Annotated in this window: 55 protein-coding genes and 1 pseudogene (1 of these 56 running past the window's edge); 35 read left to right on the forward strand and 21 right to left on the reverse strand. The window is 60.8% G+C overall.

Going from position 1 to position 56,003, the window contains the following annotated elements; all coding sequences use genetic code 11:
- Positions 1-159 precede the first annotated feature (159 nt).
- From RTS12_RS01290 to RTS12_RS01350, 13 genes are all read left to right on the forward strand, one after another.
- Complete coding sequence (locus RTS12_RS01290; RefSeq protein WP_312524755.1) at positions 160-861, forward strand: CoA transferase subunit A; 702 nt, start codon at positions 160-162, stop codon at positions 859-861.
- A gap of 3 nt (positions 862-864) precedes the next feature.
- Positions 865-1,494 carry a 3-oxoacid CoA-transferase subunit B gene (locus RTS12_RS01295; protein ID WP_312524756.1) on the forward strand — a complete coding sequence of 210 codons (630 nt, stop codon included), beginning with the start codon at positions 865-867 and terminating at the stop codon, positions 1,492-1,494.
- A gap of 108 nt (positions 1,495-1,602) precedes the next feature.
- On the forward strand, positions 1,603-2,187 hold the full coding sequence (locus tag RTS12_RS01300) for a hypothetical protein (RefSeq protein ID WP_312524757.1): 585 nt from the start codon (positions 1,603-1,605) through the stop codon (positions 2,185-2,187).
- 80 nt (positions 2,188-2,267) lie between these two features.
- Complete coding sequence (gene ybgC / locus RTS12_RS01305) at positions 2,268-2,657, forward strand: tol-pal system-associated acyl-CoA thioesterase (RefSeq protein ID WP_312524758.1); 390 nt, start codon at positions 2,268-2,270, stop codon at positions 2,655-2,657.
- A 113-nt stretch (positions 2,658-2,770) separates the two neighbouring features.
- Positions 2,771-3,466, forward strand: a complete 696-nt coding sequence (tolQ, locus tag RTS12_RS01310; protein ID WP_312524759.1) for a protein TolQ — start codon at positions 2,771-2,773, stop codon at positions 3,464-3,466.
- 1 nt (position 3,467) lies between these two features.
- Complete coding sequence (locus RTS12_RS01315) at positions 3,468-3,920, forward strand: ExbD/TolR family protein (protein WP_312524760.1); 453 nt, start codon at positions 3,468-3,470, stop codon at positions 3,918-3,920.
- Positions 3,921-3,923: 3 nt separating this feature from the next.
- Positions 3,924-5,567, forward strand: coding sequence for a protein TolA (locus tag RTS12_RS01320; protein ID WP_312524761.1), 1,644 nt, complete (start codon positions 3,924-3,926; stop codon positions 5,565-5,567).
- Between the two features lie 62 nt (positions 5,568-5,629).
- Complete coding sequence (gene tolB / locus RTS12_RS01325; protein WP_312524762.1) at positions 5,630-6,961, forward strand: Tol-Pal system beta propeller repeat protein TolB; 1,332 nt, start codon at positions 5,630-5,632, stop codon at positions 6,959-6,961.
- Between the two features lie 22 nt (positions 6,962-6,983).
- The gene (gene pal / locus RTS12_RS01330) at positions 6,984-7,508 is read left to right on the forward strand and encodes a peptidoglycan-associated lipoprotein Pal (RefSeq protein WP_312524763.1); all 525 of its coding nucleotides are present in this window, start codon (positions 6,984-6,986) and stop codon (positions 7,506-7,508) included.
- Complete coding sequence (locus RTS12_RS01335; protein ID WP_312524764.1) at positions 7,508-8,473, forward strand: tetratricopeptide repeat protein; 966 nt, start codon at positions 7,508-7,510, stop codon at positions 8,471-8,473. The genes pal and RTS12_RS01335 overlap by 1 nt, the downstream gene beginning before the upstream one ends.
- Positions 8,470-9,726, forward strand: coding sequence for a tRNA lysidine(34) synthetase TilS (gene tilS, locus RTS12_RS01340; protein WP_312524765.1), 1,257 nt, complete (start codon positions 8,470-8,472; stop codon positions 9,724-9,726). Before RTS12_RS01335 ends, tilS begins: the two co-directional genes overlap by 4 nt.
- Before the next feature lie 60 nt (positions 9,727-9,786).
- A complete protein-coding gene (ftsH, locus tag RTS12_RS01345; protein ID WP_312524766.1) occupies positions 9,787-11,685 on the forward strand; it encodes an ATP-dependent zinc metalloprotease FtsH in 1,899 nt (632 codons plus the stop codon).
- A gap of 437 nt (positions 11,686-12,122) precedes the next feature.
- A complete protein-coding gene (locus tag RTS12_RS01350) occupies positions 12,123-12,434 on the forward strand; it encodes a chorismate mutase (RefSeq protein WP_312524767.1) in 312 nt (103 codons plus the stop codon).
- Between the two features lie 370 nt (positions 12,435-12,804).
- Here the strand turns inward: RTS12_RS01350 and ruvB are convergent, their stop codons facing one another.
- Genes ruvB through ruvC form a run of 4 tightly spaced genes read right to left on the reverse strand, consistent with a single transcriptional unit; the run spans position 12,805 to position 15,839 of the window.
- Positions 12,805-13,833, reverse strand: coding sequence for a Holliday junction branch migration DNA helicase RuvB (gene ruvB, locus RTS12_RS01355; protein ID WP_312524768.1), 1,029 nt, complete (start codon positions 13,831-13,833; stop codon positions 12,805-12,807).
- Positions 13,830-14,669: a zinc metalloprotease HtpX gene (gene htpX, locus RTS12_RS01360; RefSeq protein ID WP_312524769.1), complete on the reverse strand. Its 840-nt coding sequence runs from the start codon at positions 14,667-14,669 to the stop codon at positions 13,830-13,832. The genes ruvB and htpX overlap by 4 nt, the downstream gene beginning before the upstream one ends.
- 4 nt (positions 14,670-14,673) lie before the next feature.
- Entirely contained in the window at positions 14,674-15,348 is a 675-nt protein-coding gene (gene ruvA, locus RTS12_RS01365; protein WP_312524770.1) for a Holliday junction branch migration protein RuvA, read from the reverse strand.
- Positions 15,345-15,839 carry a crossover junction endodeoxyribonuclease RuvC gene (ruvC, locus tag RTS12_RS01370; RefSeq protein WP_312524771.1) on the reverse strand — a complete coding sequence of 165 codons (495 nt, stop codon included), beginning with the start codon at positions 15,837-15,839 and terminating at the stop codon, positions 15,345-15,347. Before ruvC ends, ruvA begins: the two co-directional genes overlap by 4 nt.
- Before the next feature lie 120 nt (positions 15,840-15,959).
- Between ruvC and RTS12_RS01375 the strand changes: the two genes are divergently transcribed.
- The 6 genes from RTS12_RS01375 to RTS12_RS01400 are packed head-to-tail and all read left to right on the forward strand — an operon-like array spanning position 15,960 to position 21,917.
- Positions 15,960-18,785, forward strand: coding sequence for a monovalent cation/H+ antiporter subunit A (locus tag RTS12_RS01375; protein WP_312524772.1), 2,826 nt, complete (start codon positions 15,960-15,962; stop codon positions 18,783-18,785).
- A complete protein-coding gene (locus RTS12_RS01380) occupies positions 18,785-19,168 on the forward strand; it encodes a Na+/H+ antiporter subunit C (RefSeq protein ID WP_312524773.1) in 384 nt (127 codons plus the stop codon). Before RTS12_RS01375 ends, RTS12_RS01380 begins: the two co-directional genes overlap by 1 nt.
- Positions 19,165-20,781 carry a monovalent cation/H+ antiporter subunit D gene (locus tag RTS12_RS01385; protein WP_312524774.1) on the forward strand — a complete coding sequence of 539 codons (1,617 nt, stop codon included), beginning with the start codon at positions 19,165-19,167 and terminating at the stop codon, positions 20,779-20,781. The genes RTS12_RS01380 and RTS12_RS01385 overlap by 4 nt, the downstream gene beginning before the upstream one ends.
- Positions 20,778-21,269, forward strand: a complete 492-nt coding sequence (locus RTS12_RS01390; protein ID WP_312524775.1) for a Na+/H+ antiporter subunit E — start codon at positions 20,778-20,780, stop codon at positions 21,267-21,269. The genes RTS12_RS01385 and RTS12_RS01390 overlap by 4 nt, the downstream gene beginning before the upstream one ends.
- Positions 21,266-21,535, forward strand: coding sequence for a K+/H+ antiporter subunit F (locus tag RTS12_RS01395; protein ID WP_312524776.1), 270 nt, complete (start codon positions 21,266-21,268; stop codon positions 21,533-21,535). Before RTS12_RS01390 ends, RTS12_RS01395 begins: the two co-directional genes overlap by 4 nt.
- A 7-nt stretch (positions 21,536-21,542) precedes the next feature.
- Positions 21,543-21,917, forward strand: coding sequence for a Na+/H+ antiporter subunit G (locus RTS12_RS01400; RefSeq protein ID WP_312524777.1), 375 nt, complete (start codon positions 21,543-21,545; stop codon positions 21,915-21,917).
- Positions 21,918-21,998: 81 nt separating this feature from the next.
- Here RTS12_RS01400 and dapA read toward each other — a convergent pair whose 3' ends face one another.
- Positions 21,999-22,874: a 4-hydroxy-tetrahydrodipicolinate synthase gene (gene dapA / locus RTS12_RS01405; protein ID WP_312524778.1), complete on the reverse strand. Its 876-nt coding sequence runs from the start codon at positions 22,872-22,874 to the stop codon at positions 21,999-22,001.
- A 101-nt stretch (positions 22,875-22,975) separates the two neighbouring features.
- Here dapA and RTS12_RS01410 point away from each other — a divergent pair, with 101 nt between their 5' ends.
- Positions 22,976-25,363: a lytic transglycosylase domain-containing protein gene (locus RTS12_RS01410; protein ID WP_312524779.1), complete on the forward strand. Its 2,388-nt coding sequence runs from the start codon at positions 22,976-22,978 to the stop codon at positions 25,361-25,363.
- Here the strand turns inward: RTS12_RS01410 and RTS12_RS01415 are convergent.
- The 3 genes from RTS12_RS01415 to RTS12_RS01425 form a co-directional block, all read right to left on the reverse strand.
- Positions 25,320-26,384, reverse strand: a complete 1,065-nt coding sequence (locus tag RTS12_RS01415; RefSeq protein ID WP_312524780.1) for a DMT family transporter — start codon at positions 26,382-26,384, stop codon at positions 25,320-25,322. The genes RTS12_RS01410 and RTS12_RS01415 overlap by 44 nt on opposite strands.
- A gap of 89 nt (positions 26,385-26,473) precedes the next feature.
- On the reverse strand, positions 26,474-27,262 hold the full coding sequence (locus tag RTS12_RS01420) for an inositol monophosphatase family protein (protein WP_312524781.1): 789 nt from the start codon (positions 27,260-27,262) through the stop codon (positions 26,474-26,476).
- A 94-nt stretch (positions 27,263-27,356) separates the two neighbouring features.
- Positions 27,357-28,259, reverse strand: coding sequence for a LysR family transcriptional regulator (locus RTS12_RS01425; protein WP_312524782.1), 903 nt, complete (start codon positions 28,257-28,259; stop codon positions 27,357-27,359).
- Positions 28,260-28,351: 92 nt separating this feature from the next.
- Between RTS12_RS01425 and metF the strand changes: the two genes are divergently transcribed.
- Positions 28,352-29,233 (forward strand): methylenetetrahydrofolate reductase [NAD(P)H], encoded by an 882-nt coding sequence (gene metF, locus RTS12_RS01430; protein WP_312524783.1) that lies wholly within the window; start codon positions 28,352-28,354, stop codon positions 29,231-29,233.
- On the opposite strand, the gene RTS12_RS01435 is transcribed toward metF, so the two are convergent.
- Together RTS12_RS01435 and RTS12_RS01440 are read right to left on the reverse strand one after the other, a co-directional pair.
- Complete coding sequence (locus RTS12_RS01435) at positions 29,230-30,537, reverse strand: DUF2235 domain-containing protein (RefSeq protein ID WP_312524784.1); 1,308 nt, start codon at positions 30,535-30,537, stop codon at positions 29,230-29,232. The genes metF and RTS12_RS01435 overlap by 4 nt on opposite strands.
- Positions 30,538-30,589: 52 nt before the next feature.
- On the reverse strand, positions 30,590-31,747 hold the full coding sequence (locus RTS12_RS01440) for a type III PLP-dependent enzyme (RefSeq protein WP_312524785.1): 1,158 nt from the start codon (positions 31,745-31,747) through the stop codon (positions 30,590-30,592).
- Positions 31,748-31,888: 141 nt separating this feature from the next.
- Between RTS12_RS01440 and RTS12_RS01445 the strand changes: the two genes are divergently transcribed.
- Positions 31,889-32,320 carry an Lrp/AsnC family transcriptional regulator gene (locus tag RTS12_RS01445; RefSeq protein ID WP_312524876.1) on the forward strand — a complete coding sequence of 144 codons (432 nt, stop codon included), beginning with the start codon at positions 31,889-31,891 and terminating at the stop codon, positions 32,318-32,320.
- On the opposite strand, the gene rsmD is transcribed toward RTS12_RS01445, so the two are convergent.
- Together rsmD and RTS12_RS01455 are read right to left on the reverse strand one after the other, a co-directional pair.
- Positions 32,317-32,880 (reverse strand): 16S rRNA (guanine(966)-N(2))-methyltransferase RsmD, encoded by a 564-nt coding sequence (rsmD, locus tag RTS12_RS01450; RefSeq protein WP_312524786.1) that lies wholly within the window; start codon positions 32,878-32,880, stop codon positions 32,317-32,319. The genes RTS12_RS01445 and rsmD overlap by 4 nt on opposite strands.
- Before the next feature lie 73 nt (positions 32,881-32,953).
- Positions 32,954-34,156 (reverse strand): FAD-dependent oxidoreductase, encoded by a 1,203-nt coding sequence (locus tag RTS12_RS01455; RefSeq protein ID WP_312524787.1) that lies wholly within the window; start codon positions 34,154-34,156, stop codon positions 32,954-32,956.
- A 74-nt stretch (positions 34,157-34,230) separates the two neighbouring features.
- On the opposite strand from RTS12_RS01455, the gene RTS12_RS01460 reads away from it, so the two are divergent.
- Entirely contained in the window at positions 34,231-34,716 is a 486-nt protein-coding gene (locus RTS12_RS01460) for a peroxiredoxin (protein WP_312524788.1), read from the forward strand.
- Positions 34,717-34,774: 58 nt separating this feature from the next.
- On the opposite strand, the gene RTS12_RS01465 is transcribed toward RTS12_RS01460, so the two are convergent.
- Complete coding sequence (locus RTS12_RS01465) at positions 34,775-35,152, reverse strand: DUF805 domain-containing protein (protein ID WP_312524789.1); 378 nt, start codon at positions 35,150-35,152, stop codon at positions 34,775-34,777.
- A gap of 147 nt (positions 35,153-35,299) precedes the next feature.
- On the opposite strand from RTS12_RS01465, the gene RTS12_RS01470 reads away from it, so the two are divergent.
- Positions 35,300-38,365 (forward strand): valine--tRNA ligase, encoded by a 3,066-nt coding sequence (locus tag RTS12_RS01470; RefSeq protein WP_312524790.1) that lies wholly within the window; start codon positions 35,300-35,302, stop codon positions 38,363-38,365.
- Positions 38,366-38,476: 111 nt separating this feature from the next.
- Here the strand turns inward: RTS12_RS01470 and RTS12_RS01475 are convergent, their stop codons facing one another.
- Both RTS12_RS01475 and RTS12_RS01480 read right to left on the reverse strand, forming a co-directional pair.
- Positions 38,477-39,730 (reverse strand): HlyD family type I secretion periplasmic adaptor subunit, encoded by a 1,254-nt coding sequence (locus RTS12_RS01475; protein WP_409455651.1) that lies wholly within the window; start codon positions 39,728-39,730, stop codon positions 38,477-38,479.
- A gap of 182 nt (positions 39,731-39,912) precedes the next feature.
- Entirely contained in the window at positions 39,913-41,655 is a 1,743-nt protein-coding gene (locus RTS12_RS01480; RefSeq protein WP_312524792.1) for a type I secretion system permease/ATPase, read from the reverse strand.
- Positions 41,656-41,795: 140 nt separating this feature from the next.
- Here RTS12_RS01480 and RTS12_RS01485 point away from each other — a divergent pair, with 140 nt between their 5' ends.
- Both RTS12_RS01485 and RTS12_RS01490 read left to right on the forward strand, forming a co-directional pair.
- The gene (locus RTS12_RS01485) at positions 41,796-42,539 is read left to right on the forward strand and encodes a VacJ family lipoprotein (RefSeq protein ID WP_312524793.1); all 744 of its coding nucleotides are present in this window, start codon (positions 41,796-41,798) and stop codon (positions 42,537-42,539) included.
- Positions 42,529-43,125, forward strand: a complete 597-nt coding sequence (locus tag RTS12_RS01490; RefSeq protein ID WP_312524878.1) for an ABC transporter substrate-binding protein — start codon at positions 42,529-42,531, stop codon at positions 43,123-43,125. The genes RTS12_RS01485 and RTS12_RS01490 overlap by 11 nt, the downstream gene beginning before the upstream one ends.
- 57 nt (positions 43,126-43,182) lie before the next feature.
- On the opposite strand, the gene RTS12_RS01495 is transcribed toward RTS12_RS01490, so the two are convergent.
- Positions 43,183-45,624, reverse strand: a complete 2,442-nt coding sequence (locus tag RTS12_RS01495; protein ID WP_312524794.1) for a transglycosylase domain-containing protein — start codon at positions 45,622-45,624, stop codon at positions 43,183-43,185.
- A 219-nt stretch (positions 45,625-45,843) separates the two neighbouring features.
- Positions 45,844-46,845 (reverse strand): annotated as a pseudogene (locus RTS12_RS01500) (polyprenyl synthetase family protein).
- 74 nt (positions 46,846-46,919) lie between these two features.
- Between RTS12_RS01500 and RTS12_RS01505 the strand changes: the two are divergent.
- Genes RTS12_RS01505 through RTS12_RS01515 form a run of 3 tightly spaced genes read left to right on the forward strand, consistent with a single transcriptional unit; the run spans position 46,920 to position 48,153 of the window.
- Positions 46,920-47,129 carry a DUF2007 domain-containing protein gene (locus tag RTS12_RS01505; protein ID WP_312524795.1) on the forward strand — a complete coding sequence of 70 codons (210 nt, stop codon included), beginning with the start codon at positions 46,920-46,922 and terminating at the stop codon, positions 47,127-47,129.
- A gap of 52 nt (positions 47,130-47,181) precedes the next feature.
- Positions 47,182-47,928, forward strand: a complete 747-nt coding sequence (locus tag RTS12_RS01510; protein WP_312524797.1) for a tRNA1(Val) (adenine(37)-N6)-methyltransferase — start codon at positions 47,182-47,184, stop codon at positions 47,926-47,928.
- 60 nt (positions 47,929-47,988) lie between these two features.
- Entirely contained in the window at positions 47,989-48,153 is a 165-nt protein-coding gene (locus tag RTS12_RS01515; protein WP_312524799.1) for a YdcH family protein, read from the forward strand.
- A gap of 187 nt (positions 48,154-48,340) precedes the next feature.
- Here RTS12_RS01515 and phbB read toward each other — a convergent pair whose 3' ends face one another.
- From phbB to RTS12_RS01530, 3 genes are all read right to left on the reverse strand, one after another.
- Positions 48,341-49,066 carry an acetoacetyl-CoA reductase gene (phbB, locus tag RTS12_RS01520; protein WP_312524800.1) on the reverse strand — a complete coding sequence of 242 codons (726 nt, stop codon included), beginning with the start codon at positions 49,064-49,066 and terminating at the stop codon, positions 48,341-48,343.
- Between the two features lie 91 nt (positions 49,067-49,157).
- Positions 49,158-50,333 (reverse strand): acetyl-CoA C-acetyltransferase, encoded by a 1,176-nt coding sequence (locus RTS12_RS01525; protein WP_312524802.1) that lies wholly within the window; start codon positions 50,331-50,333, stop codon positions 49,158-49,160.
- A gap of 134 nt (positions 50,334-50,467) precedes the next feature.
- On the reverse strand, positions 50,468-51,295 hold the full coding sequence (locus tag RTS12_RS01530) for an EAL domain-containing protein (RefSeq protein WP_312524804.1): 828 nt from the start codon (positions 51,293-51,295) through the stop codon (positions 50,468-50,470).
- A gap of 94 nt (positions 51,296-51,389) precedes the next feature.
- Here RTS12_RS01530 and RTS12_RS01535 point away from each other — a divergent pair, with 94 nt between their 5' ends.
- Positions 51,390-51,968: a DNA-3-methyladenine glycosylase I gene (locus RTS12_RS01535; protein ID WP_312524805.1), complete on the forward strand. Its 579-nt coding sequence runs from the start codon at positions 51,390-51,392 to the stop codon at positions 51,966-51,968.
- Here RTS12_RS01535 and RTS12_RS01540 read toward each other — a convergent pair.
- Positions 51,943-52,488 (reverse strand): TlpA disulfide reductase family protein, encoded by a 546-nt coding sequence (locus RTS12_RS01540; RefSeq protein ID WP_312524807.1) that lies wholly within the window; start codon positions 52,486-52,488, stop codon positions 51,943-51,945. The two genes, RTS12_RS01535 and RTS12_RS01540, sit on opposite strands and share 26 nt — an antisense overlap.
- Positions 52,489-52,509: 21 nt before the next feature.
- Between RTS12_RS01540 and argH the strand changes: the two genes are divergently transcribed.
- The 5 genes from argH to RTS12_RS01565 form a co-directional block, all read left to right on the forward strand.
- On the forward strand, positions 52,510-53,925 hold the full coding sequence (argH, locus tag RTS12_RS01545) for an argininosuccinate lyase (RefSeq protein WP_312524809.1): 1,416 nt from the start codon (positions 52,510-52,512) through the stop codon (positions 53,923-53,925).
- Entirely contained in the window at positions 53,922-54,071 is a 150-nt protein-coding gene (locus RTS12_RS01550; protein ID WP_312524811.1) for an argininosuccinate lyase, read from the forward strand. Before argH ends, RTS12_RS01550 begins: the two co-directional genes overlap by 4 nt.
- Positions 54,052-54,315: a hypothetical protein gene (locus RTS12_RS01555; protein ID WP_312524813.1), complete on the forward strand. Its 264-nt coding sequence runs from the start codon at positions 54,052-54,054 to the stop codon at positions 54,313-54,315. Before RTS12_RS01550 ends, RTS12_RS01555 begins: the two co-directional genes overlap by 20 nt.
- Positions 54,315-55,592, forward strand: a complete 1,278-nt coding sequence (lysA, locus tag RTS12_RS01560; protein WP_312524814.1) for a diaminopimelate decarboxylase — start codon at positions 54,315-54,317, stop codon at positions 55,590-55,592. The genes RTS12_RS01555 and lysA overlap by 1 nt, the downstream gene beginning before the upstream one ends.
- Positions 55,593-55,708: 116 nt before the next feature.
- A protein-coding gene (locus RTS12_RS01565; protein ID WP_312524816.1) for a DUF4175 domain-containing protein crosses the window boundary here: on the forward strand, positions 55,709-56,003 show its start. It continues 2,444 nt past the right edge of the window; the window shows 295 of its 2,739 coding nt (coding positions 1-295); the start codon lies at positions 55,709-55,711; its stop codon lies off the right edge, out of view.

Genomic DNA, 56,003 nt, shown 5'->3' on the forward strand with positions numbered 1-56,003 from the left:
CGGCTTTTCTTTTGGCTGGGGCAGGGCGCGGTTTGCAGGCGTATTTGGGTATTTGCGTGATGAAGAAATGCCCAAGTCCAAAGGCATCTGCGCAGTGACGCCGCGTTGACACCGCAGTGCAGAATAGCGAGAAACGCAGCAAGCTAGGCGGAGGTAGTGATGAAGAAGATCTATGGCAGTGCGGCTGATGCATTGCAGGGCCTGTTGCAGGACGGCATTCTGATCGCGGCAGGGGGCTTTGGCCTGTGCGGAATTCCTGAATTGCTCATCGATGCGATTCACAAGTCGGGCACGAAGGATTTGACCATCGCCTCGAACAATTGTGGCGTTGATGGCTTTGGCCTTGGGATCTTGCTGGATAGTCGGCAGATCAAAAAGATGATCTCATCCTATGTCGGAGAAAATGCCGAGTTCATGCGGCAATATCTGTCGGGAGAGCTGGAGCTGGAGTTCAACCCGCAAGGTACCTTGGCCGAGCGTATGCGCGCGGGTGGGGCAGGGATTCCGGGCTTTTATACCAAGACCGGGGTCGGCACCGTGATTGCCGAGGGAAAAGAGCATAAAGATTTCGACGGCGAGACCTATATCCTTGAGCGCGGCATTGTTGCGGATCTGGCGATTGTGAAGGGCTGGAAGGCCGATGAAAGCGGCAATGTGATCTTTCGCAAGACCGCGCGCAACTTCAACGTACCTGCCGCGAAATGCGGTCGGGTTTGTGTCGTTGAGGTTGAAGAGATCGTGCCGACAGGCAGCCTTGATGCAGATGCGATCCATTTGCCGGGCATCTATGTTCATCGCCTGATCCAAGGACAGCACGAGAAGCGGATCGAGCAGCGCACTACTCGCAAGCAGGAGGCCTGAGCCATGGGTTGGGACAGAAATCAGATGGCCGCACGCGCGGCGCAAGAGCTGCAGGATGGCTGGTATGTCAATCTGGGGATCGGCATTCCAACGCTGGTTGCTAACTACATCCCCGAGGGCGTCGAGGTCACCTTGCAGTCTGAAAATGGCATGCTGGGGATTGGGCCCTTCCCTTATGAGGGTGAAGAGGACCCCGACCTGATCAATGCTGGCAAGCAGACGGTGACAGAACTGCCGCAGACGGCATTTTTCGATAGCGCTGAAAGCTTTGCCATGATCCGCGGCGGCAAGATCGCGATGGCGATCCTGGGGGCGATGGAAGTGGCCGAGAACGGCGATCTGGCAAATTGGATGATTCCGGGAAAGCTGGTGAAAGGCATGGGCGGGGCCATGGACCTTGTGGCCGGGGTGAAGCGCGTTGTGGTTGTGATGGATCACACCAATAAAGCCGGGGAATCCAAGGTTCTTAAAGCCTGCACATTGCCTTTGACCGGGCAGTCTGTGGTCGACCGCATCATTACCAACTTGGGCGTTCTGGATGTGGTCGAGGGTGGTCTGAAAATTGTCGAGCTGGCCGATGGCGTCAGCGAAGCGCAATTGCGGCAGTCGACCGAAGCCACGATCGTTGGTTGAGGGCTGAAGCAATTTGAGGGGGCTTTTGCCCCCTCTTGCGGCTCTGGCCGCAATTCACCCCCGCGGATATTGGGGCATGGAAGAAAAGACGGCTTGGAGTGCCTCGAAATGAATTCAGACGACATTACAGAGCTTTTCACGCGAGACGGGAAGTTCTTTTGTGCGAAATGGGGGCGGCCGGTCTCGCCGGTGATCTTCGGGCTTGAAGATGAAAGTCTGGCGATATTCCGCGATGTCCTTGCAGCTGTTCTGCGCGATATTCGCCATCCCATGATGGAGACCGATCCAGAAATGGGGGCGAATCTGATGATGTTTTTTGTCAGAGACTGGTCAGAACTGGCCGAGATCCCAGATCTGGATAGCCTGACGGGCCAGCCCGATCTGGCAGGACGCCTTTCGGGGCAAGACGCGGACGAGTGTCGCATTTTCAGATTTGACGCCGATGGCAGCATCCGCGCCTGCCTGACTTTCGTGAATATGAGTGGGGGGCTTGCTCAGGCGCATCCTGCGCAGCTCGCCGAGGCCTTGGCCGTTCGCGCCATGTTGACGTTTGCGCGCGACGTTGTGCCTTCGGTCCGGATCGCTGAATTGCTGCGCGCGGCTTATGATCCTGCGCTAACTGTTGCCGCCACGGACCCTTCTCATGCTCTGCGCCTTGCTGCGCGTATTCAGGCCGCACCGCGTCTTTCATGAAAAAATATCCTCCGGGGGAGCCGCCCTTGGGCGGCCGGGGGCGGAAGGCCCCCGCCTGGACCGTAACGATCGAGGGCAGGATGCACCGATTTGAAACCCGGATCTATTATGAAGATACCGACCTTGCAGGATTGGTCTATTACGCCAATTACCTGAAGTTCATTGAACGCGCCCGTTCCGAGTGGATCAGGGCCATCGGCATCGATCAGGTTGCGCTCAAATCGCAGGGGCTTGTGTTTGTCGTGCGTCAGCTCACGGCGGATTATCTGTCGCCCGCGCGTTACGACGATCTGTTGACCATCGAAAGCCGCGTGGACAGCCTTTCGCCGGCTCGGTTGGTGCTTGATCAGCAGGTCTTGCGTGACGGCGCGCTGCTTTTTCAAGCGCAGGTGACGCTGGTTTGCATCAATCAGGCCGGTCGGCCCGTACGTTTGCCGGCGGCCCTTGTGGCGGCCATGCAGCCGACGTAACGGGACTGCAAGATCAAGGCATTGTGTAAGGCAGGTTTACTGACGCTCTGGTAAAGCCCTGCTAACAAGCCGTGCAACGGCAATATATCGGCCAAATACAGACAGGCAGTGACATGGAACCCATTCTCGGCGCAGCGCCAGAGCTCGATTTTTCGCTGATCGCGCTTTTCACCAGCGCGTCGCTTACCGTCAAAATCGTGATGCTGATGCTGATCTTTGCCTCGTTCTGGGCATGGGCCATCATCATTCAGAAGTTCATCACCTTCACCGCAGCGCGTCGCGATGCCGACAAGTTTGACCGCGCCTTTTGGTCGGGTCAGCCGTTGGACGATCTGTTTGACCGCATTGGTGACAACCCCAAGGGCGCATCCGAGCGCATTTTCGCAGCCGGGATGCTGGAATGGCGGCGCAGCCACCGCGATGATGGCGGCATGATCGCGGGCGCCAGCTCGCGCATTGATCGTGCGATGAACGTGGCAATTGGTCGGGAAAGCGACCGCCTGTCGCGTGGGCTGAACTTTTTGGCCACTGTCGGCTCGACTGCGCCTTTTGTTGGCCTGTTCGGTACGGTCTGGGGCATCAAGATCGCGTTCGAGGAAATTGCGATCTCGCAAAATACCAGCCTTGCGGTTGTCGCCCCCGGGATTGCCGAGGCACTGATCGCGACGGCATTGGGCCTTTTGGCCGCAATCCCTGCGGTGATTTTCTACAACAAGCTGTCCGCGGATTCGGATCGCATCGTTGGCAATTACGAGACCTTTGCCGATGAGTTCTCGACCATCCTGTCGCGCCAGCTGAACGAGGGTTAAGATGGGCGCCGGCGTCACCAAACGAACTCCACGTCGCGGCGCGCGTCGCCGCAATCAGCCGATGGCTGAAATCAACGTCACGCCTTTCGTCGATGTGATGTTGGTGCTGTTGATCGTCTTTATGGTTGCAGCGCCGATGTTGACGGTGGGAGTTCCTTTGGAGCTGCCCAAAACCGCTGCCCAATCCGTGCCCTCTGAACAAGAAGAGCCGCTGACGGTGTCGATCACCACCGAAGGGCCGTTGGTCTTGATGACCAGCGAGATCCCCGAGGCCGAGCTGATCACACGTTTGCGCGCTGTCGCGGCCGAGCGGCAAAGCGACAAGATCTATCTGCGTGCAGATGGTGCGATCCCTTACGCCCGCGTCATGGAGGTCATGGGCGCGCTAAATGCCGGTGGGTTCCACAATATCGTATTGGTCACCGATACGGGCGGCCCGCGGATGGATGGCTAGGCAATGGAACGCTCGGAACGTATCGGCGCCTGGGTCTCGGGGGTTGCGCATGCCGGCCTGATCGGTTGGGCGGCAATCGGTGGCGTCTTTTTTCGGCCCGAGCCGCTGGAAGCGATCCAGATGACCGAGGTCTCGACCATGTCCGAGGCCGAGTTTCAGGCCATTGCTGCGGCTGCTGCCGGGGCCGGGCCTTTGGCGGATGTCTCGACCACGACGCCCGCACAGCCTCGCCCGCCCTCGGATGAGGCGGTTCTGGGCGCACCCGAAGCGGAATCTGCCCCCTCTCCTGCACCCGAGGCGACGACGCTGCCCAGCCCCATCGACAGCGCTGAGGCCCGCCCGGACCTAAGTGATCTGGCGCAGGCCTCGCGCCCCGATAGTCTGGCCACGATCGCGCCGCAGCCTCAGCAGCCCGATCAATCGACCGATATTGCGGCGCTGCCGCAAAGCAATGAGCGGCCCAATACATCGGCCCGCCCCGAAGTCATGCCCCCCGAAGCGGTGACCCCGCCGCGTTCGGCGATTGCGCCTTTGACGTCACAGCGCCCCAATGCGCGCCCCGACGGTTTGGCTGATGCGGTACGCGCGCGCCGCCAGGCTGCGGCCGAGGCTGCAGCAGCGGCTGCGGCGAGCGAGCGCGAACAGGTTCTAGCGCGTGAGGCCGAACAGGCGGCAACCGAACAGGCTGCTGCCGCCAAGCGCAAAGAGGAACGTCAGGCAGCTGCCGCCGAGCAAGCCGCCCGCGATGAGGCGGCCAAGCAAGCAGCGGCAAAAGACGCCGCCAAGGACAAAGCTGCCAAGGAAAAGGCAGCTGCCGCAAAGGCGGCAGAGAAGGCCGAGCAAGAAGCCGCAGAAAAGGCCGCAGAAAAGGCGGCATCTGATCAAGCGGCCGAAAAGGCCGCCGCGGATAAAGCTGCCGAGAAAAAGGCTGCGGCGAAGGCCGCAGAGGCCGCTGCCGAAAAAGCGGCCGAGGCCGCCGCCGCCAAGAAGGCCGCAGAGCGGGCTGAAGCCGCTGAAAAAGCCGAGGCTGCTGAAAAGGCTGCCGCTGAAAAGGCTGCTGCTGAAAAAGCGGCCAAAGCCAAGAAAGAGGCCGAAGCCAAGGCTGCTGCGGAAAAAGAGGCCGCTGAAAAGCGCGAGGCCGAAGCCAAGGCCAAGAAAGAAGCTGAAAAAGCCGCGGCTGAAGCCAAAGCCAAAGAAGAGGCTGCGGCCGAACGCAAAGCCAAAGAGGCCGCCGAGGCCAAGGCCGCCAAGCAAGAGGCCGAAAAGAAGAAGGCCGAGGGTTCTGCCGGAACCTCGGGCGGGGGTAGCGCGGCCAATGGCCCGCCGCTGAGCCAGGGCGAAAAGGACGGCTTCCGGGTGGCGGTCGAGGCCTGCTGGAACCGTGGCTCACTGTCGACCGAGGCCAGCGAGACCAAAGTCTCTATCGCCTTCTCGATGACGCAGGCCGGCAAGGTTGATAAAGGCTCGATCCGCATGGCCAGCCATTCCGGTGGCTCGGATGCTGCGGCCAAGCAAGCCTATGAGGCCGGACGCCGCGCCATTTTGATGTGCGAAAAAGGCGGCTATGATTTGCCCTCAGAAAAGTACAACCGTTGGAAAGATGTCATAATTGACTTCAACCCATCGGGATCAGCAACGATCAAGTAAGGGCATGGAAGTGATGCCCTTTAGCAAGTAACCTGTGACCCAGACCGCAAAAGAGACGTCAAATGTTTCGTAAACTGCTCGTAACCACCGCTGTTTCCGTCATCGCGGCTCTGACCGCATTGCCCGCCATTGTGCAGGCGCAAGATGGCCCGCTGCGCATTGAAATCACCGATGGCGTGATCGAGCCGATGCCGATCGCAATCGCCCCGTTCCAGGACGAGGGCGGCGCGGGCAAATATCTGGATCAGGTGCAAAAGCTGATTGCAGCCGATCTGACCGGAACGGGGCTGTTCCGTGAGATCCCGGCAAGCGCCCATATTTCGCGCCCCGCCAGCTTTGACGCCCCCGTCGCCTATGAGGACTGGAAGGCGATCAATGCTCAGGCGTTGGTGACGGGTGCGGTCAGCGTTCAGGGCGGCAAGGTCGTCGTGAAGTTTCGACTGTTTGACGTCTTTGCCGGACAGCCTTTGGGCGATGGCATGCAGTTTGACGCCAGCTCGGGCAATTGGCGCCGCGCGGCACACAAGGCCGCCGATCAGGTCTATGCCCGTCTGACCGGCGAGAAGCCCTATTTCGACAGCCGCGTGGTCTTTGTGTCTGAATCCGGGCCAAAGAATGCGCGTCTAAAGCGGATCGGCATCATGGATTACGATGGTGCCAATACGAAATGGATGACCGACACATCGGCGCTCGTGCTGGCACCGCGCTTTTCGCCCGATGGCAATCGCGTGCTGTTCACCTCTTATGCCTCGGGCTTTCCCAAGGTCATGCTGATGGATGTCAACAGCCTGTCGACCCGCTCGCTTGGCGAGCAGCAGGGCACGATGAGCTTTTCACCGCGCTTCTCGCCCGATGGTCGCTGGATCGTCTATTCGCTCGAGCAGAACGGCAATACCGACATCTATCAGATGGATGCCTCGACCGGCGCACAGCGCGCGCTGACCAATGCCCCCTCGATCGAGACCTCGCCCAGCTACAGCCCGGATGGCAAGCAGATCGTCTTTGAAAGCGACCGCTCGGGCAGCCCGCAGCTGTATGTCATGAGCGCCAATGGTGGTGAGCCGCGCCGCATCAGCTTTGGCGATGGCCGCTATGGTACGCCGGTCTGGTCGCCTCGTGGTGATCTGATCGCATTCACCCGTCAAGTCGGCGGCCGTTTCCATATCGGCGTCATGCGGACCGATGGTTCACAAGAGAAAATGCTGACTGAATCGTTCCTTGACGAAGGTCCGACTTGGGCCCCCAATGGCAGGGTTGTGATGTTCACGCGGTCAAGCTCGGGCGATTCCGGTCAGTCTAAACTGCATTCCGTAGACATTACCGGTCGCAATATGCGGCCCGTTCAAATCAATGGCGCGGCCTCGGACCCGGATTGGGGTCCGCTGCTGCCGTAAAAGGATCATGATGGATAGGGCGATGAAAAATATCACGAAACTGGCCGCAGTTTGTCTGGTTTTGGGCCTTGCGGCCTGTTCCAAACCGCAAGGTGCCATGGTCAATGACCCCTACGCCAACGGCATGGCGGGCGGGGCAGGGGCTGGCGGTGTCGGCACGGGCGTGCTGGGCGGGCCCAACAGCCCGGAATATTTCCGCACCACCGTCGGAGATACCGTCACCTTCATGCTTGACCAGTCGACCCTGACCCCCGAGGCGCGGACGACCTTGGCCGGGCAGGCGCAATGGCTGGGCCAGAACCCGTCTTATTCGGCGGTGATCGAGGGTCACGCCGATGAGCAGGGCACCCGCGAATACAACATCGCACTGGGTGCGCGCCGCGCCAGCTCGGTTCAGGAATATCTGATCTCGCAAGGGGTTCAGGCAGGACGCCTGCGCACGGTCAGCTATGGCAAAGAGCGCCCGCTGGCGATCTGCTCGACCGAGGAATGCTACACCAAAAACCGCCGCGCCGTGACGGCGCTGAAATCGGGGGTTGGCAGCTGATGCGTGGGCTTTTTCTTGCCGCAGGGCTGGCGTTTCTGGGCCTGACGATGACGGTGCAACACGCACCGGCGCAAGATTCCCAGTCGCTGGCTGACATCCGCACCGAGCTGAACCAGCTGACCAGCGATCTGCAATCGCTGCGCGGCGAGCTTGTGGCTTCGGGGCCTGCGGGCTTTGCTGCTGCGGGTGGTGACAGCGCGATCGACCGCATGAATGCGATGGAATCGCGGTTGCAGCAACTGACCGGCCAGACCGAGCAGCTGCAAAACCGCATCGATCGCATCGTCAAGGATGGAACCACGCGCATCGGCGATATCGAGTTCCGCCTGTGCGAGATGGAGGACGGTTGCGATCTTGGATCGCTGACCACGCCCACATTGGGTGAACAGCATGGGGCGGCGAATTTGCCGTCATCCAGCCAAACCGGGATGTTGAATGGGGGGGGCGCTGCGCGCCCCTCTGCTTCCTCTGGGGCAGGGGCTGCAACCAAAGCAGAAAAAGCCGATTTCGACCGGGCCCAGGAGGTGCTCGGTCAAGGTGACTTTCGTCTTGCTGCGGACCTCTTCGCGGCCGTCGCCAAAACCCATGCGGGCGGCCCACTAACCGCCGAAGCGCTGTTTTTGCGCGGCGCGGCGCTTGACAGTGCCAATGATCTTGCTGGCGCAGGCGCGGCATGGTTGGAAAGCTTTGCCGCCAATCCCAACGGACCACAGGCCCCCGACGCGCTTTTGGGCCTTGCCCGCGCCGAGGCCGCCACCGGAGAGCCCAAGAATGGCTGCCCGTTTCTGCTAGAAATTACCGTGCGCTTTCCCGAGACGCCGCAGGCCAATGAGGCCGCGAAACGTCTGGAAACCACCGGCTGCGAGGTCTTTGACCCGGCCGATATTATTGTCGATGATCCCGAGGCCGCTTTTGATATGGACCAGATGTCCATGCCGTCATCCGACCAGCCCGAGGGGCAATGAACGATCCCATTCTTGCCCGGGTAAGCGCGCAACTGGATGCGCTGGCGGGGTCATGTCATCGCATCGGAATTGCCTTGTCAGGCGGGGGCGATTCGGTCGCGCTGCTTCAGCTCTCTGCGCTCTGGGCCAAAACGGCGCCCATGAAACCGGTCCTGAAATCGGCGACGGTCGATCATGGCTTGCGAGCGGATTCGCGGCTTGAGGCACAGCAAGCGGGCCTGCAATCGCAGCAATCGGGGGTCGCACACAGCATTTTGCACTGGCAGCGCGACGATCTGGGCCGCGGCAATCTGATGGCGCAGGCGCGGGATGCAAGGCTGCGGCTATTGTCGGATTGGGCGCGGGCTGAAGGTCTGGATGCGGTGCTTTTGGGTCATACACTGGATGATCAGGCCGAGACCTTTTTGATGCGCCTGGCGCGGGGTGCGGGGGTTGATGGTCTGGCGGGGATGGCCCCTGCGCGAGAGGCGCAGGGCATGATTTTCTTGCGCCCGATGCTTGAGATTGCCCGGGCCGAATTGCGTGATTGGCTGTCGGCACGCGCGATTGGCTGGATCGATGATCCCTCGAACGAGAACCGCGATTTCGAACGGGTGCGCATGCGTCAGGCGCTGGCGACGTTGGGGCTTCCGCTGGCAAGTTTTGCCCAGACCTTGGGCAATCTTGGCATGGCGCGTGACGCGCTTCGCCACATAGCCGCTGAAATTGCCGCCCAAGCATTGGCCGAAAATTCCGTGCTATTTCTGCCGCTTACCGAATTTCTTGCCGCCCCCGAGGAGATTCGCCGCCGTCTGCTGGTGGCAGGTCTGCGATGGATCAACGGCGCGGATTATCCTGCGCGGCGCGACAAGATCGCTTATGCGCTGACGGCCATTCAGGCGGGGCGCAAGTTCACGCTGGAGGGGGCTGTGATCTTGCCGCGCGGCGACCGGCTGGTCCTGATGCGCGAGGTCGAGGCGGCGTCGCGCGCGGCCTGCGTCATGGCGGATGCCAATGGCCAAGCCGTCTGGGACGGGCGCTGGCAGGTCAGCGGTCTGGCTTCGGGGCAGGAATTGCGCGCCCTTGGCTATGGCGGGCTTGCGGGTCTGGATTGGCGCAGCAGCGGCATGACGCGTGACGTGGTTGCCGCCAGCCCGGGCCTTTATCAATCAGAGCGGCTGATTGCCGCACCTTTGCTGAAAAGCCCAACGGGAGTGGTGATTCGGCCCTGCCGGGACCTCGGCCAATTTCAACGATTGCTCTTCTCTCATTGAACCTCGCCGTGGAATCCCTATTTTCATCGTTAAGCAATCAATCCCGCGGAGGATATGCCCTTGGGCAACGCGCGTAATATCGCCTTCTGGGTGGTCCTGTTTCTGATGATCCTGGCGCTGTTCAATCTGTTCAGCGACGGCGGCAGCCAAATGAGCAGCCGTCAGATCAGCTATTCCGATTTCATTCAGCGGGTGGATAAGGACCAGATCTCTAATGTCGTCATCGATGGCGAAAAGATTGGCCTGACGACCAAAGACGGTTCGCAGTTCACGACCATCCGCCCGCAGGGCGAAGAGGTCGCCGATCGCCTGATCGGGAAAGGCGTCGATGTCCGGGTCGAGCCGCAGCAACAGTCGGGCATCATGTCGATGCTGGGCGTCTGGCTGCCGTTCATCCTGTTGATCGGGGTCTGGATCTTCTTCATGAACCGCATGCAGGGCGGCGGCAAAGGCGGCGCGATGGGCTTTGGCAAATCGCGCGCGAAGCTGCTGACCGAAAAGCACGGCCGCGTCACCTTTGACGATGTCGCGGGCATTGATGAAGCCAAGGAAGAGCTGGAAGAGATCGTTGAATTCCTGCGCAACCCGCAGAAGTTCAGCCGTCTTGGTGGCAAGATCCCGAAAGGCGCGCTGCTGGTCGGCCCGCCCGGTACGGGTAAAACCTTGCTGGCTCGCGCAATTGCGGGCGAGGCAGGCGTGCCTTTCTTCACCATCTCGGGTTCGGACTTCGTCGAGATGTTCGTCGGCGTCGGCGCAAGCCGCGTGCGGGACATGTTCGAGCAGGCCAAGAAATCGGCCCCTTGTATCGTCTTTATCGACGAGATCGACGCTGTCGGTCGCGCCCGTGGCGTCGGCATCGGTGGCGGCAATGATGAGCGCGAACAGACCCTGAACCAGCTTTTGGTCGAGATGGACGGCTTCGAGGCCAACGAGGGCATCATCATCGTCGCCGCGACCAACCGCAAAGACGTGCTTGACCCCGCGCTGCTGCGTCCGGGCCGCTTTGACCGTCAGATCTATGTCGGCAATCCGGACATCAAGGGCCGCGAAAAGATCCTGAACGTTCATGCACGCAAAGTGCCGCTGGGACCGGATGTCGATCTGCGCATCATCGCGCGCGGTACGCCGGGCTTCTCGGGTGCAGATCTGATGAACCTCGTCAACGAGGCCGCCTTGATGGCTGCCCGTATCGGTCGCCGCTTTGTTGCGATGGATGATTTTGAAAACGCCAAGGACAAGGTCATGCTGGGCGTCGAGCGGCGCTCGATGGTCCTGACGCCTGAGCAAAAGGAAAAGACCGCCTATCACGAGGCTGGTCACGCCGTCGTCGGCCTGTCGCTGCCCAAATGCGATCCGGTCTACAAGGCGACGATCATTCCGCGTGGCGGCGCCCTTGGGATGGTGGTCAGCCTGCCTGAAATGGACAAGCTGAACTACCACAAGGACGAGGCCAAGCAGAAGATCACGATGACGATGGCCGGCAAGGCCGCCGAGATCCTTAAATATGGCGAAGAGGGGGTCTCGAACGGTCCGGCGGGCGACATTCAGCAGGCATCGGCACTGGCACGCGCCATGGTGATGCGCTGGGGGATGTCCGACAAGGTCGGCGCCATCGATTATGCCGAGGCGCATGAGGGCTATTCGGGCAATACGGCAGGTTTCTCGGTCAGTGCTGCGACCAAGGAATTGATCGAGCAAGAGGTCCGCGAGCTGATCGAAAACGGCTATCAAGAGGCGCGCCGCATCCTGATCGAGAAAGAGGTCGAATTCGAACGCATGGCCAAGGGCCTGTTGGAATATGAGACCCTGACCGGCGAAGAAATCGGCAAAGTCCTGCGCGGTGAGGCCTTGGGTGGCGATGATGATACGCCCAGCTCGTCGATCCCTTCGGTCAGCTCGACCCCAAAGGTCGAAGCCGTCCGCCCCGTCGCCGACGTGACGCCCCAGCCGCAGGGCTAAGTCCCCAGCTGCAGGTGGCATGAACCTGGCAAAATGACAGAACCCCGGCCGATAGCCGGGGTTTTTTCAATTTTGCGGCTTTGTGGAAGCTGGTTGGCTTGCTGCCTATTGGTAAGCCTGTCCGCAGGGTCGCCTGAATTCTGCGTCGCCTGAATTCTGCGTTGCCCGGCTTTTGGCTTGCCTGTCTTAAAGCACCAGCAACAGAGCCGCGCCAAGAACCAGACCCAGACCGAAGCCCAGTGAAATCACGATACTTGCTGCGTTCATCTTAACCCTCCAGTTCTGACAGCTTGCGTTTTCCCCCTGTCTTTGATGGTTGCACAAAGCCGTATAAAAGCCAGCACTCTTGCCCAAGCGACCCGGCAAGGGGCGTGATCTGCGGCCTATATGCGACAGAGGTCTTGCTCTGGCGGCGATTGGGGTGCATCTGAAGGGCCATGAGCAGTGATCCAATCCTTTCCGCCAATTCGCGCATGCATGATCTGCGTGCCCGAATCGATGCCCTTGACCAGCGTCTTGTTGCGCTTTTGGCCGAGCGCTCGCGCCTGATCGACGAAGCGGCCCAGATCAAGCTGCAGGAAAAGCTGCCCGCGCGCCTGCATGGCCGCGTCGAGGAAGTGGCCAAGAATGCCCGCAGCCGCGCCGAGATCGAAGGGCTTGACCCCGATCTGGCCGAGGGGTTGTGGCGCATGATGATGGAACATTTCATCGCCCAAGAAGATCGCATTCTGTCGCCAAAGTCGCCCTAACGCGCGCGCCGTCGCGAGGGTCCGCGTGCTGTCCACGCAAGTAATTTGCCCACCAAGTCCATCGGTCACTGTGAAGGCCAGCCATGCCGGTGGCCCGGCCCTGTTGAGCAGGGCCGACCAACGGGCCTTTGGTGCCGAAGATCAGGGCATTGGTCGCGACCTGCCGCTTTATCGGGCGGGGCGCTGTAGGGCCGCGTTACTCACCGCGGACGGCAAGCGGGGGGCTTGGTGACAGGATGGCTTGCGCTTGGTCCATGGGCGTGCGACGGGCCGGGAAACCGGGCGAGGACAATCGCCGGGGCAGGGGGGGCGGGCCGTCAGGCGTCAGGCAACGTTGACCGGCCAAGATGCGGGCGCCGCGCCATACACCCTAGCCGTCAAAAAGCGTCTCCTGCTGGTTGCGCGGTGCATCCAGCCCCAGATGCCGCCAGCCCTTATGCGCCAGCATGCGCCCGCGCGGCGTGCGTGCGACCAGCCCCTGTTGCAGCAGATAGGGCTCGATCACCTCTTCGATCGCATCGCGGCTTTCGGACATGGCCGCAGCCAGCGTTTCCACCCCCACTGGCCCGCCGCCATAGTTTTCGGCCATCAGCGACATATAACGGCGGTCGGCGCCATCCAGCCCCAGATCATCGACGCCCAGCCGGGTCAGGGCGGTATCGGCGATCTGGCGTGACAGATGGCCATCCCCCTCGACCAAAGCGAAATCGATCACGCGGCGCAGCAGGCGACCGGCAATCCGGGGCGTGCCACGGGCGCGGCGCGCGATTTCCAATGTGCCCTCGGGTTCGGCATCGATATGCATCAGCCGCGCGCCCCGCTTTACGATCAGGTCAAGTTCCGGGATCGTATAGAATTGCAGACGTGTGGGAATGCCAAAGCGGTCGCGCAGCGGGGTGGTCAGCAATCCCAGCCGTGTCGTCGCCCCGACCAAGGTGAAAGGCTGCAGTTCGATGCGCACCGTGCGCGCAGCCGGACCCTCGCCGATCAAAAGATCAAGCTCGAAATCCTCCATCGCGGGATAAAGCACCTCTTCGACAGCGGGGCTCATGCGGTGGATCTCGTCGATGAACAGCACGTCACGTGCCTCGAGATTGGTCAGGATCGCGGCAAGATCGCCCGCCCGCGCCAGCACCGGGCCCGAGGTCATCTTGAAGTTCACACCCAGTTCGCGGGCCATGATCTGTGCCAGCGTGGTCTTGCCCAGACCCGGAGGGCCGTGAAACAGCGTGTGATCCATCGCCTTGCCACGCATGCGCGCGCTTTCGATGAAGACGCGCAGATTGGCGCGGGCCTCGGCCTGACCTACGAAATCTTCCAGCTTCTGAGGGCGCAGCGCGCGGTCCTCGCTGTCGCCCTCCATCGGTTCGGGGCGCAGGGTCGGGTCGGATTGGATCATCGGGCCATGGCCTGCAGTCGGGCGATCCGGTCTTCGGTCGCGGGATGGGTGGCAAACAGCCGGTCGGCGCGCAGCGCGTGAAGGGGATTGATGATGAACATCGCGGCCGAGGCCGGGTTGCGTTCCGCAGGTATATTCACCGTGCGCCCCGCCGCAGTCGCAATCTTGGCCAGCGCCGAGGCCAGCGCCAAGGGCTTGCCGGAAATCTCGGCGCCGCCCCGGTCAGCCTCGAATTCGCGTGTGCGCGACACGGCCATCTGCACCAGAGCCGCTGCAATCGGGGCCACAATCATTGCGATCAGCCCACCAATGCCGCTGCCGCGCTCGTCACGGTTTCCGGTCATGCTGGAAAACATCAGCATATTGCCCAACATCGAAATCGCACCCACCATGGTTGCGGTGACAGTCATGGTCAGCGTGTCGCGATGTTTGATATGGGCCAGCTCATGGGCGATGACACCTGCCAGCTCGTCACGGGTCAGCACGCGCATGATGCCCTGCGTGACGGCAACGGCCGCATGTTGGGGGTCACGCCCCGTGGCAAAGGCATTGGGTTGTTGGGTATCCAGAATATACAGCGCGGGCATGGGCAGCCCTGCGTTGCGGGCTAGCCCCTCGACCAGATCATACAGATCCGGGGCCTGCGGGCGAGTAATCAGCTGTGCGCCTTGCTGGCGCAGAACCGCCTTGTCGCTGTTCCACCACGCCCAGACGTTGCTGGCGCCCGCAAAGATCAATGCGATGATCATGCCGCCACTGCCGCCGATCAACCAGCCGATCCCCATCAGCAGCGCAGTCATGGCGGCCATCAGGATGAAAGTGCGCAGATTTCCCATTGTGCTATTCCTTCGGAGCAAGCGCGCGCAATGCAGCCCGGATCAACGCAGAGGTCGTGGCTGTGGGTTCCATGCTAGAGGCTTGGGCCACCGCAGCTGCCGCCTCGGAGGGGGCATAGCCCAGATTGGAAAGCGCCGATAAGGCCTCAGCGCTGGCAAGGGCAGATTGGTCGGGCGCGGCGGCGGCCCGGGGCTTGCTTGTCTTGGCGGGCGTTGCGTCCTGCTCGATCACGACCGGGCCGGTATCAACGGTCAGCGTCGCACCCATCGCCATGATCGATGGCGCTTTATCCTTAAGCTCTAACACGATGCGCTGCGCGAGTTTGGGCCCGACGCCGGGGGATTTGCGCACCGCATTTGCATCGCCAAGTGCGATCGCCCGGCCCGTGCCATCCGCACCAAGCGTGCCAAGGATCGCCATTGAAACCTTGGCCCCAACCCCTTGAACCGAGGTCAGCAGCTTGTGCCATTCCTTCTCGATCATCGTGGTAAAGCCGTATAGCTGAAGCAGGTCCTCGCGCACGACCAATTCGGTATAAAGTGCTGCCGCCTCTCCGACAGGGGGCAGGCTGGCGGCTGTGCGTTCGCTGACATGGACGATATAGCCCACGCCGCGCACATCAATCAGCACTTGATCCATCCCGCGATGAAGGATGATTCCCGCAATTCGTCCAATCATGAAGCAACCTTGATCCGCAAAGCCCGTCCCTGAAGATGATGGGCGTGACATATCGCCACGGCAAGTGCATCCGCCGCATCCGGTCCCGACAGCTGCACACCGGGCAACTGAAAGCGGACCATATGCTGGACCTGCTCTTTCGCGGCATGGCCCACACCGACGACGGTTTTCTTGACCGCATTGGGGGCATATTCGCCAATCGGAATTCCGGATTCCGCCGGTGCCAAAAGGGCGATGCCACGGGCCTGACCCAGCTTGAGCGTGCCCACGGCATCCTTGTTGACAAAGGTTTGCTCGACCGCAGCCGCATCGGGGCTGTGCTGGGCAATCACCTCGCGCAGGCCGCGATAAAGAACCACCAGACGCTCGGCCAGATCACCTTGATCCGAGTGGACGATTCCATTCGCGATATGGCGCAGACGCGGGCCGTCGACCGAGATCACCCCCCAGCCCATGTTGCGCAGTCCCGGGTCGATACCAAGGATGATCATGCCTGTTTCCTTTTTCGTCAGAGCTAGCACGAAAGGCGAACATCGCCTAGCTCATTTTCTGTTAAGGTTGACAAGCCCGTCCCCCCCTTGGAAAACCGCAAGGCAATCGAAAGAGGTGACATGTCTCCAGCCCTGATAGCACTGCTTCCATTTTTCGGCGCGCTTTTGCCGGGACTGCTGATCCGCTCGGGTCGAGATATCGCGGCAATCGCCTGCGGGCTGGTGACGCTGACCGCGTTGATCGGGCTGTGCTTGCACATTCCTGCCGTTCTGGGCGGCGGCGCGGTGCTGGCACAGATCAACTGGCTGCCAAGCCTGGGGCTGAATGCGAATTTCCGGCTGGATGGGCTGGGGCTTTTATTCGGCATCCTGATCCTGGGCATCGGCTTGCTGATCATCACCTATGCGCGCTTTTATCTGTCGCGCAAAGATTCTGTCGGGCAGTTCTACAGCTATCTGATGCTGTTTCAGGGCGCGATGATGGGGATCGTGCTGTCAGATAACATCCTGCTTTTGCTGATTTTCTGGGAGCTGACCTCGCTGTCGTCCTTCTTGCTGATCGGCTATTGGAAACATCTGCCCGAAGGGCGTCAGGGTGCGCGCATGGCGCTGACCGTGACCGGGCTGGGTGGTCTGGCGATGATCGGGGGGATGCTGATCCTTGGCCAAATCGCCGGCAGCTATGACATCACCGATATTTTGACCCAACGCGAGGCCATTCAGGCCAGCCCGTTGTATTTGCCCGCGCTTTTGCTGATCCTGCTGGGCGCCTTTACCAAATCTGCGCAATTCCCGTTCCATTTCTGGCTGCCGCGCGCCATGGCCGCGCCGACCCCGGTTTCGGCCTATCTGCATTCTGCGACGATGGTGAAGGCGGGCATCTTTTTGCTGGCGCGGCTGTGGCCGGTGCTGGCGGGGACGGATGCCTGGTTCTGGCTGGTGGGCGGCGCGGGCCTGATGACGATGGTGATCGGGGCCTTTATCGCGATTTTCCGCGACGATCTGAAATCGCTGCTGGCCTATTCAACGGTCTCGCATCTTGGCCTGATCACGATGCTTTTGGGTTTTGGCACGATTGATGGGGTGACGGCTGCGATCTTGCACATCATCAACCATGCCACCTTCAAGGCCGCGCTGTTCATGGTGGCAGGGATCGTCGATCACGAGACCGGCACGCGCAGCATCAAGCGCCTTGGCGGATTGTCGGGGCTGATGCCGATCACCTTTGTCATTGCGCTGATTGCCGCATTGTCGATGGCGGGCTTTCCGGCGCTGAACGGCTTCCTGTCCAAAGAACTGATGCTTGAAGAGGCCGTCAAGACCGATCCGATGGTGATGTGGGTGGCGACTTTGGGGGCGCTTTTCTCGGTCTGCTATTCGCTGCGGCTGGTGTGGGCGACATTCATGGGGCCAAAGCGTCAGGACTATCCGCTTAAGCCGCATGATCCGGGGATCGGCCTATGGGGGCCGCCCGCGCTTTTGGCGGTTTTGGTGGTGCTGATCGGGCTTGGCTCGAACGCGATGGTGGGCTGGCTGGTCGAGGCTGCATCCTCGTCAGTGGCCAATCAGGCGCTGCATCCGCATTTCGCGATCTGGCATGGCGTGACGACCGCCTTGCTGCTGTCGGTCCTGGCGATTGGCGGCGGGATCGCGCTTTTGGTCTTGTTCGCACCTTTTGCGCGGCTGCATGGCGCGCTGCCCCATCCCGATGCAAAGGTAATGTTCGATGCGGTCTTTAATGGCGCGGCTCGGGCGGCCACGGCATTCAGCGATCGCTTGAGCAATGGCTCGATGGCGCGGGCGCTGGCCGCTTTCACGCTGACGGTGCTGGCCTGTGGCATCTGGGCATGGTCGACAGGAAATGCCGGAGCCGCGAGCCGTGCGATGCTGCCCATTCAGCCGGTTGCGCTGATTGGCTGGGTGCTTCTGGTCACGGCCAGCCTCGCTTTGGCATGGTTGCATCACAACCGCATTCTGGCTTTGGTCGTGATTTCGATCGTCGGGCTGATCGCCTCGGGGGCGTTTATCTATCTGTCGGCCCCGGATCTGGCGCTGACGCAGATCTCGGTCGAGGTGGTGACCGTGGTGCTGATGGTCCTGGCGCTGAATTTCCTGCCCAAGACCACCCCGGCCGAAACCAATCAGGGCAAACGCGGCTTTGACGCCTTTATCGCAGTGCTGGCGGGGCTTGGCTTTGGCGGGCTGGCCTATGCGATCATGCGCCGCGATTTCGCCTTTCCAAGCATTGCCGATTACATGCTGGCCAATAGCCACAACCTTGGCGGCGGAGACAACGTCGTCAACGTCATCCTCGTGGACTTTCGCGGCTATGATACCTTCGGAGAGATCACGGTTCTGGGCATCGCTGCCCTGACGATTTTCGCTTTGACCGAGACGCTGATGCGCGGCGAGGCCTCGCGGCGGTTGCGCGCGCGCCTGCCCGAGGCGGGGCGTTCGGGTGATGTGCATCCGCTGCTGCTGACGGTAGTGACGCGCGTGATCTTGCCGCTGACGCTGGTGGTGGCGCTGTATATCTTCCTGCGCGGCCATAATGCGCCCGGCGGTGGCTTTGTCGCCGCGCTGGTCACCTCGGTCGCGCTGGTGATGCAATATATGGCCTCGGGTTACACTTGGGCACATGAGCGCCAAAAGATCCCCTATCACACGCTGATCGGTCTGGGGGTTGCCTCGGCGGCAATCACCGGGATTGGCGCATGGTTTGCGGGCAAACCCTTCCTGACCTCAAGTTTCGGATATGTGGATCTGCCGCTGATCGAACCCTTCGAGTTGGCGACGGCCATGGGCTTTGATCTGGGCGTTTATCTTTGCGTGGTGGGGGCGGTGATGCTTGCGCTGAACTCGCTCAGCCGGATCGCGCGGCTTTCTGCGGGGGCACGCGTTCCCAGCACCGAACAGCCCCAAATCAGATCAGAGGGGCAGGCCTGATGGAAATTCTCGTAGCAAGTGCCATCGGCATCATGTCGGCGGTCGGAACCTATCTGATCTTGCGTCGGCGCGCTTTTCCGGTGGTGCTGGGCATGACCATGCTCAGCTATTCGATCAACCTCTTCCTGTTTGCGACGGGACGGCTGGTGGTCAATGCGCCGCCGATATTAAGCGATGGCACGACCACATATACCGATCCGCTGCCACAGGCTTTGGTGCTGACGGCGATCGTGATTTCCTTTGGCATGACGGCGGTGACGGTAATGATGTCGCTGGGTGCCTTCATCACCGGCGGCGATGACCGCATCGATATGCCAGCCGCAGATCGCAGGCCCGCCCCCGATCAAAAGCCCCAAAACGACAGCAAAGGGGGCCGGAAATGAGCCATCTTATGATCGCCCCAGTCGTGCTGCCAGCCTGTCTTGGCGCCATTATCTTGCTGGCGATGCGCACGGATCTGCTGTTGCAGCGCGTGTTTTCGACGGCTGGGACCGCCGTGCTTTTGGCGATTGCGCTATATCTGAACTGGCAGGCTTTTGGCGGCGAGATCACGGTTTATCGTCTGGGCAATTGGCCTGCGCCTTTTGGCATTGTGCTGATGCTTGACCGGTTGGCGGCGCTGATGCTGCTGCTGACTTCATTGCTGGCTCTTGTGGTGCAGCTTTATGCCATCGGCTCGGGCTGGGATCGCAAGGGCTGGCATTTTCATGCCTTGTGGCAGTTCCAGCTGATGGGCGTCTGCGGGGCCTTTCTGACGGGCGACGCCTTTAACCTGTTCGTCTTTTTCGAGGTGCTGCTGATCGCCTCTTACGGGTTGATGATCCATGGCGGCGGCGCGATGCGGCTGCGGGCAGGGGTGCAATATGTTGTCTTCAACCTGGCTGGATCAACGCTGTTTTTGATCGCGCTTGGCACGCTTTATTCGGTGACGGGCACGCTGAACATGGCCGATATGGCCGCGCGGGTGGCCCAGATGCCTGCCGATCAGACCGCCATTTTGCGCGTTGGGGCCGTGCTGTTGATGCTGGTTTTTGCGGTCAAGGCCGCGCTGGTGCCCCTGCATTTCTGGCTGCCTGCGACCTATGCCAATGCGCCGGGTCCGGTGGCCGCGCTGTTTGCCATCATGACCAAGGTGGGCGTCTATGCCATCATCCGCTTCTTCACGCTGGTTTTCCCGCAAGATGGGGCCAGCGCCGGATTGGCAAGCGAGCTACTTTTGCCGGCGGCCTTGTTTACTTTGGCGATTGGCCAGATCGGGGTCTTTGGTGCGTTGAACCTGAACCGGATGGCGGCATTCGCGGCCATCGGCTCGATCGGGACGCTGATGATCGCGATGTCGCAATTCACCCCCGAGGGGATCTCGGCCGCGATCTATTACATGATTCATTCAACCCTGGCGGCGGGGGCCTTGTTTCTGGTCGTCGATCTGATCGGGGCGCGCCGCTCGACCCTGTGGCTGTTGCCGCAGGCGCCGATTGCGCGGGCCGGGCTGGTCGGGGCATTCTATTTTGCCACCGCAATCGCCGTGACCGGGATGCCGCCGCTGTCTGGCTTCATCGGCAAGCTGCTGGTTCTGGATGTCACCGCAGGCGCATCAGCCTGGGCCCTGATCTGGGCGACTGTGCTGATTACCTCGCTGATTGCGATTGCGGGGATGATGCGAGCAGGCTCGGTGATTTTCTGGAAGGCGACCGAGGTCGCGGCCATGCCGCAGCCCGGCCAAGAGGGCCAAGCGGGCCAAGACATTGCCAAGCGCCGCCTAACGCTGGACGGGACGTTGATCAAGGTCGAGCCGGACGAGCAGGTGCAGGATGCAGACGACGCCCAATCCAGCGCGCTGGCCTTTTGCGCGGTCGGGGCGCTGCTTGGGGCAATGATCCTTTTGACGATCTTTGCCGGCCCCGTTTTGCAATTCGCGCAGGCCACCGCCGCGCAATTGCTGGACCCGGCGGCCTATACCGATGCCGTGCTGGTTCATCAGGAGGGCACAAGATGATGCGTAAGATCTTCCCGCATCCGGTTTTGTCGCTGATGGTGGTGCTGGTCTGGATGATGCTGGTCAACCAATTCGCATGGGGCTCTTTGGTCTTTGCGATGATACTGGGGGTGCTGGTCCCCTTGGCCACCGCGCCCTATTGGCCCGGCGTCAGCGGCTATCGCCACTTTACCCGTCTGCCCGGCTTTTTCTGGGTCGTTTTCATCGACATCATCAAGGCCAATATCGCGGTTGCCAAAATCGTTCTGTTCATGCCCAAATCGCAACTGCAACCCGCATGGATCGTGGTCCCCTTGGAGCTGCGTCAGCCCGAGGCGATTGCCATGCTGGCCAGCGCGATCACCCTGACGCCGGGCACATTGACCTGCGATTTGTCCGAAGATCGTCACGCTTTGCTGGTCCATTGCCTTCATGCGCCCGATCCGGCGGCGGTGGTCGATGAGATCAAGACCCGCTATGAGGCCCGACTGAAGGAGATCTATCCATGATCCTTTACGCGCTTTGGTTCGCGTTCACCTGCTTCGGGATTGCGCTTTTGTGCTGCCTGTATCGGGTCGTGGTGGCGCCGGGGCTGACAGACCGGCTGCTGGCGCTGGACACGATGACCATCAATGTGATCGCGCTTTTGACGCTGTTTGGCATTTTGCACGGCACCTCGGCCTATTTCGAGGCGACGCTGATTTTCGCCATGTTCGGCTTTGTCTCGACCGTGGCCTTCGCCAAATTCGCCCTGCGCGGCGATATTATCGAATGAGGCAGCCATGATCTTGATTGCAGAAATCATCGTATCCGCGCTGCTGGTCTTGGGGGGCTTCTTCGGCTTGGTCGGATCTTTGGCAATGATCCGTTTGCCCGATCTGATGACACGCCTGCATGGGCCGGGTATGGCCACGACGCTGGGGGTCGGGCTGATCCTGATCGCCTCGCTGATCTGGTCGCCGATCTTTGGCGGCTATTTGAGCTGGCACGAGCTGCTGATCACCATCTTCTTGCTGGCGACAGCGCCCATTACCGGCCATTTCATCGCCAAGGCCGATATGCATCTAAATCGTCGCCGCGATCAGATCCCGTTGCCTCAGCATGGGGAATGGGCGACATTTTCCGATCCGGTGAAGAATGTCGACAAAGTGGAATAGAGTGCCAGTCTGACGGCCCGAAATAAAAACGCCGCCCGATCTGGGCGGCGTTTTCATTTGTGGATGGGGCGATGGTGGGTCTTACAACAGACCGGCATGCTCTAGCGCGGCATCGATCTTGTCGCGGGTCGGGCCGGTCAGCGCCACCAGCGGCAGGCGCACGCGCTCATTGCAAAGGCCAAGGCGCGACATGGCGTATTTCGCGCCTGCAACACCCGGCTCAAGGAAGATCGCGATATGCAGCGGCATCAGCTTGTCCTGATATTCCAGCGCTTTGGCGTAATCGCCTGCCAAAGTCGCATTCTGGAATGCCGCGCAAAGGCCAGGTGCGACATTGGCCGTGACCGAAATGCAGCCCGTGCCGCCATGAGCGTTAAAGCCAAGCGCAGTCGCATCTTCACCCGATAGCTGGATGAAATCCGCGCCACAGGTCATGCGCTGCATCGAGACACGCTCGATCTTGCCGGTTGCGTCCTTGACGCCGACGATACGCGGCAGCTTGGCCAGCTCGCCCATGGTTTCGGGCGACATATCCACGACCGAGCGGCCCGGAATGTTATAGATGATGATCGGCAGGTTCGAGGCGTCATGCAGCGCGGCAAAATGCGCGATCATGCCTTCCTGCGTGGGCTTGTTGTAATAGGGCGTCACGATCAGAGCCGCATCCGCACCTGATTGTTCAGCATGGTTGATCAGGCTGATGCCTTCGCGGGTCGAGTTCGAACCGGCACCTGCGATGACCGGAACGCGGCCAGCGGCCACGCGAACGACCTCGCGGATGACCAGATTGTGCTCGTCATGGCTAAGCGTCGGGCTTTCGCCGGTGGTACCGACCGGCACCAGGCCATGGCTGCCTTCGGAAATATGCCATTCGACCAGCTTCTCGAGCGTGGCGAGATCCAATTCACCATCGTGCGTGAAGGGGGTGACCAGCGCGGGCATCGAGCCTTTGAACATGCGAGCATCCTGTGAAGCTGTTTTCTTGGGCTTACTACCCACAGCGCGCCTTGCCAAGGATGTGAGTTGCGTCGCCCGCCTTGGGCGGTCACAACAGTGCTATGTTGTATCCTCTTCGTGACAGACTTCTGGGCCTGACTTTCGCGATGGCCGTTGCAGCAGCCCCGGCCGGGGCCGAGAACCTGACCGATATTGCGCAAGCCCTTAGCTATGCCGGGCAGCGCAACTGGACCGAGGCCGAGGCCGCGGCCACGCGCTCGGGCGCGATTGGCACCAGCTTGATCGCCTGGCAAAAGCTGCGTGCCGGGCAGGGCAGTTGGCCCGAATATCGCGATTTTGCCAAAATGCATCCCGATTTCCCCGGGCTCGAGCTTTTGTTCAAGCGCGGCGATGCCGTGCTGTCGCCCAGCTTGCCTGCCGCTGACATCCTGACATGGTTTGGTACGCGCCGCCCCGATACGCTGAACGGTGAACGCGCCTATCTGGCGGCATTGGGCGCAACCAGCCCCGCCGCAGATGCCGAATTGGCGCGCTTTTGGACCCAAACCAGCCTGAGCGCCCCCGATGAGGTCAGCTTTCTGGCCGAGTTCGGCACCCGTGTTAAATCGGCCGATGATGCCCGTCTGGCCTTGTTGCTGGATCTTGGGGAATGGGCTGCGGCCGAGCGGATCTTGACGCGCGCAAGCGCTGATGCTCAGGCCGTGGCCAAGGCGCGAATTGCCATGCAGGCCGGACGTTCGGGCGTGGATGCGACGATTTTGGCCCTTTCGCCGTCTCTTCAGGGGGATGCGGGGTTGGCGCTGGACCGGTTTCGCTGGCGTGTCAAAAACAAGATGGGCGATCTTGCCCGGGATCTGATGCTGGAGCGCTCAATCAGCGCCGAGGCCCTGCGTGATCCCGGCGCTTGGTCAGGTCTGCGTGCCGATTATGCCCGCGCCGATCTGCGTGCGGGCAATTGGGCACGCGCGGAACGTTTCGCCAGCCATCATTTCCTGCCCGAGGGGCATAAGGACTATACCGATCTGGAATGGCTTGCGGGTTATGCCGCATTGCGCGGCGGTGCACCTGATCGCGCCTTGACCCATTTCCAGCGCCTCGAGACCGAAGGCGCGACCCCGATCACGCGCTCGCGCTCGCTTTACTGGCAGGGTCGGGCGCAGGCTGATCTGGGCAATGCGCGCGCCGCAGAAACCGCCTATGGCGCGGCTGCGCGCCATCAGACGGCCTATTACGGCCAGCTGGCCGCAGAAAAGCTGGGGCAGGTGATGACGCCCGAGCTGGCCGTGCCCGGTGATGCCATCATCAGCCTGCCAGATTGGCGCGGGGCGATGATCAACGAAAATACCCTGTGGCAGACGGGGGTCTGGCTTGTTGCGGCGGGCTATCCCGAGCAGGGCCAGCGGTTTTTCATGCAATTGGCTGAAACCGCACAGCCTGACGACATTGCGCGCATGGCCCGGCTGATGCTGGAACTGCGCCAGCCTTGGCATGCGTTGCGGCTGGCAAAAGTCGCGGCAGGCAAGGGGGCGATCTATCCTGCGGCCTATTTCCCGCTGACCGGGCTGGAAAAGGGGGATCATGGCATTGCGCCCGAGCTGGTCTTGGCGATTGCGCGCCGGGAAAGCGAGTTCAATCACGCGGCCAATTCTCATGCGGGCGCCAAGGGGCTGATGCAGGTCATGCCGGGCACCGCGCGCGAGATGGCGCAGCTGATCGATGAGCCCTATGTCTTTGCCCGTTTGACCACGGATGCCGATTACAATGCACGGCTGGGCGCGGCCTATCTGCGCGGCTTGCAAAACCGCTTTGGCTATTCGGTGGCGCTGATTTCCTCGGGGTATAACGCAGGGCCGGGCCGTCCGGCGCGCTGGCTGGGCGATTTCGGCGATATTCGCAAAAAGGCCGATCCGGTCGATTGGGTCGAGATGATCCCGCTGGATGAAACCCGCAACTACGTCATGCGCGTTGCGGAATCGCTGCCGATTTATCGGGCGCGGATCATGGGCAAGCCTGCGCCGATCGTGCCAAGCTTTGATCTGACAGGAGGAGGGTTGATGCCTGCGCCGCCCCCACCACGGATCCGGTTGTGGGCCTCGGCGCGGCCTCCGATTTCGCAGCGCGCGATCATTGCCTTGATCGCGGGCGGGGCAAGCCAAGCGGTGATCGGGCCAGCACTGGTGGCACATTCGGTTGTGCCAGTTGACGGTGGTTTGCCTGAAAATGCGTCCGCTCGGGCGGTTGTTTTGCCACCGGCGACGCCCGTGGTTCAGCCCTCGCAAGGCACTGGGCCGGGGCAAGCGCCGTCAGGAATTCCGCCCGTTGCGGCCCCGGATGCCGCTGTTGATGCGGGTGCAACCGAAGGCCCAAGCGATCCCGATCAGGGCGAGCCGGCCCCTGATGAGGGGCAAGCCCCCACCTTGACCGAGGCCAATGCCGCGATCGCGATTACGCCTGCTCTCGGGCCTTCTGGCGAGAGCGCCACCAGGTAAACAGCCCCGCGCCAACGACAATCGCCCCACCGACGGCGACATTGGGGGCAAGGGTCTCGTTGAACAGCAGCACGCCGATGATCGAGACCCACACCAGCTGCGTATAGGCAAAAGGCTGCAAGCTAGAGGCTTCGGCCATTTCATAAGCGCGGATCAGCAGGAAATGCGACAGTGCCGCACCTGCGCAGAGGATCAACAACAGCGGAACATCGGGCAGCTCGACAGGCTGCCACCAGAAAATCCCGATTGCGGTGGCCGTGACCGCGCCGACGGTGCTGGTCCAGAAGAAACTGACCGTTGCGGAATCGTCGCGTCCGACCATGCGCGTCAGCAGGCTGTAAAGCGCGAACATGACCGCGCCCAGAAATGGCAGGGCGGAATCCCATGACAAGACGCCGCTGGTGGGCTTCAGCACGATCAAGATGCCGCTAAAGCCGACGCCGACGGCGATCCAGCGCCTCCAGCCGATCTTTTCGCCCAGGACCGGGCCAGAGAGCGCCACCACCAACAAGGGGGTGCAGGCAAAGATCGCATGGGTATCGATCAGCCCCAGCCGGACAAAGGCGATGATCGTGACCAGAATTTCAAGGACCAGCAAAACCCCGCGAATCACTTGCAATACCGGGCGCTTTGATTTGACGGCCTCACGCAGGCCGCCGGGTGCGCGCATGGCCAGCAAGGTCACGAAAACCGCCATGAACCAAAACCGCAGCATGATGATGAACATGGGCGAGTATTTTCCGCCCAGATAGCGCGAAAAACCGTCCTGCATGCCAAAGGTGAAGCTGACCAGACACATCAGCAAAATCGCCTTGCCCTGATTGCCGCGCACCAGACCCTGACCTTGCGCGGATGGCGGTGCCATCGGCGGGGGCGTGATTTCGGGAACGATGCTGGGCACGACGGTCAGCGCATCATCCAAGGCGGGCTTGGTAATGGCCGCTTGGTCGAGTTCTGTCGCAGGATCGGGCTTAGAGGCTGTCGTCGTCACTTGGCCGGGCTGCGGCACAGTCTGGGGCATGATAGGTCTCGCGGCTGATACCACGAGACCTGCGCCGCCCGACCGATAAGGTCAAGTCGGGATAAGGGGTTAGCGCTGCAAAAGCCCGATCAGGGGCGTTCGCGCACGATTTTCGAGAAATTCTCGAACAGGGCCGCGTTGCACGCGACGATATTTCCGGAATCGATCGGGTTCTGCTCGGGGCGGATCGATTCGACAAAGCCACCGGCTTCCTTGACCAGCAAGATACCAGCCGCGACATCCCAGGAATTGATGCCACGCTCCCAATAGCCTTCGTAGCGGCCCGATGCGACATAGGCCAGATCAAGGGCGGCAGCGCCCCAGCGGCGCACGCCGGCGGTGACAGGCATCAGGCGCGCCAGATCGGCCAAGGTGGCGGGCAGGGTGCCACGACCGCCAAAGGGCACGCCCGTGGCAAAGATCGACTCGATCATCTGCTTGCGGCCCGACACACGGATGCGCTGGTTGTTCATGAAGGCGCCATCGCCTTTTTCGGCGGTGAACATTTCGTCCTTGGCAGCATCATAGACCACTGCGGCGACGATTTCGCCCTTATGTTCCAATGCGATCGAGATCGCCCAATGGGGCAGGCCGTGCAGGAAGTTGGTGGTGCCATCCAGCGGGTCGACGATCCAGCGGCGGGTCGGATCCTCGCCTGCTTCCTCGCCGGTTTCCTCGCCGATCCAGCCGTAGTTCGGGCGGGCGCCGCGCAGCTCTTCTTTGATGATGCGCTCGGCCTCTCTATCGGCGCGGCTGACGAAATCGCCCGCACCTTTGACCGAGACTTGCAGATTTTCGACTTCGCGAAAGTCCTTGACCAAGGAACGGGCGGCCTTACGCGCGGCCTTGATCATGACGTTTAGGTTGGCGCTGGCCATTGGAGATGTCCTTATCGGGGTTAGGCACGCCTCATAATCCTATGATCGCGCAAAGTGAAGGCTTGCATGGACTTTGCGCCGCCCCGTAACGCGATTAACGCAGGAATCGCAGAGGTTCGGTGCGCGCAAGTCGCAAAACATAGGCCATATAGGGCTGGGCAAGGTCCTCTTGGCGCATAGCGGCATAAAGGCGGCGCAGCAATCCACCTTGTCCAAGCGGGATGGTTGCCAGTTCGGGGTTGTTGGCCTGTGCGCGCAAAACCCAATCGGGCATGACCGCAACGCCCCGCCCCGAGGCGACCAGCATCAAGGCAACCGCAGTCTGCTCGACCTGACGGATATGGGCAGGCTCGACCCCGGCAGGGTCAAGAAATTGCGAGAAAACATCCAGCCGCGACCGCTCCATCGGATAGGTGATCAGGGTCTGGCTGCGCAGATCCTGCGGCTCGGCATAGCCTTTGGCCGCCAAAGGATGATCGGCAGGCACAACCATTGTCGGGGCATAGTCGAACAGCGGCTGAAAGGTCAGGCCGGGGGTTTCCTCGGGGTCTGAAGAGATCACCAGATCGACCTGGCCCTTCAACAGCGCGGGCAGCGCCTTGAGCGACAGGCTCGAGCGAATATCCAGGTCAATTTCCGGCCAGGCGCGGCGAAACCGGTCAAGAACCGGCAGCAGCCAATCATAGCAATGGTGGCATTCCATAGCGACATGCAGCCGTCCCACGCGGCCTTGTTCGATGTCACGAAACTCTGCCTCGGCGGCCTCGATCAGGGGCAGAACCTGTTCAGCGGTGCGCAATAACCGCATCCCCGCCGCCGAAAGGCGCAGCGGCTTGGTCCTGCGCAGGAACAGCTCAATTCCGGTCTGTTCTTCCAATGCTTTGATCTGATGCGACAGCGCAGATTGGGTCAGGTTCAAAATATCGGCCGCCCGCGCCAGCCCGCCCTGTTCATGGATGGCGCGCAAAAGGCGCAAATGGCGCAGCTCGAGGTGCATCTTGAGGCCAATTCATAACAATGTTGCAGATTATGAATTTGTCTCACGACGCGGCGCATGCGACAAGCCCCCTACGAAAAAGGAATGAGACCATGTCCCAGACGCCCGCCTTCAAGACGCCTGCCATCAGCTTCGAGTTTTTCCCGCCACGCAATCTGGATCAGTCGTTCCGGTTGTGGGAAACCGCTCGGGCTTTGGCACCCTTGTCGCCGGATTTCGTCTCGGTGACCTATGGCGCGGGCGGCACCACCCGCCAGCTGACCCACGAGGCGGTGACGGCTTTGTCCAGCCATTATGGGCTGAACGTGGCCGCGCATTTGACCTGCGTTGACGCCACGCGGGAGGAAACCATGCAGATCGTGGCGGATTACGCCGCAGCGGGCGTGCGCGAGATCGTGGCTTTGCGCGGCGATGCCCCGCAGGGGCAGGACAGCTTCACCGCGCATCCCGATGGTTTTGCAAGCTCGGTCGAGCTGATCGAGGCGATTGCTCAGCGCGGTGATTTCACCATTCGCGCTGGCGCCTATCCCGAGCCTCATCCCGAAAGCCCCGATACGGCTGCCGATGTGGCCTGGCTCAAGCGCAAGATCGATGCGGGTGCCTCGTCGGCGATGACGCAGTTCTTTTTCTCGCCCGATACCTATTTCCGTTTCCGCGATGCTTGCGCTGCTGCGGGGATCGCTGCGCCGATCATTCCCGGTATCCTGCCAATTCAGGGCTGGGGCGGGACCAAGCGCTTTGCTGCGCGCTGCGGCACCAGCGTGCCTCAATGGGCCGATGATGCTTTTGCCAAGGCAGGCAAAGAAGGCGAGGCCGAGTTGGCCTATGACCTTTGCGTCGATCTGTGTGAAAAGCTGATCGCGGGCGGTGTGGATCGGCTGCATTTCTACACGCTGAATAAGCCTGATCTGACCAGCCGGGTATGCGCGGCTCTTGGGGTTGTGCCCAAGGTCGAGGTCAACAAAGTCGCTTAACCCTGCTGCTCGGGGTCTACCTGGCCGGTTGCGGCACGCTTGCCCTTGCGCAAGCGCGAGGGCTTGATCCCCGAGGCCAAGGCCATATCGCCTTCTGCGGCCCTTTGGTCGGCGCTGTCTGGAACGGCCAGCGGGTTCGGTTGGTCGCTCACGCCTTGTGGGGGGGATGATGTCTCATCGTTCCCATCCCAGGCCCCGGACGACGCCGGGCCGGTTTGTAACAGGGATGGATCATCAGCTGCGGGCGGGCTGGCTTTTGGGGCTTTGCGCGGCCTGATGCGCGGACGAATGCGATCGGCGGCAAATTCCGACAGATGGCCCGTCAAAAGCGCGGGGCCGCCATAGGGCAGTGCGACCGAGGGGTGCAATGCTTCGCTTGGGTCGGCGCCCGCCATGCGCGGGGCCCTTGCCAAAAAGGCCTTTCCCCAATAGCGCCAAGAGCCGACGGATGGGGCGCTGGCATCACAAGGCAGTTTGTCGCGCCACCCGTCTGGCAAGGGCAGCCCGGCCTCGGACGCGGTTTCCATCATCCAGCTAAGGGGAATATTCGCCAAAGGCCTTGCAAATTCTGCACCGCTTAGCTGTCCGCCGATGTCAGGGTGACAGCCGCGAAACCACATCTGCCTGACCCGTCCGGGCTGAGGATCAGAGGACCACAACAGCGGTGCGAAAGCGGCACGGGTTTCATCCAGCGCTAGGGCCTGCGCGCCAAGTTCGACATGACTGCCCAGCTCGTGGTCGTGAAAACGATAGCGCGGCTCGGCCAGCATCCACAAAAGCGGCAAACGGATGCCCAGCGCGACCACAGTGTCAAACACGCCAACCATGCGGATCGGCACATGGTCATGGCAGTGAGTTTGACGAAAGCGCGCCAGCTCTTCACGATCCGCGCCTTGACGATACATTTGCCAGACGCGCCGGATATTGCCTTCGTTCAGCGAGCTGGGACGTAAAAGACCGATTTTGCCGATCATCCCCGCCAATGAGCGGATGGCAAAAGCGCCGCGAGAATAGCCGAACAAAAACAGGGGATCGCCGGGATGCCATTGCCGCGCCAGCCACAGATAGGCCCCCATGATGCGGCTTTCCAGTTCCGATCCAGCCGCCAGCCGGGACAGGGTGCGCCAGGTTTCCCATTGCTGGCCGGGCTCGTAACGGATCTGCACCCGCGAGGGCAGTGGCCCCCATAGCCCAGAAAGCGCCGCGTAGATTTTCCCAATCGAACTGCGCTGATCGGGGTCCAGCGACGCGAAAGTGCCGTCAATCAAAACGACATGGTGCAGGGGCGGGCGGCTTGATTCCATATCCTAGGCTAGCATGAACCTTGCCCGCCCCCAGCATTTTCACCACAGATGGTTATTCCAGCGCCAACACAGTCAGGTGAACCATCTGACCAAAGCCATTGAAGCGCGTATTGGTCGCCGAGGAATAGGCGCCCGCACCGTGGAAAATCACATAGTCGCCCTCGGCAATGTCGCTGGGCAAGGCAAGTTCGCCCGGCAGACGGTCGACCGAATCGCAGGTCGGGCCAAAGATCGTGCGGCTCACCGGCTCGCCCGTGCGGGGCTCGCCCTTGGCATCCAGCACTTCGATGCGGTCAAGGTTGCCCACGATCGGCAGCTCGGACAGCCCGCCATAGACCCCGTCATTGAGGAAAATCGCCATGCCGTCGCGAACGGCCTTGACGCGAGTGATCAATGAAAAGGCATCAGCGCACAGGCCGCGACCGGGTTCGCAGACCAAAACCGGGGCATCCTCGCCAAAGCATTCGCGCGTGACGCGCGCGATCAGCTCGAAGATCGCGGTCAGATCAGGTTCGACCCCCGAGACGCGATGCGAGGGAAAGCCGCCGCCGACGTTCAGTCGCTTGGCTTTGACGCCAGCCATCTTGCAGATATCCGCGGCGGTTTGGATATAGGTCTCCCAGGCGGCGGGGTCGGTGCACTGCGTCCCGGGATGGAAGGTCAGCGACGGGATATAGCCGCGTTCCGCAACCTTGGCCAACATCTCGGCTGCCAGTTCGGGTGAAGCACCAAATTTCGAGCCGAAATCGTAAATCGCACCAACCACCGGCAGTTTGAACCGGGGCGAGATTTCGCAATTCTCGGCCGGGACCGCGTCAAACAGCTTCTCCAGCTCGGAGTTGCTGTCGACAGACCAAGAGGTCACGCCCGCCTCGACCGCATGGGCGATTTCGGCGCGCGCACGCACCGGGTTGTGATAGTGGCGTGCCGCACCTGGCGCCAGACGCGAGATCAGGTCGATCTCGGCAGGAGAGGCCACGTCGAAGCCTTTGACGCCCGCTTGGGTCAGCGTGCGGATGATTGCCTCATCAGGGTTCGATTTGACCGCATAGGTCACCAGTCCGGGAAAACCGGACAGAAAGCGCTGAGCAGTCTGCTCAAGTGCAAGCGGCGAAAAGGCCATCACCGGATTCTCGGGTGAGAGAGTCCGGATGATCTCGGCCGGGTTCTTCCAAATGGTTTTGGTCCCACGCCCTTCGGTCAGTCCCATGCGCGATCCCCCTATGTCCAGTGATTGCGGTGAAAACAAAGTCTGCGCCCTATGGTTCCCGTTTGAGCCAATGAAAAGGGTGGAAATGGCCCCGGCTTTCGTTATTTTGATGACAAAGCGGGCATAATGACGGAGAGGGCTTTGGACGATCTTGATCGGGGCATATTAGCACAGCTTGCGCAGGATGCGCGCATGTCGGTTGCCGTCTTGGCGCGCAGGCTGAAAGTCGCGCGTTCTACAGTACAGGCTAGGTTAGAGCGGTTGGAAAGCACCGGTGCAATCGCGGGCTATACCCTGCGTTTGGGGGAGGCCGCGAAAGAGGCGCGGATTCGCGCAACTTGCCTGCTGACCATCGAGCCGCGGTCGCAAGCTGCCATTGTTTCGCGGCTTCGGACCCTGTCAGAGGTCGAACGCATCCACACAACCAGCGGACGCGTTGACCTTTTGCTACAAGTATCAGCCGAATCGACGAGCCGGCTAGACGATGCGCTGGACCAGATCGGCAGTTTGACAGGGGTTAAATCCAGCGAGAGCCTAATTCACTTGTCCACAAAGCTGGATCGGGCAATTTAACCGCCCGGTCGCAGCAATGTGACATAGGTGTCGCCATAGCGACGCTGGTCAAACTGAACAAAACCCGGAGGGGGCAGCGGCTGCTGACCCTCTTCCAGAACCACCGTGGCGTCCGGGCTAAGCCAATTGCCCGCCAAAAGCGATAGAAGCGCGCGCTCGCCCAAGCCCTTGCCGTAGGGAGGGTCGAGAAAGACCAGGCTGAACTTTGGGCCGCTGTTCTCGCCCATTGCCGTCGCATCCCGGCGCCACACATCGGTCACGCCCATGGCTCGGGCTTTCTCGATATTGCTGCGCAAGAGACCGCGTGCGGCGGCGCCGTCATCGACAAAGACCGCATGCGAGGCGCCACGCGACAATGCCTCGAGGCCAAGCGCGCCCGTTCCGGCAAAGACATCAAGCACGCGGGCATTGGCCACCGGATTGCCGTGGTTGCCGTTGATGAGAAGATTGAAGATCGCCTCGCGAACGCGGTCGGAGGTCGGGCGCAGATGCGCAGCCGCGTCGCCCTGACCCACCTCGGTCAGCTTGAGCCCGCGCAGGCGGCCCCCCACGATTCTCATGCGCGCAGGGGGGCCTTCTGCCCCCCATCCTCTGCGAGGATTCCCCCCGAAGGTATTTTCGTCAGAGTGATGTTCATTTCATCAAAGCCTTGAGATCGGTTGCTGTCGCGACCTCGTCCGGGGAGGGGGAGCGGCCCGCATCAACCAGACGTTTGCCCACCATATAGGCGCGGGCATCGTTCAGCGCATCCACCGCGATCAGCTGGTCTTGCCGGAAATACCAGACGCTGCCTGAATGGGGAGCCTCGTTTTTGCGCACAACGGTGCGATCAGAGCCGGAATTGAGGCCGGCAATCTGCAGTTTGGCGTCAAATTGATCGGACCAGAACCAGGCCTTGGGGGCGTAGGGCAGATTGGCGCCAAGGATATTCGCCGCGACCAGTTCGGCCATGTCGATGGCGTTGCCGACGCTTTCCAGACGCAGGCGGGATTGGGCCGTGGAAAAGCTTGCGCAATCGCCAGCCGACCAGATCGCGGGATCGGAGGTTCGGCCCATGGCATCCGTGGCAATGCCATTGTCGATCGTGAGCCCGGCTTGGGCCGCAAGTTCGGTTCGCGGTGTTACACCGATGCCGCAGATGATCAAATCGGCGGGCAGAGTGCGGCCATCGGTCAGGCTTACGCCTTCGGCACGCGCGGTTCCGGTGATCGCGGTCAGGCCAATGCCTTCGAGAATTTCGACGCCATGTTCGCGGTGCAGATCACGGATCATATCGGCGGTTTCGGCTGCGGCAACGCGCCCGAGGATGCGGGGGGCTGCCTCGATCAGGGTCACCTCAAGGCCGATTTTGCGGGCAACTGCTGCGGCCTCGAGGCCGATATAGCCGCCACCGATGACGATGAGCTTTCGCCCCGGTGTCAGCTCATCCGCCAGCAGATCGACATCTTGCAGGTCGCGAATGGTGAAAACGCCCTGCATTTCTCCGCCCAGATCAGCTGGCAGGCGGCGTGGGCTTGCACCAAGCGTCAGGACGAGCGCGTCATATTCGATCTGGCCGCGGTCGGTGGTCACGATGCGTGCCTTGCGGTCGATCGCAGTTGCACGTTCGCCCAAGCGCAGCGTGATGTTGTGGTCTTGCCACCAATCCTCGCCCCGCAGGGTCAGGCGATCAAGGGCCATCTCTCCGAGCAGATAGGCCTTGCTGAGGGGGGGGCGCTGATAGGGCGGGGCGGTCTCCTCGCCCAATATGGTGATGGGGCCGTCATGGCCCAAATTGCGCAGTTTAGCTGCCAATGAGGCAGCTGCCTGCCCCGCTCCTAGGATGACGATTTTCATTCTGCCTCGCTGGCTCATATGAGCGCCACAGCCTATAGTCGCAGCGCAGGCGATGCAATTCATGGAGGAACAACATGGCGATCACCACCGGAGACAAGCTGCCCGCGGGCGAGCTGCTGAAATTGGGCGAAAAAGGTCCGCAAAAAGTCTCGATCGCGGAAGCGACGACGGGGCGCGTGGCAATTTTTGCGGTTCCCGGCGCCTTTACGCCCACCTGCTCGCAGGCCCATATGCCCAGCTTTGTGCGCACGGCGGATCAGTTCCGCGCCAAGGGTGTCAGCCGGATTTACTGCATCACGGTCAATGATCCCTTTGTGGCTGATGCCTGGGCCAAGGCCACAGGCGCCGACAAGGCCGGGATCGAGGTTCTTGCCGATGCAGATGGCGCCTTTACCAAAGCACTTGGCTTGGATTTCGACGCGGCCCCTGCGGGTCTTTTGTCGCGTTCCAAGCGTTATGCGATGCTGGTCGAGGATGGCGTCGTGAAAGTGCTTCAGCTTGAGGAAAGCCCCGGTGTTTGCGAAGTGTCGGGCGGCGAAGCTTTGCTGGCCGCAATCTGACGCCTGACTGATTCACGTGAAAATTCCGTGCGGCGTAAGTTGCGCCGCACGGATGAAGCTAGGCGAGGGCTGGTTCGCGATGGGCAGCCAATGGATCCTCGCCCCAGCTGTTCGTGCCGTATTCGCCTTTACTTACCAGCCAGACCAGCAAAACGATCGCGCCGATCAGGGGCACAAAAATCAAGAGCTGCCACCAGCCGCTGCGTCCGACATCGTGCAGGCGTCGGCTTGTGACCGCCACGCCAGGCAGAATTGCAGCCAGCGCGTAAAGGTCAGCCAGTCCGAACTGCAAACCCATAGCTGCCTGCACCATGCCCAGCACGAAGCCGGCTAGCAGGTTGAAAAGTGTGAACCACCAATATTCGGATCGCGTGGCCCGTCCGGAAAAGGTGACGTAGTTGGAAAAGCAATTTCCCACAGCTTGAAACATATTCATCTGGTTTCCCGAAGTTGTATCTTGCGAACATCTTGGGGCCAGAAAGTTAGGGTCAGGTTAACGCAGCCGAGTTTGCCCGGCGAAGCGGGCTTGGCCTTTCGCCCCCTTTTCGCTATCCGTTACTCAAGTTTTACGGGTGATTGACCGATGAGCATGGACAAGAGTTTTGAGGCGGCTACGGCCGAAGCGCGGATCGCAGCCGAGTGGGAGGCGATCAACGCCTTTGCCGCGGGCGCCAATGCAAAGCCGGGGGCCGAGACATTTTCAGTCGTAATTCCGCCGCCAAACGTCACCGGCAGTCTGCATATCGGTCATGCGCTGAACAATACGCTGCAAGATATTCTGGTGCGCTGGCACCGGATGCGCGGCTTTGACACGCTTTGGCAGCCGGGTCAGGATCACGCGGGCATTGCCACTCAGATGGTGGTCGAACGCGAGCTTGCCAAAGATCCGTCGAATCCGACGCGCAAGGAAATGGGCCGCGAAAAGTTTCTTGAGCAGGTCTGGGAGTGGAAGGAAAAGTCGGGCGGCACGATCATTGGTCAGCTGCAGCGTCTGGGCGCGTCGTGTGACTGGTCGCGCAACGCTTTCACCATGTCGGGGAATTTCCCTCAGGCCGTGATGAAGGTCTTTGTCGATATGTATGACAAAGGCCTGATCTATCGCGGCAAGCGGCTGGTGAACTGGGACCCCCATTTCGAGACGGCAATTTCGGATCTTGAGGTCGAAAACCGCGAAGTCGCGGGCCATATGTGGCATTTCAAATATCCGCTCGCCGGGGGCGCCACCTATGAATATATCGAGAAGGATGAGGACGGAAACGTCACCTTGCGCGAAACGCGCAACTATATCTCGATCGCGACGACCCGTCCCGAGACGATGCTGGGCGATGGTGCAGTTGCCGTTCACCCCTCGGATGAGCGTTATGCGCCGATCGTTGGCATGCTGGTCGAAATCCCCGTCGGCCCGAAAGAGCATCGCCGCCTGATCCCGATCATCACCGATGAATATCCCGATCCTGATTTTGGCTCGGGCGCGGTCAAGATCACCGGCGCGCATGATTTCAACGACTATGGCGTCGCCAAGCGCAATAATATTCCGCTTTTTGCGCTGCTTGATACCCGCGCTCAGATGCGCGTTGACGGCCTTTCCTACGAAGAAAGCGCCGAAATCGCCAGCCGCGCGGCGCGGGGCGAGGATGTGGGTGATGTCTCGAACGTCAACCTTGTACCCGAGGATCTGCGCGGACTAGACCGCTATGAGGCGCGTGAGCGCGTGATTGCGGCCATCACCGCCGAAGGCCTTGCAGTAACCTATCTGCATAAATCCATCGATAAAGAGACCGGTGCCGAGCATCTTGAGCGTCTGCCTTTGGTCGATAATAAAATGATCATGCAGCCATTCGGCGACCGCTCGAACGTCGTGATCGAGCCGATGCTGACCGATCAATGGTTCGTGGACACCGCCAAAATCGTTGGCCCGGCCCTGGATGCCGTGCGCAGTGGCCGCACCAAGATCCTGCCCGAGCAGCATGAAAAGGTCTATTTCCACTGGCTGGAAAATATCGAACCCTGGACCATCAGCCGCCAGCTTTGGTGGGGCCACCAGATCCCGGTCTGGTACGGGCTTGATCTGTCGGCCAGCGGCTTCAGCGATGACGAGGGCGATGGTGCGCTGGATGAGGTCGAGATTTTCGGCCTTTTGGCGGATGGGCTTGTCCATCGCGGCGAGTTGCACCATGCCGCGACCAGCTTTGACGAAGTTGCCGCGAAGTTCCGCGACAATATTGCGGGATTGCCCCAGCCGTTGGAAATCTCGCGCGTGGTCGAAGTTGCCGATCGCGATGCGGCGATTGACGCGCTGGCGGCCTCTTTGGCGGAATATAACCTGTCTCAGGATCCAACCCGGTTGATTTATCCGGTTTGGCGCGATTCCGATGTGCTGGACACCTGGTTCAGCTCGGGTCTTTGGCCGATTGGTACGCTGGGATGGCCGGAAAATACGCCGGAATTGCAGAAATATTTCCCGACCGACGTTCTGGTGACGGGCTTTGACATCATCTTCTTCTGGGTGGCCCGGATGATGATGATGCAATTGGCAGTGGTCAACGACATCCCCTTCCATACGGTCTATGTCCACGGGCTTGTCCGGGACGAAAAGGGCCAGAAGATGTCCAAGTCCAAGGGCAACGTCATTGACCCGCTGGTGCTGATCGATGAATTCGGTGCGGATGCTTTGCGGTTCACGCTGACCTCGATGGCGGCGATGGGGCGCGATCCCAAGCTTGGGCCGCGCCACGTCGAGGGCAACCGCAACTTCGTCACCAAGATCTGGAACGCGACGCGCTTTGCCGAGATGAACGGTGTTCGTGGTGGGGGCGCGCGCCCCGAGCCCAAACATACCGTCAACCGCTGGATCATTGGTGAGGTGGCGCGGACGCGCCTGGCCTTTGACGAGGCCCTTTCGTCCTATCGCTTCAACGATACGGCGCAGATCCTTTATGCTTTCGTTTGGGGCAAGGTCTGCGATTGGTATGTCGAATTCGCCAAGCCGCTGTTTGACGGTGAATATGCCGAGGAAACCCGTGCGACGATGGGTTGGGTTCTGGATCAGTGCTATATCATGCTGCATCCGATCATGCCCTTCGTCACCGAAGAGCTGTGGTCGCTGACCGGCGAACGCAGCAAGATGCTGGTTCATGGTGATTGGCCCCAGATTGGCGCCGAGCAGATCGATCCGATTGCGGATCGGGAAATGAATTGGGTGATTTCGCTGATCGAGGCCATCCGCTCGGCCCGCGCACAGATCGGTGTGCCGGCAGGTGCCAAGCTCGAGCTGATCGTGACAGAGGCCGATGAGAGCGCGCGTGCTGCCTTGGCTGCGAATGGTCCGCTGGTCGAGCGTATGGCGCGAATTGCCTCGGTGCGGGATGGCGCAATGGGGCAGGGCATGATCTCGGTCGGGGTTCAGGGCGCAAGCTTTGCTTTGCCGGTCGGTGATGTGATTGACGTGAAAGCGGAAATGGCGCGACTGGAGAAATCGGTCAGCAAGACCGAGAAGGATGCCAATGGCCTGCGCAACCGCCTTGGCAACCCGAAATTCGTCGAGAATGCCGAGCCAGAGGTCATCGAAGAAACCCGTGAGAAACTGATCGCGCTGGACGATGATATCGCGCGCACCCGCGCGGCCCTGGGCCAGCTTGCTGCGATGTAATTTCGGCTTGCCACATGTGAAAAAAAGACCCGCTGCGCGATGTCGCAGCGGGTCTTTTTGCGTCAAAGGCACAGATTTTTCACCCCACGCATCGATCAGGCGCAAGTTGCGCTAGTTTTCGCGAAAGGCGCGGGTGAAGTAATCGCTTAAGGGCTTGAGCAGATAGGCCATAGGGCTGCGCTTTCCGGTCTGAATATAGACCTCGACCGGCATGCCCGGAACCAGCGTGCGATCCCCCAGCTTTTGGATTTGCTCGGGCGGGATGACGACTTCGGCGCGGTAATAGGGCACATGCGTCGCCTCATCGATCAGGACATCGGCCGAAACGGTTTGTAAAATCCCGTCGATTTCTGGCGTCGTGCGCGAGGAAAAGGCTGAAAAGCGCAGCACGACCTCTTGGCCGGGATGGATTTCATCGATGTTGATCGTTGCCACGCGGGCGCTGATCACCAGCGGGCGATCTTGCGGAATGATATAAAGAACCGGTTCGGCGGCGCGTAATACGGCGCGCGGCGTTGTGACCAGCAATTCCTGAACAATGCCCGCGACGGGCGCGCGGATTTCCAGCCGCGAAATCTGTTCGCGCAGGCCACGGCGGCGCTCGGCCAGCTCTAACTCGCGGTAGCTCAGATCGCGCAGCTCGGTTTCGGCCATTTGTCGTTGCTCGGCGGATTTGGCCAGTTTGGACAGGTCAATCTCGGTCAGGCGCGTCACCGCTTGGGCGCGCGCGGCCGTTACCTCGCCCATCTGTCCATTCAACCGTGCCGTTTCGCGCTCGAGCGCCAGTACACGTGCAGACTGTGCCAGCCCCTTGTCCAAAAGCGAGCGCTGGCTGGTCAGCTCTTCGCGAATAAACCCAAGCTGGGTCTCAAGCGCGGCCTTTTGGGCATCAATGCCGGTGATTTGCGCAGCGATTTGTTCGGATTGCTTGCTGAGCTGACCCAGAACCTGTGCCAGCGTGTCACGGCGAGCCAGGAACAGGTTGGTTTGCCCCGTGATCAGGGCAGAGAGACTGGGATTGGATTTTGCCGCCTCGACCAGCTCGGCCGGGAAGGTGATCTGGGCCAGATCTGCACGCTCGGCTTCAAGCCGGCCGCGACGGGCGAGCATTTCGAAATACTGCCCCTCGACGATGGCCAGTTCGGTGTTAAGGACGGTGCCATCGAGCAAGATCAAAGGCTGACCCGCGCTGACCAGCTGACCCTCCTTGACGAAAATCTGTGCCACGACGCCCCCGTCAGGGTGCTGCACGACCTGACGGCGCTGCTCGACCTCGACATGGCCGGTTGCGACTACGGCACCCGCGATCTGAGCCGCCCAAGCCCAGATGCCAAAGCCACCAAACAGCAAAACCAAGGCCACCATGCCCGTAAGGATGGCACCGCGGGCGGACCAACGTTCCTCGGGTGGGCGGCGTGGGGGCAAGGGGGGCGGGGCCTCGGGCGAAGGCATCTGGCGGGGTGTGCGCCCCTGGCCATCACGGCGTCCACCACGAAGTTGTGGCAGGGTTTTAACCGGCGCGCGCCCGGTTGGGGGCTGCTTTTCTGTCATACGACGCCCCCGCTTTTGCCATGCGCCCGATTGATTTCATCGGCATTTTTGACCATCGAGCGCAGCACCTCGTCGCGAGGGCCAAAGGCGCGCCGCATGCCGTGTTCCAAAACCAACAGATATTCACATTCGCTGATGGCGGCGGGCCGATGGGCCATGATGATCACCGCCCCCCCGCGCGCCTTGATGTTGCGGATCGCCAGATTTAGCGCCTCAGAGCCATCATTATCCAGATTCGAGTTTGGCTCATCGAGAACGAAAAGCACCGGGTCATCATAAAGGGCGCGGGCAAGGCCGATCCGCTGGATCTGGCCGCCTGACAAGCGCCCCCCAGCCTGAGCCAACGGCGTGTCATAGCCAAGAGGCAGGTCGAGGATCATCTGATGGGCAGCCGCAGCCTGGGCCGCAGCGACCACGCGTCTTGCATCTGGGGTCGGCGACAGGCGTGCGATGTTTTCGGCGATCGTGCCATCAAAAAGTGTCACCTGCTGTGGCAAATATCCGATGAGCTTGCCCAGCACATCCGGGTCAAACTGATCCAATGTTGCCCCATCCAGCCGGATCGAGCCCGCGGCAATCGGCCAGGCGCTGATCAGGGCGCGCGCCAGTGTCGATTTGCCCGACCCTGAGGGGCCAATGACGCCAAGCGCCTGGCCTGGCCCCAGCGTGAACGAGACCGCGCGCAGCGTGGGCGTGTTTTGCCCCGGCGGAATGACTGTGATCTGGTTCACATCAAGCCACGCCTCGGGGCGAGGCAGCGGCGTGCGCGCGGCAACAGGCGGTCGGCGCGATAAAAGTCCGCTCAGGCGCTGCCAGCCGTCTTGCGCGCGCTGCACCATGGGCCATCCACTGACCACTTGTTCGATGGGCGAAAGCGCGCGCCCCATCAGGATTGAGGATGCAATCATGGCCCCCGGTGTCACCTCTTGTTTCAGAACAAGCCAGGCACCGGCTGCCAGCAGGGCACTTTGTAAAAACAGCCGAAAGGTCCGGGAAAAGACGGTGAATCCGGCCGCGCGATCATTGCCCAGCATCGTGGCCTCGGTCGCGCGATCGCGTGCGTTTTGCCAGCGATAAAAGGCCGCGCCGCGCATGCCAAGCGCACCGATGATTTCGCCCTCTTGGCGAAACATGTCCGACATCCGCTCGGAGGCCTGCGCGGCGATCGAGGATTGCTGCAAGGGCGCTTTGCTAAGGATCTGGTTAAGCACGGTAGAAACGACCAGCGCAAACAGACCGAATGTTGCAACAGCGCCCAGCAAGGGATGAAACAGATAAACCGCCGCAAGGAAAAATGGCGCCCAGGGCAGATCGAAAAGCGCCATCAGGACCGGAGAGGCGATCAGGCGCTGCACCGCCTCAAGATCGCGCATCCCACCGCGTGTGGCCGCATCTTGGCCTGAAATGATACCATCCTGCATCGCGGCGGCAAAAACCCGCCCCTCGAGCCGTTCTTGAAAGCGTGCGGCGACCCGGGTCATCACGCGGTTACGCGCCAGATCCAGAATGCCCATCATCACAAACAAAAAGACGACGAGGCCGAATAATGCGGTCAGCGTCTCGATCGAGCGGCTGGCCAGCACACGGTCATATACCTGAAGCATGAACAAGGGCCCTGTCAGCATCAGCAGGTTCACCACGGCCGAAAACAGCCCGACAATCAGGAAAAGGTGCCAGGTGACGCCCCTTGCGCTGCGAAGTTCTTGATACCCATCCATTCGCACCGCCGGCGTAACCATGCCAGAAACCCTTTGCTGATCAGGGCGCACTTGCCCGGATTTGTCTCTTTCACTATCCCCTAAAAGATAGGGTGACGGCCAGCGCTTACCGCGATTCGTCTGTGCCTCGTCAGTCCTATCAACTGGAGGTTAGCAATTCCTTGCACCGCACGATCCTAGTCTTTTTGTCAGTCACGGCGCTTTTATCTTGCTCGGCCGCGCCGCGCGGGGATGGGCCGCATGATCCCTATGAGCGGGTCAATAGAAAATCCCATGAATTCAACGCGGCGCTGGATGCCAAGGTCATCAAGCCGGTCAGTTCGGGGCTTTCTGGGCCAAAGGGCCAGCCGGGCGCATCCAAAACTGGGCTGGGCGAGGCCGTGGTTACGGGGGTTGGCAATTTTGGCGCGAATCTGTCGTTGCCGGGAAAAGTCGTCAATCACCTGCTTCAGGCCAAGCCAGAGCCTGCGGTAAAGAACACCTTTCGCTTTCTGGTGAACTCTACCCTGGGTTTGGGTGGTTTTCTGGACCCGGCCGGGGCGGATTTCGCTTTGCCTGAGCAAGATACCGATTTCGGTGAGACATTGGCGGTCTGGGGCGTCCCCGAAGGGGCCTATCTGGAGCTGCCTTTGATCGGCCCCTCGACCGAACGTGACCTTGCTGGCAAGCTGGTTGATCTGACGATCGACCCGATGCGCCAATGGCTGAACCGCGACGAATATGTGATCGATCTGGCGACGCGAGCCGTGTCGAAAGTGGCGTCGCGGGCGCGGTTTGGTGATACGGTCGATTCCGTGCTGCACGACAGCGCCGATAGCTACGCCCAGACACGGCTGATCTATCTGCAACATCGCAGGCATGAACTAGGACAAGAGGAAGACGCAATTGACCCTTATGCCGACTGAAACCCGGCGCGGTTTTCTGGGATGGATGGGGGCGGCGCTTGTCGTCGCGGCCAGCCCAGCCCAAGCGCTTGACACCAACGAGGCGCGCGCGCTGATTCAGACCTCATTGGATCAGGTCTATCGCGTGATCAACTCGGGCGCGCCAAGCGCGCAGATGTACCGCGACTTCGAGGCGATCTTTGCGCGCTATGCCGATGTCGATGTCATTGCACGCTCGGCGCTTGGCCCGGCGGCGCGTCAGGCCAGCCCGCAACAGTTCGCGGCCTATAAGGCGGCGTTTCAGGGCTATATCGGGCGGAAATACGGCAAGCGCTTTCGCGAATTCATCGGCTCGAAGATCGAAGTCAAAGAGGCGCATAAGGTCAAAAGCTTTTACGCGGTGACCTCGATTGCCTTTCTGAAGGGCCGCGCGCCCCTAGAGGTGGAATGGCACGTGTCGGATAAATCGGGGCAAAGCCGGTTTTTCAACATCATCATCGAGGGCATCAATATGCTGGCCTCGGAGCGTACGGAAATTGGGGCCATGCTGGCACGCCGTCATGGCGATCTGGCCGGGCTGACGGCGGATTTGCAACAGGCCGGCTAAGGCCTGTTGCGGAAAACTGGCACCACTAAGTCACGTGATGCGGGGGGGGCGAAAGGGTCAATAGACCCCCTCGATCCCCCGTAGGGCGCGGGCAAGGGGATCATCTTCTGGCACGGCCTCGCCATTTTGATCGCCCACACCGCCATCCATGGTAAAGCCCGGCGACATTTCGGTATCCGCGCCAATCACCCCTTCGCTAAAGCCCGCGTTTGTATCCATGCCATCGCTGCTGATGGTGCTGCCGTCGGTCCGGGGCGCAAGGCCCGCCTCGGATTGCGGGATTTCATTGGGGACCGTGCCAATATCCGAGGTGCCGCTTTCGCCGCCCATATCCGGGGCAACGGCGTCGGGGTTGCCCGCACCGGCCGAAGGGTTGGGCTGGCCCAAAGCCTCGGATAGCGCTGCGGCCAAGGGATCGATCGCGCCGCCGTCGCTGCCCGAGCTGACAACCTGCGGAACGGCACGTTCGCTGTCGGGAGCAAAGCCACCAAGCGGTTCGGCGGGCAGTCCGTCATGGATTTCGGTCATCACGGCCTGCCAGATCTCGGCCGGAAGGCCGCCGCCCGTCACGCCTTTCAGCGGGGTGTTGTCGTCATAACCCATCCAGACGCCGGTCACATATTGCTCGGTGAAGCCGATGAACCAGGCATCGCGATAGCTCGAGGTGGTGCCGGTCTTGCCAGCGGCCTCGCGGCCTTTCAGCTTGGCGCGACCGCCCGTGCCGTGATCGATCACCTGTTTCATCATCCCGATCAATTCGCGGGCCGAGTTTTGCGAAATCACGCGGGTGCCAATACCGCCCGCCTGACCGATCAGGGGTTGATCATCGCCCTTGATGCGCAGTTCGATCAGGCCATAGGGACGCACAGCCGAGCCGCCGTTGCGGATGCCCGCATAAGCGCCCGTCATCTCAAGCAGGGTCGATTCGGACACCCCAAGACCCAGTGCCGGACCGCTGGCAAGGTTATGGGCAAAGCCGAAATCTTCGGCCACGCGGCGCACTGCGTCCCGGCCTGCGATTTCCTGCAAGCGGATGGTGGCGGTGTTCAGCGATTGCGCCAGCGCATTGGTCAGCGTGACCTCGCCTTTATAGTTGCGCGTATAGTTCTGCGGCGACCAGGGGCCCGAACCTTTGACGTTGATGGTCAGCGGCCCGTCCAAAACCATGTCATTGGGGCGATAGCCCTGATCCAGCGCGGCGGCATAGACAAAGGGCTTGAAGCTCGAGCCGGTCTGACGCTTGGCTTGGGTCGCGCGGTTAAAGACGCCCGCAACCCCACCTTCGCGCCCGCCAATCATTGCGCGTACCGCACCATCGGCAGACATCACCACGACGCCCGCCTGAACCTTCGAGCCCTTGGCCAGCTTTTCGTTCAGGATGCGGTTCATCGCGCGCTCCGCCGCCCGTTGCACGCGCTGATCAAAGGTCGTCTGAATCGTCACATCTTCGGTGGTTTCGCTGGTCAGGAAGCCCGGCCCCGATTCCATCACCCAATCTGCGAAATAGCCGCCCGCACGCGCGGCCGCCGCTTTGGACAGGACCGCCGGATGAGCTTTGGCATCATTATATTGGGCATCATCAAGATAGCCCTGATCATGCATCAGCCCCAAGATTACCGTCGCCCGGTCCTGCGAGCGTTGCAGATCGGCCGTCGGCGCGAAATAGCTGGGTGCTTTCAGCAGACCGGCCAGCATGGCTGCCTCGGAAGGGGTGACATCGCTGGCGGGCTTGTCGAAATAACGCTGGCTTGCGGCCTCAAATCCACGTGCCCCAGCCCCAAGATACGAGCGGTTCATATAGATGTTCAGGATCTCGTCCTTGGAGTATTTGGCCTCCATTGCCAGCGAATACGGGATTTCCTTGATCTTGCGCCAGATCGAGGATTTGCGGCACTCGGCCTCGTATTCGGATTCGGACTTCCATTTGATCGGGTCAAATGCCTCGCCCAGACACAGCAGCTTGGACACCTGTTGGGTGATGGTCGAGCCGCCGTTGCCCTGCAACGCACCGCGCCCCTGAGACAGGTTGATCTTGATCGCGCTGGCCACACCCTGCGGGTCCACGCCCAAATGGCGGTAAAAGCGCTTGTCCTCGGTGGCGACCACAGCACTTTTCAGCGCGGGCGCGATTTTGTCGGCGCTGACCATGCCAAATGTTTCGCCGCGCCAGGCAAAGACGCGCCCGTCAGTGTCCAGCATCGTGACCGAGCCGCGCGCCCGGCCATCAAACAGCGCCGAGGCCTCGGGCAATGTGCTGTAATAATAGAAGCTGGCTGCGAATAGGATCAGGAACAGGGTCAGGCCCAGACGCCAGACCGATCCCCAGATCACCCGCCAGATCAGCAGGATAAAGCCCACGATTCCGCCAGATACGGCACTGCCGACCCGTTTGCGGCTCTTGCGAGGCTGCTTGCGGGGCGAACGTTGCTCTTTGGCTTGTTTCTCGGCGAATTGGCGTTTTTCCGCAACAATGCGGTTGCTGCCCGTCGGTTTCTTCATGCCTGTTTTCCTGCACGGCCGATTATGTCCGGCCTTTGGCAGGACCATACATGAAGAAACAAAGCTTGAGAACCTGCCTGACCTAGCCGTGATCGGCGGTTGAACAGCGTCTGGAAAAATCGGCGGAGCATCGCCAAACGCCAGCCATCTCCGACCATGACAACAGGCCGCGTGTGCGCGCCCAGGGCCATGAAATGGCTGGTTTCAGCCCGCGCAGTTTCAGGCGACGCGGGCGGTCACGAAATCAGCAAGATTGATCAGCAGATCACGCAGTTGGCTGGGGGGCAGGGGCGCCAGCGCGCTGCGCGCACGTGCGGACCAGTTCAGCGCGTCCTGACGTGCCTCGGCCAATGCGGCATGTCGGTTCATGATGCGCATGGCCTCTTCCAGATCGCCCTCGCGCTGGTCGCCCTTTTCAATGGTGCGTACCCAAAAGGCGCGTTCAGCCTCGTCGGCTTTGGCGACGGCCTTGATCACAGGCAAGGTCAGTTTGCGTTCACGGAAATCATCGCCGGTGTTCTTGCCGATTGTCTCGCTAGAGCCGCCGTAATCCAGCAGGTCGTCAACAATCTGGAACGCAATGCCCAGAGCATCGCCATATTCAAACAAAGCGCGGATCTGATCCTCGCTGGCACCGGCAATCACGGCGCCAACCTCGGTTGCCGCCGAAAACAGCGCCGCGGTCTTGCCGCGCACGACCTGAAGATAGATCGATTCGTCCGTCTTAAGATCCTGAGCTGCGGTCAGCTGCAGCACCTCACCCTCGGCAATCGTCGCGCTGGCATTGGCCAGAATCGACATCACGCGCATATTGTCGGTCTCGACCATCAGCTGAAAGCTGCGGCTGAACAGATAATCACCAACCAGAACGCTGGATTTATTGTCCCATAGCAGGTTCGCTGTCGGTCGATTGCGGCGCTAGGTACTTTCAGCGACGACATCATCATTCAGAAGCGTCGCCGTGTGAATGAATTCGACCGTCGCGGCCAAAAGCTGGTGGTGCTGGCCCTGATAGCCAAACAGCCGCGCCGCCGCGACCGTCAGCAGCGGGCGCAGGCGCTTGCCGCCGGCATCGATCAGATGGGCGGTCACCTGGGGGATGCGTGGTGCATGTGCGCTGAACATCCGCTCGCTTAAAAGCGTCGCGACAGCGTCCATATCCTCGGCCAGCAGCTCTAAAAGCTGATCCAACGGCTTGGAGACGTTTTCGTTCATACCCATCTGCCACCCCTTTCGCAGCCAGCAATTGCCACGCAATGGACAGTTTCGCAACCTCCGCTTAGTCTTTTGTGGTGATGAAGGAAATCCTGCGAACCACCGACCCCCTGCTTGTGACCCGCGCGACCGATCTTTTGGCGCAGGAAGGCATCTTGGCATTCGCCTTCGATCAATACATGAGCGTGCTGGAAGGCTCGCTTGGGATTTTGCCGCGCCGACTGATGGTTGCTGATCGCGACCATTTCCTAGCAGCTGCGATTTTGCGAGATCATGACCTTATTCCCTGACCCGCCCCTATCTGAAACCGCGTCCGTCGAAATCGCGGGCCGACAGGTGCGGATGGACCGATTTTTGGATGGAAGGCTAAGGATTGCACAGCCGCTGGGGGGGTATTTCTCGGGGGCGGATGCGGTGATGCTGGCGGCTGCCTGCCCTGCCTTGCCCGGCCAATCTGTGCTTGAGCTGGGCTGCGGTGTCGGGGTCGCCTTGCTGTGTTTGGGGCGACGCGTGCCCGAACTGCAGCTGGCAGGGCTCGAGCTGCAAGCCGATTACGCTGAAATTGCCAAAGCAAATGCCGCAGCCAATCAGCTGGATGCCCAAATCTTTTGTGGCGATCTGGCGGCAATGCCCCCGGATTTACGTCAACTGAGCTTTGATCATGTCATCGCTAATCCTCCCTACTTTCTTGGGGGGACTTTGGCCCCGGATGCGGGCAGAGGGGTGGCGCGTCACGAGGCGACAGCGCTTGATCTATGGATAGCGGTCGGGCTGAAACGATTGCGCCCCAAAGGGCATCTGACGTTGATCCAGCGCGCGGATAGATTGGCCGAAGTTCTTGCTGCGCTGCATGGCGGCGGCGCGGGGGCGATTACAGTTTTACCTATTTCTGCGCGCAGTGGACGCGAGGCAGGTCGCATTATCGTGACCGCCCGCAAAGGCGCAAATGGGCCGTTGCGGCTGCTGGCGCCATTCGTCATGCACGGAAATTCCAAGCATATTCAAGATGCTGAGGATTTAACCGCAGAGGCGCGCGCGGTTTTGCGTGACGGGATGGGGCTGGCATTGAGGGATGTGAAAACCCGGTGACAGAATCATGAAACTATGCTGAACTCGGGATGTTCGACTGGTTTTATGAAGGAGGACGACATGACGGTAGCTTCCCATGTGGAGGAACTTCGCCGCAAACATCAATCGCTGGCCCAGGCAGTCGAGGCTGCTGAACGCTCTCCCGGTATTGATAATCTCAGCATTGCGAGGATGAAAAAGGAGAAAATGCGATTGAAGGAGGAGATTACCCGACTGTCGCACTGACGCGCGCGACCAAGAGGCACGAACTTCAGCGGCCCGCAGATCACTGCGGGCCGTCGTGTTTTTTAGCCAAGGCCGATCTGTTTTTTCGGCAAAGATCGGCGGTTTTCACGCAAAGATCTGAGCTGCTGTGGCAGGTCCGGTTTGCGCCATCCGTTGCCCAGTGATGGCCGGATGGCGCGACCGCGGGTTAAGAGAAGAACTGTCCGCCGTTCGCGCTGATGGTCGAGCCGGTGATAAAGCCCGCATCGTCCGCTGCCAAAAAGACCACTGCGCGGGCGATTTCCTCGGGCTCGCCCAGTCGGCCGACCGGAATTTGCGGGATGATCCGCTCATTCAGAACCTTTTCGTCAATCGCGCGAACCATCTCTGTGCCGATATACCCGGGCGCGATCGCATTGACGGTAATGCCAGCGCGTGCCCCTTCTTGGGCCAATGCGCGCGTAAAGCCGATGTCACCTGCTTTTGCGGCCGAGTAATTGGCCTGACCCGCTTGGCCCTTTTGGCCATTGATCGAGCTGATGTTGATGACGCGGCCGAATTTGCGGTCACGCATCCCCGACCAGACCGGTTGGGTCATATTGAACAGGCCGTTCAGGTTGGTATCGATGACCTCTTTCCATTGTTGGACAGTCATCTTGTGGAACATGCCGTCGCGGGTAATTCCGGCGTTGTTAACCAGAACCGCAACCGGCCCCAACTCATCTTCCACCTGTTTGATCCCCGCGACGCAGGCATCATAATCCGCCACTGACCATTTATAGGTCTTGATCCCGGTCTCTTGGGTAAAGGCTTTTGCGGCATCGTCATTACCGGCGTAGATCGCGGCAACGGTATAGCCGGCATCCTTTAATGCCTTCGAGATTGCGGCCCCAATTCCGCGTGAGCCCCCCGTGACAATGGCGACCTTGCTCATATTTCTCCCCCCTCAGGTAACATTTGCTTAGGTAATTAGATTGCCCGAACGACCAGCTGCTCGCAATATAATTGCGAGCAGCTTTCAAATTTTATGGGCGCTCTAGGCACATGGCGACACCCATGCCGCCGCCGATGCACAAGGTAGCCAGGCCTTTTTTGGCGTCTCGACGCTTCATTTCAAAGAGAAGTGTGTTCAGGACGCGGCAGCCCGAGGCCCCGATCGGATGGCCGATCGCAATCGCGCCGCCATTGACGTTGACGATAGAGGGGTCCCAGCCCATTTCCTTATTCACGGCGCAGGCCTGCGCGGCAAAGGCTTCGTTCGCCTCGACCAGATCCAGATCGGCGACCGACCAACCTGCTTTGGCAAGCGCCTTGCGGCTGGCCGGGATCGGGCCGGTGCCCATGATCGCAGGGTCAAGCCCGGCGGTCGCATAAGAGGCGATCCTTGCAAGCGGGGTCAGGCCACGGCGCGCGGCCTCTTCTTCGGTCATGACCAGGACGGCGGCCGCGCCGTCATTTAGCCCCGATGCGTTGCCCGCCGTGACGCTGCCGTCTTTGGTAAAGGCTGGACGCAGCTTCTCCATCGCCTCGATCGTGGCGCCGTGACGGATATATTCATCGGCACTGATCGAGATTTCGGCTTTTTTGGTTTTCACGATATAGGGTACGATTTCGTCGGCGAACTTACCCGCAGCCTGAGCCGCCTCGGCCTTATTTTGCGAGGCAACGGCGAATTTATCCTGCTCTTCGCGCGAGATGCCCCATTTTTCGGCGACATTCTCGGCGGTCTGACCCATGTGATAGTTGTTGAAAGCGTCCCACAGGCCATCGCGGATCATGGTGTCGATCATCTGCATATCGCCCATTTTCTGCCCCGCGCGCAGATAGGCTGCATGGGTGGAGAGCGACATCGATTCCTGACCGCCTGCAGCGACGATGGTTGCATCCCCCAAGATGACCTGCTGGGCCGCAAGCGCGACCGAGCGCAGCCCCGAGCCGCAGACCTGATTGATCAGCCATGCGGCCGATTCCTGAGGCAGGCCGGCTTTGATATGAGCCTGGCGGGCGGGGTTCTGGCCCTGAGCTGCGGTCAGCACCTGACCCAGAATGGTTTCACTGACCTCGGCGGGGTCAATGCCGGCACGTTCGACCACGGCGCGCAGAACAGCCGCACCTAGATCATGGGCAGGGATATGCGCGAATGCGCCCATGAAGCTGCCCACGGGGGTGCGGGCGGCGGAAACGATGACGGCCTTGGTCATAGATAGGAACTCCTCAATTCATCAGCCGGGGCAATCCCGGTACCTCTAGACCAAGTGATCCTTTTTGTTTGCCCAAGGTCAAGGTCGGGCTGCCCCGAAAGTCTGAAATGTCGCTTATGTTGCCGCTGGCGGGGTCAGCTTCGATTCGCGGCCGCGGTCGGCGAGCGCCAAGGCGGCACGATGGTGGGGGCGCCGAAATAGAAACCCTGCATGCAGTCGATGCCGATATCGATCAGATAGGCCGCATCCTCTGCGGTCTCGACGGATTCCGCGACGGTGAACATATCGAAGTGATGGGCAATGGTCTGAAGCGCGCGTGTCAGAACCTGATTATCGGGGTGATCCGCGATCTCGCGGATGAAGCGACCGTCGATCTTGATCATGTCAAAACTGAAATCACGCAGATATCTGAACGATGTATAGCCTGCGCCGAAATCGTCCAAGGCAAAGCTGACGCCGTGATCTTGCAATTCGCTCATGAAGCGGTTGACCACCGTCGGCATGTCCATGGCCGAGCTTTCGGTGATTTCCAGGATCATGCGCTCGGCGATTCGTGGATCCTGGCTGATCCCCTCGCGCAGGGTTCTGATCCATTCGGGATAGCCGATCGAGCGGGCCGACATATTGATCGACAGCCGCAAAGCGGGCTCTTCGGCCAGGGCCTTCAGGCCCAATGACAAGGAAACGCAATCGATCTGCCGACCCAATTCTCTGGTTTCGGCCTGAGGCATGAAATCCCGAAGCGGGATGAAACGGCCAGCCTCATCCATCACGCGAATCAGCCCCTCATAAAAGGCGACGCGGTTTGGGCGGTCGGATTGAACCACGGGTTGAAAGGCCAGTACGGCGTCGCGTCTTTGGATCGCTTGCTGCACGGTTTCCAAAGTTTTGCGAGCCTGGTGATCGATGACAAAGTCCAAAGGCGAGCTTCTTCCCCCGGAAGGGATGAGGGTGGTGGACATGATGGGACTCCTTACCAATTCAACGCAGACTGGCGGATTTTCCCTTAATCGCGGTAAAAATGGATAGGCTATCTAGAATCGAGGTTAACCCAATATGACTCAGCGCTGCGACTGGTGCGGGACCGAGCCGATTTACACGGATTATCACGACCATGAATGGGGCGTGCCCGAATTCGACAGCCGCAGCCTGTGGGAAAAGCTGATCCTGGACGGGTTTCAGGCCGGTTTGAGCTGGATCACCATCCTGCGCAAACGCGACAGCTTTCGCGAGGTTTTCGAAGGGTTTGATCCCCAGCGCATCGCGAATTGGGGCGAGGCCGAGGTGGCCGCTGCATTAAGCAATCCCGGCATTATTCGTCATCGCGGCAAGATCGAGGCGACAATCACCAATGCGCGCGCCTATCTCGAGATCGAATCGCGCGAAGGATTTTCGCCCTATCTGTGGGGATTCGTTGGCGGCCAACCGATTCAGAATGAATTTCAGCTGATTTCGCAAGTGCCCACCAAGACCGCCGAATCCGAAGCCATGTCAAAATCGCTTAAAAAGCATGGCTTTAAATTCTGCGGTCCGGTGATCTGTTATGCGTTCATGCAGGCTTGTGGGCTGGTGAATGACCACCTGACCACGTGCCATTCGCGTGCGCCGGTCAGGGCGCTTGCAGCTCGCGGATAACCTGTTTCGAGGCCTCGCTTGCCCAATCCGCGCCGCCGATCAGGCGGGCACGTTCACGGCCCTCGCGGTCAATCAGCACGGTGACGGGCATGCCCATCACCCCCATCGGGCGTGCCACCTGCTGCTTGGGGTCCAGCAGGATGGGCAGGTTGGTGACGCCGGTTTCCTCGAAGAATTTCTCGATGGCGGGCAGGGGGTTGCGTCCTGTGGCCAAGGTCACGACCTGAAAATCATCGCCGCCCAGCTCGGCTTGCAGCTGATCTAGCGAGGGCATCTCTTCGCGGCAGGGCGCGCACCATGTCGCCCAAAAGTTCAACATCACGACCTTGCCTGCATAATCTTGCAAGCGATGCTCGCCGCCCTCGGGGTCGAAAAAGACCGCATCGGGTATCTCGGTGCGATCCACAGCCGTCAATTTTGCCAAACCATTGGCATGGGCGGCATCGAAGTCGATCTCTCCGGCCGTTGCGGCATTTGCACCGAATACCAGCGCCGTATAAAGCAGAAGCGAACGAAGCATGTGACCTCCGAAGGGTAAGATATGACCGACCAGTCCAACAACACCGCGCCCGACACTACGGCGAACGCAATGTGGGGCGGTCGATTTGCCGCCGGACCGGATGCGATCATGGAGGCGATCAATGCCTCGATCGGTTTCGACCAAAGGCTTTACGCGCAGGATATCCGCGGCTCTCGCGCCCATGCCGCGATGCTGGCCGCGACGGGTATCATCTCCACTAGCGACGAGAAGGCGATCGGGGAAGGGCTGCTCACGGTCTTGTCAGAGATCGAGGCCGGCGATTTCCCTTTCAAAACCGCGCTGGAAGACATCCATATGAACGTGGAATCGCGACTGAAAGAGATCATCGGCGAACCCGCAGGGCGCCTGCACACGGCGCGTTCGCGCAATGATCAGGTCGCGACCGATTTTCGCCTTTGGGTCCGCGATCAGGCGGATGCGGTGATCGCGGGGCTGGACCAGCTGATCCGCGCTGCTTTGTCGCAGGCCGAAAAGGGCGCCGATTGGGTGATGCCGGGCTTTACCCATCTGCAAACCGCCCAGCCGGTGACATGGGGCCACCATATGATGGCCTATGTCGAGATGTTTGGCCGCGACAAGTCGCGCTTCGAGGATGCGCGCAAGCGCATGAACGAATCACCCTTGGGTGCGGCGGCTTTGGCGGGGACCAGCTTCCCGATCGACCGCCATGCCACTGCTGCGGCCTTGGGTTTCGATCGCCCGATGGCCAACAGCCTTGATGCGGTCTCGGATCGTGATTTCGCGCTGGAATTCCTGTCTTCGGCCGCGATCTGCGCGGTCCACCTGTCGCGTCTGGCCGAAGAGCTGGTGATCTGGTCCTCGGCCCAGTTCCGCTTTGTCACTTTGTCGGACCGTTTCTCGACTGGCTCGTCGATCATGCCGCAAAAGAAAAACCCCGATGCAGCCGAGCTGATCCGCGCCAAAATCGGGCGCATCCTGGGGGCGGCGGTCGCGTTGTTCGTGGTGATGAAGGGGCTGCCGCTGGCCTATTCCAAGGACATGCAGGAAGATAAGGAACAAGTCTTTGACGCGGCGGACCACCTGATGCTGGCACTGGCCGCGATGTCGGGGATGCTGACCGATCTGACGGCGAACCGCGACAAGCTCGAGGCCGCTGCCGGTTCGGGCTTCTCGACCGCGACCGATCTGGCCGATTGGCTGGTGCGTGAGGCGGGCCTGCCGTTCCGCGATGCGCATCACGTGACAGGCACGCTGGTTGCGATGGCCGAGAAACAGGGCATCGATCTGCCCGATCTGACGCTGGACGAGATGCAATCGGTCAATCCCGCGATTACCGAGGATATCTTTACGGTTCTGGGCGTGCATAATTCGGTTGCCTCGCGTCAAAGCTATGGCGGCACCGCCCCCGATCAGGTGCGCAAACAGATCGCTCGCTGGAAAGAGATCCTCGCATGAAGCTATTGCCCCTGATCGCGCTTTTGGCCCTTGGCGCTTGCGGCGTCGATGGCCCGCCGGTTCGTCCGGGTCCGCAACAAGACAACCCGCCGCCGGGGCTGTCGGTCAGTGGCGAGGCCCGCATCGGTGTCGTCTCTACCCTTTGAGTTGACGCCGCTGCGGCTGGTCTGGTTGGGGCTGGCGCTTGTCGGTGCGGTGCTTGGCCTGATGTCGCAGGCACCGCTGCGATCCACCGAAGGGCTGGGCCTTGTGGTTCTGGGCTTGTGGTGCCTGATTGAAACGACGATACGGCGCAACTGGGCCGCGTTTTTGACGTTACCGGCCTTGTGGCTGGGGATCGGCTGCGCGCTGCCTCTCTATCTTTTCATCCGTTCTCGCAGGATCGCCTGATGGACCATTTCAATTATATCGATGGCGTTCTTTGCGCCGAGAACGTGCCGCTGTCGCGTATCGCAAAGGCCGTGGGCACCCCGGTCTATGTCTATTCGACCGCAACCTTGACCCGCCATTTCCAGCAGTTCCAAAAGGCGCTGGAATGGACCGATCACCTGATCTGTTTCGCTGTCAAATCGAACTCGAACGTCGCCGTTCTGAAGGTTTTGGCATATCTCGGTGCAGGCATGGATGTGGTTTCGGGCGGGGAATATGCCCGTGCCAAAGCTGCAGGCGTTCCCGGTGATCGCATCGTCTTTTCGGGCGTGGGCAAGACCGAGGCCGAGATGCGGCAGGTCCTTGAAGGCGGCATTCGCCAATTCAACGTCGAATCCGAGCCCGAGCTTGAACTGCTCTCGCGGGTGGCGAGCAGCATGGGGGTGACGGCGCCGATTGCCTTGCGCGTCAATCCCGATGTCGATGCCCATACACACGAGAAAATCGCCACCGGGAAATCCGACAACAAATTCGGTATTCCGATCGCCAAATCCCGCGCGGTCTATGCCTATGCCGCCAGCTTGCCGGGCATTCAGGTCGTGGGTGTGGATATGCATATCGGCAGCCAATTGACCGAATTGGAGCCTTTCCGCGAAGCCTATACCAAAATGGCTGCGCTGACCCGTCAGCTGCGCGAAGATGGGCATAAGATCACCCGTCTTGATATGGGGGGCGGCCTTGGGATTCCTTATCGCCGCGACAATAACGCCCCGCCGCTGCCGATTGAATATGGACAGGTCATCCGCGACACCGTCGGCGATCTGGGCTGCGAGATCGAGATCGAACCGGGCCGCAATATCTCGGGGAATGCGGGGATTTTGTTGTCCTCGGTGATCTATCTCAAGGAAGGCGAGGGGCGCGATTTCCTGATCCTTGACGCGGCGATGAACGATCTGATGCGACCGGCGATGTATGGTGCGCATCACGATATTGTCCCGGTGATCGAACCCGCCCTTGGCGCCGAGGTTGCGGCTTTTGATGTGGTGGGTCCGGTGTGCGAAACTGGCGATACCTTTGAAAAGGGGCTGCAACTGAACCGTCTGGCTCAGGGTGATCTGGTCGCCTTCCGGTCGGCCGGGGCATATGGTGCGGTGATGGCATCGGAATATAACACCCGCCCGCTGGTCCCCGAGGTTCTGGTTTCGGGCGATCAATTCGCTGTCATCCGCGCCCGACCCAGCGTCGAAGAACTGATTTCTCGCGATCAAATCCCGGATTGGATGACCAAACAGGACTGATATTGCCGGGCATTTGCCAAACAATGACCTGACAGCGCGGCATGGATCGCCGCGCTTGTTCCCTGTCGTTCCTCATGGAATAGTCGCCTCAGACGTAAAAGGGAAATGCGCCGGGCATGAGTTTAGCCCCTTCAGATCAAGGCAAGCCAAAGCCGGACCACGGTGACAGCCGTCGCGTGGCCTATGCCATTGGCCTGACCCGTGCGGGCATGGTCTGGGAGCAGCTGGCGCGTGCTTTTTGGCCTTTGCTTGTGGTCGTGGCGCTGACGCTGGTGGCTTTGTCCTTTGGCCTGATTGCAGGGCTGGGGCGCAACTGGCTGATCCTTGTGGCGGCTTGCGCGGTTTTGGCGGTGCTGGGGACCGCGGGCTGGGGTCTGTGGCGCTTTCGCAGGCCCAGCCTTGATGCGGCGC

It is taken from the genome of Paracoccus sp. (in: a-proteobacteria) (assembly GCF_032007265.1).
Classification (GTDB): domain Bacteria; phylum Pseudomonadota; class Alphaproteobacteria; order Rhodobacterales; family Rhodobacteraceae; genus Paracoccus.

Coding starts and splice junctions, on each gene's coding strand:
- RTS12_RS01290 (WP_312524755.1), top strand. CDS start 160: ATGAAGAAGATCTATGGCAGTGCGGCTGATGCATTGCAGGGCCTGTTG.
- RTS12_RS01295 (WP_312524756.1), top strand. CDS start 865: ATGGGTTGGGACAGAAATCAGATGGCCGCACGCGCGGCGCAAGAGCTG.
- RTS12_RS01300 (WP_312524757.1), top strand. CDS start 1,603: ATGAATTCAGACGACATTACAGAGCTTTTCACGCGAGACGGGAAGTTC.
- ybgC (WP_312524758.1), top strand. CDS start 2,268: ATGCACCGATTTGAAACCCGGATCTATTATGAAGATACCGACCTTGCA.
- tolQ (WP_312524759.1), top strand. CDS start 2,771: ATGGAACCCATTCTCGGCGCAGCGCCAGAGCTCGATTTTTCGCTGATC.
- RTS12_RS01315 (WP_312524760.1), top strand. CDS start 3,468: ATGGGCGCCGGCGTCACCAAACGAACTCCACGTCGCGGCGCGCGTCGC.
- RTS12_RS01320 (WP_312524761.1), top strand. CDS start 3,924: ATGGAACGCTCGGAACGTATCGGCGCCTGGGTCTCGGGGGTTGCGCAT.
- tolB (WP_312524762.1), top strand. CDS start 5,630: ATGTTTCGTAAACTGCTCGTAACCACCGCTGTTTCCGTCATCGCGGCT.
- pal (WP_312524763.1), top strand. CDS start 6,984: ATGAAAAATATCACGAAACTGGCCGCAGTTTGTCTGGTTTTGGGCCTT.
- RTS12_RS01335 (WP_312524764.1), top strand. CDS start 7,508: ATGCGTGGGCTTTTTCTTGCCGCAGGGCTGGCGTTTCTGGGCCTGACG.
- tilS (WP_312524765.1), top strand. CDS start 8,470: ATGAACGATCCCATTCTTGCCCGGGTAAGCGCGCAACTGGATGCGCTG.
- RTS12_RS01350 (WP_312524767.1), top strand. CDS start 12,123: ATGAGCAGTGATCCAATCCTTTCCGCCAATTCGCGCATGCATGATCTG.
- ruvB (WP_312524768.1), bottom strand. CDS start 13,833: ATGATCCAATCCGACCCGACCCTGCGCCCCGAACCGATGGAGGGCGAC.
- htpX (WP_312524769.1), bottom strand. CDS start 14,669: ATGGGAAATCTGCGCACTTTCATCCTGATGGCCGCCATGACTGCGCTG.
- ruvA (WP_312524770.1), bottom strand. CDS start 15,348: ATGATTGGACGAATTGCGGGAATCATCCTTCATCGCGGGATGGATCAA.
- ruvC (WP_312524771.1), bottom strand. CDS start 15,839: ATGATCATCCTTGGTATCGACCCGGGACTGCGCAACATGGGCTGGGGG.
- RTS12_RS01375 (WP_312524772.1), top strand. CDS start 15,960: ATGTCTCCAGCCCTGATAGCACTGCTTCCATTTTTCGGCGCGCTTTTG.
- RTS12_RS01380 (WP_312524773.1), top strand. CDS start 18,785: ATGGAAATTCTCGTAGCAAGTGCCATCGGCATCATGTCGGCGGTCGGA.
- RTS12_RS01385 (WP_312524774.1), top strand. CDS start 19,165: ATGAGCCATCTTATGATCGCCCCAGTCGTGCTGCCAGCCTGTCTTGGC.
- RTS12_RS01390 (WP_312524775.1), top strand. CDS start 20,778: ATGATGCGTAAGATCTTCCCGCATCCGGTTTTGTCGCTGATGGTGGTG.
- RTS12_RS01395 (WP_312524776.1), top strand. CDS start 21,266: ATGATCCTTTACGCGCTTTGGTTCGCGTTCACCTGCTTCGGGATTGCG.
- RTS12_RS01400 (WP_312524777.1), top strand. CDS start 21,543: ATGATCTTGATTGCAGAAATCATCGTATCCGCGCTGCTGGTCTTGGGG.
- dapA (WP_312524778.1), bottom strand. CDS start 22,874: ATGTTCAAAGGCTCGATGCCCGCGCTGGTCACCCCCTTCACGCACGAT.
- RTS12_RS01410 (WP_312524779.1), top strand. CDS start 22,976: ATGTTGTATCCTCTTCGTGACAGACTTCTGGGCCTGACTTTCGCGATG.
- RTS12_RS01415 (WP_312524780.1), bottom strand. CDS start 26,384: ATGCCCCAGACTGTGCCGCAGCCCGGCCAAGTGACGACGACAGCCTCT.
- RTS12_RS01420 (WP_312524781.1), bottom strand. CDS start 27,262: ATGGCCAGCGCCAACCTAAACGTCATGATCAAGGCCGCGCGTAAGGCC.
- RTS12_RS01425 (WP_312524782.1), bottom strand. CDS start 28,259: ATGCACCTCGAGCTGCGCCATTTGCGCCTTTTGCGCGCCATCCATGAA.
- metF (WP_312524783.1), top strand. CDS start 28,352: ATGTCCCAGACGCCCGCCTTCAAGACGCCTGCCATCAGCTTCGAGTTT.
- RTS12_RS01435 (WP_312524784.1), bottom strand. CDS start 30,537: ATGGAATCAAGCCGCCCGCCCCTGCACCATGTCGTTTTGATTGACGGC.
- RTS12_RS01440 (WP_312524785.1), bottom strand. CDS start 31,747: ATGGGACTGACCGAAGGGCGTGGGACCAAAACCATTTGGAAGAACCCG.
- rsmD (WP_312524786.1), bottom strand. CDS start 32,880: ATGAGAATCGTGGGGGGCCGCCTGCGCGGGCTCAAGCTGACCGAGGTG.
- RTS12_RS01455 (WP_312524787.1), bottom strand. CDS start 34,156: ATGAAAATCGTCATCCTAGGAGCGGGGCAGGCAGCTGCCTCATTGGCA.
- RTS12_RS01460 (WP_312524788.1), top strand. CDS start 34,231: ATGGCGATCACCACCGGAGACAAGCTGCCCGCGGGCGAGCTGCTGAAA.
- RTS12_RS01465 (WP_312524789.1), bottom strand. CDS start 35,152: ATGAATATGTTTCAAGCTGTGGGAAATTGCTTTTCCAACTACGTCACC.
- RTS12_RS01470 (WP_312524790.1), top strand. CDS start 35,300: ATGAGCATGGACAAGAGTTTTGAGGCGGCTACGGCCGAAGCGCGGATC.
- RTS12_RS01475 (WP_409455651.1), bottom strand. CDS start 39,730: ATGGTGGCCTTGGTTTTGCTGTTTGGTGGCTTTGGCATCTGGGCTTGG.
- RTS12_RS01480 (WP_312524792.1), bottom strand. CDS start 41,655: ATGGTTACGCCGGCGGTGCGAATGGATGGGTATCAAGAACTTCGCAGC.
- RTS12_RS01490 (WP_312524878.1), top strand. CDS start 42,529: ATGCCGACTGAAACCCGGCGCGGTTTTCTGGGATGGATGGGGGCGGCG.
- RTS12_RS01495 (WP_312524794.1), bottom strand. CDS start 45,624: ATGAAGAAACCGACGGGCAGCAACCGCATTGTTGCGGAAAAACGCCAA.
- RTS12_RS01505 (WP_312524795.1), top strand. CDS start 46,920: ATGAAGGAAATCCTGCGAACCACCGACCCCCTGCTTGTGACCCGCGCG.
- RTS12_RS01510 (WP_312524797.1), top strand. CDS start 47,182: ATGGACCGATTTTTGGATGGAAGGCTAAGGATTGCACAGCCGCTGGGG.
- RTS12_RS01515 (WP_312524799.1), top strand. CDS start 47,989: ATGACGGTAGCTTCCCATGTGGAGGAACTTCGCCGCAAACATCAATCG.
- phbB (WP_312524800.1), bottom strand. CDS start 49,066: ATGAGCAAGGTCGCCATTGTCACGGGGGGCTCACGCGGAATTGGGGCC.
- RTS12_RS01525 (WP_312524802.1), bottom strand. CDS start 50,333: ATGACCAAGGCCGTCATCGTTTCCGCCGCCCGCACCCCCGTGGGCAGC.
- RTS12_RS01530 (WP_312524804.1), bottom strand. CDS start 51,295: ATGTCCACCACCCTCATCCCTTCCGGGGGAAGAAGCTCGCCTTTGGAC.
- RTS12_RS01535 (WP_312524805.1), top strand. CDS start 51,390: ATGACTCAGCGCTGCGACTGGTGCGGGACCGAGCCGATTTACACGGAT.
- RTS12_RS01540 (WP_312524807.1), bottom strand. CDS start 52,488: ATGCTTCGTTCGCTTCTGCTTTATACGGCGCTGGTATTCGGTGCAAAT.
- argH (WP_312524809.1), top strand. CDS start 52,510: ATGACCGACCAGTCCAACAACACCGCGCCCGACACTACGGCGAACGCA.
- RTS12_RS01550 (WP_312524811.1), top strand. CDS start 53,922: ATGAAGCTATTGCCCCTGATCGCGCTTTTGGCCCTTGGCGCTTGCGGC.
- lysA (WP_312524814.1), top strand. CDS start 54,315: ATGGACCATTTCAATTATATCGATGGCGTTCTTTGCGCCGAGAACGTG.